This is a genomic window from Acinetobacter oleivorans DR1 (genome assembly GCF_000196795.1).
Lineage (GTDB): Bacteria > Pseudomonadota > Gammaproteobacteria > Pseudomonadales > Moraxellaceae > Acinetobacter > Acinetobacter oleivorans.
The window spans coordinates 1,441,789-1,498,897 of the sequence record NC_014259.1 but is presented as its reverse complement, the minus strand read 5'-3'; the positions used below and the strand labels follow the sequence as shown (position 1 = coordinate 1,498,897).

Sequence of the window (57,109 nt, the reverse complement as noted above, 5' to 3'; positions counted from 1 at the left end):
ATTCTTCGGATTCGGTCTAAAACTAGCAACCTCAACAATCTAATCATCTTTACCTATCCATTTTTGCACTATTAAAGTTAAAACATGATGAGCTGTTAAAATGCCAGCATGCCATCTGTTTTAACTTCATTGAGCACAAAAAATGTTCTGACTTGTCTTACTCCAGGTAAGGCAATAATCTTTTCACTATGGAATCGGTTAAACGCAGCTAAATCTTTAACACGAATTTTTAGAAAATAATCGACTTCTCCCGCCACCAGATAGCACTCTAAAACATTTTCCAAATCACCTGATGCTTGTTCAAATGCCTGAAAGCTGTCTGGGGTTGAGCGGTCTAAAACCACACCAACGAGTACCACCGTATCACGCTGCACCATGCTTGGATTGATCCTAGCGCGTACATCTAAAATTGCCCCAATCTTAAAAAGACGCTGAGTATGATTCCAACAAGATGACGTACTTATGCCTACGAGCTTAGCCAATTCGGCATTACTTAAGCGTCCATTTTCTTGTAATGCACGCATAATTTTCAATTCGAGTGGTGATAAATTTTCAGCTTGCTCTTCCATAAAACAATATTCCAAATTTAGTGTTATTTATGGAAGGAATAATATCATTATTCAATATTTTAAAAATATTATTTCCATTTTAGACTAAAAATAGAAAGCACCTTCTTTAAAAAAATTGTTAGATTTAGCGAGCTGAAAGCAAAGGCAGAAACATATTAATTTTTCAGGGATTTAGAACATTTAGCTATGCAAAAGATTCTTCAAGATTTTTCTATTCCAGCCGTATTCGCGGGTTTCATTACCTTTCTTATTGGTATTAGTGTTTCGGCTATTTTAGTAATTCAGGCTGCCCAAGCTTTAGGTGCTTCACCTGAACAAATCACCTCATGGTTTTGGGCTTTAGGTTTGGGTCTTGGTTTATCAGGACTTATTCTTTCGTGGAAATTTAAATACCCTGTAGCAACTGCATGGTCAACTGCTGGTCTCGCTTTAATTATTGCAACTGGCGGTGGATATAGCATAAATGAAGCAATTGGTGCTTTTTTAGTGGTTGGTGTACTGACAGCGATTTTAGGTTTTTCTGGAATTTTTCAAAAAGCACTTTCATATATTCCGCAAAGCTTGACCAGTGCCATGCTTGCAGGCGTTTTACTTAAATTTGGTATTTCACTTTTCGCAAGTTTACAAAATGATTGGACATTCGTTTTATCTTTACTCGTCATTTATATCATTACAAAAAGATTATGGCCGCGTTATAGCATCGTGTTCACAGCACTTGCTGGTGTTGTGCTCTGCCCTATGTTTTTAGACTTTCATATGCCTACGCTTCACTGGTCTTTGGCTAAACCTGTTTGGATTAGTCCTGTCTTTAGCTGGTCGGCTCTTTTGGGCTTAGCTCTACCACTATTTGTGATTAGTATGGCTTCGCAGTATTTACCCGGCATTGCCATGATTAAAAGTTATGGCTATAAACCACATGTTAACCAACTGATTGGCTGGACAGGTTTAACCCAAGTTTTGCTTGCACCTTTTGGTTGCTATAGCGTTAATATTGCTGCGATTAGTGCAGCTGTATGCCTTGACGATCAAGTTCATCCTGACCCAAGTAAACGCTATATTGCTGGCATAAGCTCTGGTTTTTTCTATGCATTGATGGGACTATTTGCAGCAACACTGACAAGCTTACTCATGTCTTTTCCCCATATCTTTATTGTAGCTTTAGCTGGCATCGCATTACTTGGTACCATTAGCCATAACATTGCGCTTGCCTTTGGTCCTGTTGAAGACCGTGAAGCTGCATTATTTACCTTCTTATGCAGTGCTTCTGGCATTCAATTTTTTGGTATTGGTTCGGCATTCTGGGGACTAATTGTCGGTCTTATTGTGTTTTTAGTACTTAAATTTAAAGTCAAAAAAAGTTAATAAAAAAGCGTTCATAGCCCCTTTTTCAATGCTATGAGCGCTTTTTAGTCTTATTTTATAATTCTCTTACTACCACTGATTTTGCCATTTTGTCATGCCAGCCTTGTTTTTTAGCATCAAATGCGACCCAAAAAAGACCAATACCAAACACTAAAATTGACGGAATATAGCCAACATATCGAATGATACTCTGCGTGACTGTTAGCTTATTACCTGTTTTTTCATCTAAAACTTTTAATCGCATCAATCGTTTACCTGGCGTTCCTGCAAAATACAACCAACATAAAATTGAATACAATAAAGGAAATACATAGTTCACGATCAAATCGAACCAATAATTTTGTGGCTTAGCACTTAAACCTGTAGCAAAGACTAAGTCATAATCCCCCTGATAAAAAATCCATGCTGCAGGAATAACAGCCAAAAAAAGAATAAGAGTATCAATGATCATTGCACCAAATCTTAACCAGAACCCTGCATACTCATACTTATAAGTCATGCTCACCTCGCTTTGTTATTGTTTCATAGCTAAAAACGCTTTTACAATTTTACTTTCATCCTAAATGAAACTTTTTTATTTTTAAATACTTAAATAAATTTAAAATATTCTACTTTTATATTTTATTGTAATAATTCTGATCAAAAAAACGTTATTGCATCAATATTCATCATAAAACTTATATTTTTAGAACTGAATTTTTTCATTTCAGTTCTATTGGAACAATTTTATAGGAATTTAAAATACAAACTCATATTATATTTATTTCCAAAATAAAATATCTAATTTAAACTCTTTTTTTAATAATAATGCTGCAAATAATAGAGCTAATCCAATAACAATTAAAAAAACACTTAAAGTGATTAATCCATAAACAATAGCTACACTGCCTAATATAGCTAAAACATAAAATATAATTACACTGAATGTCGGCATTTCAATTTATTCCACTACTTAAAATAAAAGCAATTTATTCTATCGAGTTTATAAACGATTGCTGTTTTCAAATGTTGGCTACACCATTAATTTGTATCATCATACAATAATCATGTTATTAAACATATTTAGTGTAACTTTGCTTTAATAACAAGTGATGTAGTTCACATAATTTTTATTTAATTTCAAAATAATGTTTTTCAGTGACGAGCTTAATTTTTAGATTTTTATATAAGCGTTCTTTTGAGTCTTCAAGTGAAGGGACAACTTTTTCTGCAAATTTATCTTCGGTCATCAGTCTGGCATAAGTTTTATAGCCAATAACTAACTTTTCGGGTTCTTTACCTGTTTGACGGAACTCTTCAATAAGTTTATTAACTTTCTTTGCTGTTAAATCAGCCATCTTCCTCACTCTCCCCTTAATTCACTATTTTGTTATACGTTTTCTATATGACAGAAATATGAACAGTAATTTTTTGTAATTTTCATGTAAATATTATCGATTACTTAGCAATACCACCTAAACGCCATCTCAACCAATAGAAAAATAAACACAAACCCATGATTTAAAATAAATTTATTTAATTTTTCTTTCCTATGGCCGAATAGATGTTTACCTTGAATGAAATATGTTAATCTTTAATTAATAAATGCTTCATACATATAACAACTGTAAATAAGAGGAATAACATTATGAATTACCAACATATTATTGTACCAGTCGATGGTTCGGAAATTTCGTTAGCGGCAGCAAGACAAGCAGCTCATATTGCAAAAGCTTTTGGGAGCAAATTGACCGCTATTAGCTTAGTTGCGGTAGATCCTTTTAGCGGTGTAGATTTTTATTACATCTCACCTGTTGTAAAAGATTATTTTGTTGAAGCACGAGCAAATGCAGAAAAAACACTCGCAACAGTAAAAGCTTTATGTGCTGAAGAAGGTATTGATGCCGAAACTCAAATCATCCAAGGTGAAATCTCTTCAGACGGTATTTTGAAAGCTGTAGAAGGCTTAGGTTCCGACTTGATTGTGATTGGCTCTCATGGTCGCAAAGGCTTCCAAAAACTTATTTTGGGTAGCTTTGCTCAAGATGTTTTAAACAGTACCAAAATTCAGGTATTGGTTGTAAAAGAATAAACTTTTTAGATGCAAAAAACCCAATCCAACGATTGGGTTTTTTAATAAAATAAATTGCATAAATTTTACACTAATCAAAAACCCAGCTAGAATAGTTTCTTATTCTTCCAATTTCGTGAGTCACGCCAATGAAGTAAGTCTTTTTTCTCATCAATTTTTCTTTTTTTTGATGTGCAAAATAGACTATTTTTTTGTGATTTAACGTCTCTGCTTAAAACTACTTTTCCTATTTTGTACATCCTGTATTTATGAGGTTTTTTATGACTCAGCAGGCATGTGTAATATCACAACTCTCTTTAGAATTTCCATCTAAGGACATGTTTCAACAACTAAATTTTAGCCTTGAATCGCATCAAGTATCTGCTTTAATTGGCCGTAATGGTCAAGGTAAATCTTTGCTTATGCAAATGTTAAATCAGACACTTAAATCAGATTCAATTCTGACGTCTGGGCAAATATCTTGGCATGTAAAGCATGCGTATTTACCTCAGTTGCATCGTTTAGCAGCACAGACCATTGCCGAAGCATTAGATATCTTAGATGTTTATCACGCTTTTAAAAGAGTTGAGCAAGGTGTAGCCAACTTCGATGATTATGATTTGTTAGAAGGTAAATGGGACCTCCCCATCTTATGGAATAATTTATTGGAGTCTGCGGGTTTACCAACAGATTTAGACTTTCCAGTGAAAAATCTAAGCGAAGGTCAAAAAACTAAATTGGCATTAAGCTGTTTATTTCTAAAATCAGATCATTACTTGCTACTTGATGAACCTAGTAATCATCTAGATCAGGAATCTAGAAAATGGTTAATTGATCATTTGAGGAAACACCCAGCAGGTGCGCTTATTATTAGTCATGATCGTAGTTTGCTGAATGAAGTAGATCATATTTATCATTTGAATGAACATGGTTTACATCACACAACTGGAAACTATGAAAAATTTTATGACCAGTACCAAACTCATGTTGCAGCTTTAGAGCAATCTGTTCAACAAGGCCAACGCGACGTTAAACACATGAAGCAAAAGCAGCATGAAGTATTAATGAAAGCTCACAAACGTGAACGTGCTGGAAATAAATTACGCGAATCAAATTCTCAAGCCAAAATTTTGCTCGATTTTAAGAAGGAACAAGCAGGCCAAAGTATTGCTGCCATACAGTCTCAGCACCAACGACAAATTTCGAACAGTCAAAATGATTTAACAGACAAAAAAAAGCGTCTTGAAACCGTCAAGCCACAACAGTTTGTCTTCCCTACTTTTCATAAGAAATCTGGAGAAATCCTTCGCATTAAAAAACTTAAACTGAAATATGGAACGCAAAAACCCATAGATTTAGCTGTACAGGCAGCCGAAAAAATTCACATAACGGGTCAAAATGGTATTGGTAAATCGACACTCCTTAAAGCAATTCAAGCTCAAAACAAACAGCCATTTGACAGCATTCACTTATTTGTAGAGTGCTTTTATCTGGACCAAAACTTTAGCTTTTTATGTGATGAAATGACGGTGATTGAAAATCTAACCCACATGAATAGTGAGCTTTCAGAACTAGAATGGCGAAATCTATTAGGTCAACTTCGAATTCGAGGTGATAAAGGTACACAACTTTTATCTCAGCTCAGTGGTGGCGAAAGACTCAAAGTAGCCTTATTGGCGCTTAGCCAAATACATCCTACCCCTGAACTCTTGTTATTAGATGAACCAGAAAATCATTTAGATATTGAATCTAGAGAACTATTAGCTACCGCTATTCAAAGTTATGAAGGCGCTGTATTGCTCATTTCACATGATCAAACTTTTGTTGAAAGTTGTGCTATTCATGAGTCTTTTTCTTTAGCCGATTAATCTTTATTGATATCTTTTTCAAATTTACTAGTTCTCTTTTGAGAGCTAGTAAATTCTAGCAACCATTATTTTTTTACTTTATTTAATATTTCAATATCTAAACTATATTTCACAGTTTTATTTTTACGAGCACTATTTCGCATTTGGTAAACCTGAAAAATATAATCACCATCAACTGGTAAAGTAAGTTCTCCTTTAGATCCTATAGTTGAACCAATTAATAATGCCTTATCCTTACCTGGCTTTTTACCTGGGGCAAAAATATTAACATAGGCTAAATTACCAAGACTATTAATATTGAATTTCAATATTTGTCCATTCTTTGCATAAAGTCTATATCTCACATCATCATAACCCTGAAATTTCCCAGTTAATGTGGTATGAGTAGAACCTTGTAAAAAATTAACTTTTTGCTCAACATTTTTAGCTAAAGCTGTGAATGATGCAGTTGAAATTAGAGTAGATAATAATAAAGTTTTAATGATTTTTTTCAATTTTCCATCCTCAAAAAATATTTTTAAATTATTATATTAAAAATATTTTTTATAAAATTTTACTTTATGTATGAGTTTAACAAGTAATAGTTGTTTTTTATAATTAGTAACAAATAAGGTATCTCAAAGTTTAAATATGATTAACTCCGAGATACCCTTTTTAAAAAATATTAGAATCGATAACCTACCCCTAAATAGGTAATCAGTGGATCAATATCAACTTTTGTTGTGGCATGTATTAAGCGAGTTCCCGTATTTTGATTGACGACATCAATTTGGGCATTATTACTTAACTTTGCATAGGACACAGAAGCTACCGTATACCATGAATCATTAAAATCATAGGTAAAACCAGCAGTAAAAATAGGCGCTATAGCATCATCTGCATTGACATCAACGACCATTTTTCCACTCGATTCTTTTCGGTCTAAAGCCGCTCCAGCTTTGCCATCTAACACATTTTGGATCATATGGCCTGCGGACACTAAATCAGAACGAATTCCATCATTGAGTTTAATATCATTAAAATGAGCATACATTAAACCCACTCCAACATAGGGTCTAAACTTATTTATCCCACTTTTACCAAACTGATATTGTGCTTCTATGGTTGGCGTCCATGCGCGAATAGATGCAGCTTTAGATTTATTGCCTAAGTTAGTAATCGGAATCGCCTGACCTAAAGTAAAGCCATCAGGGAAAAGGTATTTCACTAAGTCATTAGGAGACATTGCGACTCCACTTAATGGCGCTAGGATCTCTCCTTTTCCTTTAACATCAACTTTAGGCGGAATTCCGCCAATAAATTGTAAAGACACATTGTCATTCAGATAATAGTTAAATGTTAAACCTAATGTGTCTACATCATCGACTTCTAGTCCCGCATCTTGCTGTTGCCAATTTTCCAATCCCTCAATTCGTGCTGTACCAGCAACTTCAGCTAGAATATTACCCTTACCATCGGTAAGTTGATCTTGGATTTCGGGTTGGGCTAGAAACTCTGTAAGGGTTTCTTTTAAATTCCAAACCTCCCCCCCCATATCAGTCATAGTGGCATTGGGATCAATAGAATTTAAAAAACTGGTTGTTGAAATAGTGCCGACTTTAGCTTCTGTTCCATTTTTAACAGCGGTATTAATATTAAATGGATTAGCTTTACCCTGTGGTATTACATGTAGCCAACCAGCAGAGACAGAGAATCTTTTAAATTCCTGCGCATAACTCATGCTTGTGATTACAGATAATGAACTCAATATTGCTATTTTTATTACTCTTTTTTTCATTTTTATTCCATCCTAGAAATATATTGCTGATTTTGCAATATAGATATGGAATATAGCCAAGTTGCCTTTTTTATCAATCGGTATAATTTTTAACCGAAATTGATTTAGATAAATCCATCAATTTATCTCATTAATTACATGAAATAGTTATCCAATTTTTCTGACGAATGACATAATAAAAATTAAAAACAATTTAACGAATGGTAAAATAACCACATGGAATTAATCTTATTTGACTAGCTGTTATGCTTGAGCTATTTAAATTAGAATCTAACTAGACATTTATTTTTCGTTCATAGACATTTCAATAAAAACCAACGAAGGGAGCTTATCTAAAAAGTTATATCGTATAGCTAATCAATAAATCTGGAAGAATTTTTAATGAATATTATTATTCGTGATGAACAAGTTGAAGATATAGAAGCCATCGAAAACCTAACTAAAGTAGCTTTTCAAAATGCCGAGCACACGAGTCATACTGAACATTTTATTGTGAATAGTTTAAGAAACTACGGACAACTGACTATTTCTCTAGTGGCAGTTGAAGATGGTTCTATTATTGGACATGTTGCTATTTCACCAGTTCAAATCAGTTCAGGGGAAATAGGTTGGTATGGTTTAGGCCCTATTTCAGTTCATCCAGATAAACAAGGGCTGGGTATTGGTTCCCTTTTGATGAATAAATCACTAGAAAAATTAAAAAACTTAGGTGCAAAAGGATGCGTTTTATTAGATGATCCCAACTATTACAGCCGCTTTGGTTTTAAAAACAATCCTAAGCTAATTTTACCTGATGTACCGAGTGAGTATTTCCAAGCCTTAAGCTTCTCAGGTCATTTTGCTAAAGGCTATGTAAGTTATCATGAGGCATTTAATGCAACGCAATAATAAAAATTATTATCTTTCAAAAGAAAACTCCTAAAAATAGGAGTTTTCTTTTTTGTTTGCTTTGAACAATATAAATAATCTAGTTTTATTTAATACGCTCAATCTTAAAAATTTCAATATCGGTAGGCTTAACTCGATGTGTATCCACCTCTCCTACAACACGCACTTTATCGCCAGCTTTTAGTTGTAGAGGCTTCCACAAGTCATCATCAATATCAATTACAATCGAACCCGTAGCATCTTTAAACTCAAAATGATCACCAGCAATATGCTTTACGATCGTACCCGTCAAAGTTACTCCAGATTCATCAGCCAAAGTTTTTGCTTTAGATACTGTGACTACATTTTTTGTCGCTTCTTTTATTAATGTAGCATCGGGTTTAGCCAATACTGCATTACTACCCAATAAAGCCAACCCAGTGAAAGTTGTTAAGAATATTTTTTTCATTACCATGACCTAATTTTTAATGTTCTTAGTTATATAAACAAATTCTTTTAAAGTTATAGATTTAGCTTTTGTGGTTTTTTGTATCTTATAAGAGAGTTTCTTTAATCATGTCATGTAGAAACATCAAAGAATTTCTTTAGGTTCTCTTTTCCAAAAAACAATTTTATAGCCTTTAGTTTTGTCATGAATTTACTTAAGAAAGCGTGTTTCTTAAGTAAATTAAACTCAGCATTAAAATATCACTTAATTGTTAAGCAACAAGTTGGCCTAAATTAAATAAAATATTTATGGCTTCTGTCTCATCCTCTGTTTGCCCAACAATCATTCTGTCATATGAAATTCCGCCAATCTCAATATAAATTTTTGGATGAGGAAGCTGAGGGATATAAACTTTGAGCGGTTGATAAAGAGCAAGAAGATAACCAAATGAATCATAAGGATAATGATCATCTTTTAATGTCTTCTTTATCACCATATAAGTGTTCAAAATATCTAGAATAAAACCATATTCATTTTCAGAATGAAATTTAGCGTCCATACCTACCTCCTTGATTAATTAATATTTTTATAATCAAATTTAAAGGTTAAATTTCTGATCTGATGGTGTAACCAATTCACTTTAAATATAGAGTTATATTTAAAGTGATTCCTGTTCAATTAAATATATTTAAAACCAAGTATATTAGTCAACATATTTTGAACAGTGCCATTAAAAATAAATATTTCGAGTTACAATTCACACTTTAAGATTAAAATAAAAAGATATAAAAAACCCATCTTACGATGGGTTTCAAAATTCATTTGGATTATGAATCTTTGTCCATTGAATGAGGAGTAGTCGTTTTATCTTGCTGCTTTGTATCGTTTTCACCTTGGCAAGCACTCACACTTAAAGAAATAATGGCAGCTAAACCTAAGGTAGCCATAATTTTTGTCATATTTCACCTCATGAATTATTTAGATAGTGAGTTAATAAATACTTTTTATTAGTTTTACGATCAGCATAGGTTTCTAGGCTTTTTTGTAGATTTAACGCAAAAATGTAAAGCGCTTTAGTTTCATCTAAATATCAACTTAAGATTTGAACATTAAACATTAACTGAGTGTCTGAGCGTTTTAATGAGTAATTCATATAGGTGGTCTACAGCTTTTGACTCTAAAGAAGATCTACTCCGATAAACAGCAGCCTCCATTGGCTCTAATGGCCCAAGTCCATGATCTGCACCTAATATGGTTAAATGCTCAGGTGCACTGCATTGTGTGAACACAGCGATTGCTAAACCGCTTTCAACTGCTGCAATTTGACCAGCCAAACTTGAACTGTTGTACACCACACGGTAACGGCGCCCTTGTAATGCCAAAGAATGAATAGCACTCTTCTTAGCTTGGCTGGTACTTTCGTAAACTGCAATTGGAAGCGGGTCTTCTCGCCAGAGTTCAAATTGTGGAGAGCCAACCCATACCATTGGTTCATGAAATAACAGTGTTCCTTGACGAGCGTTATCTCTTGAAATTAATGCCAAATCTATATCACCACTTTCTACTCGCGGAATTAAAGAAGTCGATTGTTCACAAATCAATTCAATTTCAACCCCTCCGTAACGTGGTGCAAAGCGTTTAAGTACAGGCGTTAAATATTTAGCAGCATAGTCATCAGGTACACCAAGACGTATACGGCCCTTTAATTCATCTCCATGAAATGCCATTTGAGCTTCAGCATGCAAATCTAAAATACGACGTGCATAACCTAAGAGTAGCTGTCCTTGCGACGTTAATTCAATTTGTCGATGTGTTCGTATTAAAAGTTGGCAATGTAGCGCTTCTTCTAGTTTTTTCAGTTGCATGCTAACCGCAGACTGTGAGCGATATAACTCAGGTGCTGCATTCGACAATGAGCCTGTATCAACGACTGTGACAAAACACTTTAACCAATCAATCTGTAAGTTTTTTATATTCATTACGATTTATCTATTCGATTTTCAAATAGTATATAAAAGAATTATGCGCTTTTCTTTATCTATTCTCTCTCCCATACTGAAATTAGAAGAAGTTAAAACAATTCATTTTTCTAAAAGAAGATATCCGTGAATTGATTAATGTCTGAATAACACGTTAATAGCGACACCTACTCACAATTTCATCACTTCGTATTTCTTAGGTATTACGCACTAGGAGGAGGTTTTATGCGCCTAAATAAACAGATGCTTGCATCACAAAGTGCAACATCTATTTTCGTTTTACTTTGGGGAAGTGCTGCAATTTTTACTCGTTGGGGACTCGATAGTGCCTCACCCATAGCCTTATTAATTCTCCGCTTTTCTACTGCTTTAATTGCTCTGTCGCTACTGGCTATTTTTAGAAAACGGCTCTTACCCAAGTATGGAACCCGTAAGCAAGTTTTACTAACGGGCCTACTCATAATTGCAGGTTATTCAATCTGCTATTTTAAAGCTATGGCTCATGGGGTCACGCCTGGTTTGATGGCCACAATCATGGGAATACAACCCATTTTAACGCTTTGCCTTCTAGAAAAGAATTTACAAAAAGAAAGACTTTTCGGTTTACTGATTGCTTTAGCTGGACTCATTCTTTTAGTCTGGAAAAGCCTAACAATGTCGTTTATTGCGCCAATCGGCATATTCTTTGCCTTGGCTGCCCTCATCTGTATAACCTTTGGGGCCATTATGCAAAAGAACATTCAACAGGCTCCGACAGATGTCCTACCACTACAATATGTAGTTAGCCTTGTAGTTTGCCTATTTATAGTTCCCTTTGAACATTTTGAAATAACGTGGAATTCGCAACTGATTATTTCTGTCTTATTTCTTGGAATTTTAATTTCTGTAGTTGCACAACTTTTACTTTACCGACTTTTAAGTCAAGGCAATATTGTCAACGTGACAAGCTTGTTCTATTTAGTTCCCATTGTTACTGCGCTATTAGATTTTCTAATTTTAAAAAATACGTTACCTCTGGCAGGTTTAATTGGGATGATTGCAATTTTACTAGGCTTATTGCTTGTATTTAAAAAGAGATAACTCATAGAAATAATATAGAACCCTCAACTGAGGGTCTTATTTTGAGTAAAAGTTTAATCTAAATTTTTCCAGTCTGTACCAATTTGAGCTAATGCTGGAAGTTCATCACTATTAAAAACATTAGAATTACGGTCAATAGCAAATCGATAGATGGGCATAGAATCAGCTTCAGTTTTCTTAAAGAAACTGAAGTTTTCATTAAGATGATAATTGCCCCCTTCTGTAGATTTTGTTGCTGTTCCTGAAGGTATATGAGTATAACTTTCACACTCTACTTCAACATTATTTCCAGTAAGATCTTGGTAGGAAAATTTCATGTTTTAATCCTTTCTAAATTTTTATGATTGAGAAAAACTTAACATGCTATCGGGCTAGATTACTGAAACTTTTTTAACTAATTGTTTAAGTGTGTATATTTGGTTAAAACTAAAAAAGTTATTCAAGATAAAAATCCTATTTAAAATGTTTCGGTTCTCACTCACAAATCCAAAAATTTTAAAGCCAGCTCATCAAGTTCTTTAAGTTCCTCAAGCGTATATAACCGTCCCTCTGGATCAAAAAATTTATCAAAATCGAATTGCCCTTCTTTATATAATTGATATCGTTTAGGCCCTAACCATTCTTTTTGAAAGAAATCATCTGTCAGTTTAAAAAACTCTTTAAAAGAAGTATTTGCATCTAGCTGGCCAGTTAATTGTTCGCGCTCATCTTTAGGAATATCTTTAAATTTTCTTTCATCCATAATGAAAGCTCGACTGCCAACGAGCTGACCATCCTCAAGAGTTGGAACTAAAATGCTGCGACAATGGGGATGCAAAGGCGGAACTTTTTTTGCCGGATCGTTAAGCTGCCATACCGTTCCATCAAGTGAAGCGCATGTTTTCGATGTTCTCCCATCAAGAACACTTACAAATCTGACATATTCAAACTTTAATTGTTTATAACTATTTAAATATGCCTGATTCGATATGTGGCTTCGAATTGTACGTACAGTTCGTTCAATATCTGTTTTAGTACTATTGAGTAGCCCATCTTCATATTTAACACGTTTAGTTCCATGAATACGCTGAATAATTTGTAGGGTTGTAGCACCAATATTAAGCCCATCTCGAATCGCATATTCAACTCTTTGACGAGCTACCTCAGCAATTTTAGAGAGTAGTTCATCTACTAATGCTCCGCCCGCTAAAGGAACGCGTTTAGCCGCTTTGTAGAGTTGCTCGCCTTTTAACTCTTTATGTTGGCCGCCAAAAATTTTTGACATATATCTGGCTTCATAGAAAGCCAATGCCACAGCAGATATTGTAAAAGTGTCAGTGAGAGCTTCATTAATCAAATTAAACCACTGAGAAATTAGCGCACGTATCTCTCTTAAATTGGCTGTTGAATAAATTCCACCAGCCAATAGTGCTTTTTCCTTTTCATTTAGCTCATCTAATAAGTTAGCCAACTTATCAAGCATGGTAACCGTTTCAGAATTAAATAAATTAAGAAGTTCATTGACCGATCTTGATGATGCTCGATATAGATAGGCCTGATGTTGAGTCAAAATATCAAAAAGTGTTTTTTGATGAAGATTAGCCATAAAAATTTACCTCTACAGAAGTGCTTTTTTATTGTTTTGCTATTTATATTTTCAGTATCTCTAGAACAAGTTATGACTAACAAGCACACCTACGTAAAGTTATTTAGCTAAATGCTCATCCTTGTAATGCATTTTTTATAAACGTACCTTAACGTAATCTAAATAGGATCTTTCCTATTGAGTAAAACAGCATTACTCGGAATACTTTTAAGTATTTTCTTTTGTTGTTTAAGCCATTTTTTACAAAATTTCTGATCAGATTGTTCCGAAAAGTTGTCTTTAGGCTTGTTATAGGAAGCATCACGCATATTTTCAGATCGTACACACGGCCAATTGTTTAAGTGGGGTGTCAACACAGCATTACTGACCAATGAAAGCTCTTCTAATCTAATCAAATTCATCTCTACTTCCCTCTAGCGTCCCTCACTCTTCAATTAATTCATATAAGACTTTATTTTGAATAATCTATAGACGGCTATTGTTTATTCCCTAAACCGATCCACTTAGGGCTACACACAAATAACATGCCTTCAAAAATGCAAAGTGCAAATTTTGTGTATTGATTTATCAAACATGTAAGTTGCTATAGGAATGAATAAATTGAGTTTAAATAGACTGATGAAGATATTTAGAATGTTTTCTTCTTTGTTGCTTTAATTTCAGATATACTGAACTTAGTATGAGATGAGCCTTATATAGTTCATTGCTAGATCAATGAACGACTAAGCCCTTCGCTTTCGAGCAAGGGCTTTTTTAATGCCTAAAATTTGAGAAAACTTATACTTAGATGAACTGTCTGGTCGGCTATTGGTTTGCCTTTATAGATCAGGTCTGTTAGATTGGTCTTGTTCATCAACTCCTATTGTCGATGAATACTGAAGCCTGATTCGTAGCATCAGGCTTTTTTTATGCCTAAAATTTGTATAAATAATCCTGTCCAAATGATGGCATATGATCTCGGTACGATCCGAAACAAAGTAAATCAAACTATAAAATAAACCAGCCTTATCTTACTTTTAGCCAAGTGCCTACTTCTTTTAGCACATCAACTAAACCGTTTAATTTCTTGCCATCTTCGGTTAGTGAGTACTCAACTTTAACAGGAACTTCCGCAAAAACTTCTCTGTTAATAAACCCTTCTTCTTCAAGAAAACGCAATTCTAAAGTTAGCATTCTTTGAGAAATATTAGGTATTGCGCGTCTGAGTTCATTAAAGCGCATAGGTCTTTCGATGAGAAATGAAATAATTAACATTCTCCAGCGGCCACCCAATACTGTCATTGCCTCTTCTACAGAACAGCCAGAAATATTATCTTTCATTATTTAATTAGGTATAAAAAATATACCTATATAACAAAATAGTGCCTAATTTACAATATATACCTAGTGGTAAATAATAGTTTTTTATCACCAAAAGACTGGCCTAGATTATGGAATATAAAGAAGTTGCTAAAAAAACGATTCATCATTTGTACTCAGCACATGCATCTATTCGCACCTCAGGCATCGACCCTCAAATCATTGCTTTAGCTGAGTTGTATGTGTCACAAATCAATGGCTGTGCTTACTGCTGCGCTTTTCATGCTCAGGAATTAAGAGATATGGGAGTAAGCCAAGAAGTGATTGATAAAATTCCGGGCTATAAACATTCGAATGCCTTTTCAAAGAAGCAGCACCTTGCTCTTGAACTTGCGGAGGCAGTCACTTTTCTATCTGACAAAATTGAAACTGTAAAAGCTCATTTAGCTGAATATTTTAGTGAAAGAGAGATTGTAGAGTTAACGACCAGCATTTCGCTCATGGGGGCTTTAAACCGGCTTAGAATCACTTTAGGTGATAAAAGTTAATCTATTTTCTTCCTAACATGAAAAAGCCCTAATTATTTGGGGCTTTTAATGAATTTTTGACAAAGTTTAATAAAAATTGAAAGCACTATTTTGGCGATAAAAATAATTTCTTTTCGATTGCTCGGCGATTCACTAGCCCCTGCAACCGCTTACCACCAGCATTGACCCAGACATCAAACTGGTTTCCAGCCTCTTTATAATCACCTAAATTTAAATTTTTGAGTAAGGTCGAATTTTTAAAAGCCCCAACTCCAATGTTATAAGCTAAAGAGACTAATGCATCGAATTGATTCTGTTTTAAAGGCACTTTTACAACACTATTTACTGCGCGCTCAAATATCTTTAAATCATGCTGCATATAAGCTTTAGCCTGTTCAAGTGTGCATCGGTCTCTTTCACTTACACGCTGGCCATTAGGATATCGCGTCGTGCCATATCCAATAGTCCATACCCCAGTACCATCGTCATAAGCACTAAGTTTTAATCCTTCAAAATTACAAATTAGGTTTACACCTTCTAAACTAAGAGACATCTCATCAACAGCGACACCTATCAATTCATCACCATAATCAGTTGCTGTAGCAATCTGATCCACTGCTGCATCTTGCTGAGGCTTAGCAGTAAAAAATTTGCGGAGATAATCCAATATTTTTTGCATTTAATGCCCTGTTATTTACTTTTTCTCTGTAACCCAAAGCGTAATATACCCTTGAACTACAGGCTGCCCATCCGCTCTATAAGCATTAACTTTTACTTGCATATCTCCAACTTTCCACTCGTCATCAATAGTTGCTACTAACTTAATATCAGAATCGGCCTTAGCTACATAATTTACGCTCATACCTTTAGGTAACCATCTTAAATGTTGAGGTACTGATGCTTCAGCTAATACACCCATGACAAATTCCAACCCATTACATATGGCAATAACGTGTACAGTCCCGATATGATTTTCGATTGATTTATTTTTTTTGATTGAGGCTTCGCACAGGTTCAAATCTAATTTTTGAATCATTGGATTTACAGTCTGAAAATATGGAGCCACTCGACTAACAACTTTTGATAATAGCGTTAATCCGCCTGGTACATTTTTCAAAGTCTTAAACGCGAGCAGAACATCATTGAGCGGTGGAACAGCTTTATTTTTGATTTTGTTGGTAAATGTAGAAATATAATTACTCATAGTTTTACTTCAATTCGAGAATTAATCATTCAATAAATATATATGTACCCACTTCTACACTCATTGCTTAGTTCTCAATTTTTTGAGTCATTAATGATAATGATTAAATAGCCTTGAACGTACCGTACTGCTCAACTAGAAATTCTAAAATATTAAAAATGCCCAATATTGAATTGGGCTTTAAATTATTCTTCAATTTCGATGGGATCACCATCTTCAGGGCGAATGTGACGCTCACCATCATCGGCCGGATCTACACTCGAGCCATCTTTGGTAATGCTGTTATACAACTCATCCTCTTTTTTATCATCGATAAATTCTTCATCGGCAAAATCGAGAGGCTCTTCATCATCGTCAAAATTTAAGGGTTTTTCTTCATCTATCATGAGATTCATCCTCTACTTAACTTGTGTCACTCCATGCTTAAATAATTAACGGCTACATTCAACACCAAACCATCATCATTTGTGTAACTGACATTTTCGGATACGTTTTAGTTTTTGTTATTTTCAAGATGGTTCAAAATACTACTAATTTTTAAAAGTAAGTAACCAAACAGTAGCCCATTAAATATAATGAAAAGACCAACTGTAACCATTTCTTTAGACCAAACTTGAATAATGTCTAAATTATCATTTCTTGTTTCAACTTGCCCATATGACAAAATAAAGGCTATTCCCAAAACAATTCCAAATAAAATTACGCCCCACGCGACAACTGTGGTTGCCTTACTTTCACTATGGAGTTTGTTTGCTTGACTCATACTTTTTCTTGTCACATTTTAGAGTTCATATCATTTTTTTATATTAATTTAATGCCTATTTAAAGTTTTGTTTATGTTATGTTTTGATAGCAATGTAAGTAATCTTTATATTTTGTTTACCTCTCCATCAACTGTCTTATTTTCAATTTAAAATGATATGTTTATTTTACTTTTTTCAAAGAAATCTATATCCCCATTAAACTAACTACCTCCACTTTTTCATAAGGTAAGAGAGCAAATTTATATACATTAAAAGTTTTAAATTTGCCCCCACGCTGAAGAAAAACTTACTTATTTAGCCTGAAATTTCATATTGAATTTTCTTGCTTGCTTTCTTACTTCAGGATTTGAAGGCAAAGCAAATGGGCTTGCACGCCAAATCGCCTTTTCAATACTAGTTTTAAATTTTTGTTCTTCTTTATCTAAAAAGATGATTTGCTCAATTTCTCCACTGTCAGTTAAAAATACTTTAACGCTTGCACTCATCCCTGTAGAAGATGCTGGAATATCCCATATTTTATAAATTTTCTTTTGATATTGCTTTTTATATTTTTCAGCTTCTGAAGTAATTTTATTATCGGTCACTTGAACAGGTATAACCTGTTTATGGCCAGTCGCACACCCAACTAATAAAAATAAAGAAGCAATAATAGTGAAGTTTTTCATTTAAAATACCTTTTTTCAATAATTAAAATTTAACAGTTTAAATTTTAAAAAACCACCCGAAGGCGATATTAATCACTGATTATCCCTAGCCAGCAAAGGTAGTAGGCCATCCTGATCTACCTTTGTTTAAATTCATTTTTTATTTTTCTTTAAAAAGGGACTTCGTAACGAAAATTCATATTTGAATTTTCCGGCACATTATAGACATCTTGATCAGTAAAAATTCCGTGTTCAGGTGTTTTAAAACTATTAAATGCCTTATTAACTGGAACAGCTGGAGCGTTATTTAAATAATTTTCTTGAGAATTATATGGAGATGAAGCACAGCCAATCAGCCCAAAACCCAATAAAGATACAAGTAGAAATGTCTTCATAAATTTTGACTACCGTTATAAAAGCCACACAACTTAACAAATTGAACAGCTATTGTCACACCACAACTATTTAGTAATACTTAATAATAAATCAATAAGACCCGCATTAATAAAATGAGTAACTCTATTTAAATCATATAAAAACCCATACATCTGGACCATATAACTTTTAAAAACTGGATGTATTAGATAAAGCCTACCACTCTTAATCTATCCTCGATTTATCACGAATGATTTATTAATTAACGCTTAGATTTTGAGGACTAACATGCGCCTACATTTTATTGTTCATGAAGATTTTGAAGCACCCGGTGCGTATGAAATATGGGCTCAAAATAATGACTTCAAAATTACATATTCAAGAGTATATTTAAATGAAGCTTTGCCATCTTCTGCTGAAGATATAGATTTCCTTATTGTGATGGGTGGTCCACAAGATCCAGATACGACACTAGAGATGTGCCCTTACTTTAATTCATTAGCTGAACAATCAATCATTAAAAAAGCGATTGAAGCAAATAAAGTAGTTATCGGGGTATGTTTAGGATCTCAATTGATAGGTCAAGCTTTAGGGGCCAAATTTGAGCATAGCCCTGAAAGAGAAATTGGCAAATTTCCAATTATGCTTACAGAATATGGCATAACAAACTCTAAGTTTTCACACTTAGGAAAAATGACCGAAGTTGGGCATTGGCATAATGATATGCCGGGTTTAACTCCCAACGCAAAAATCATCGCTTTTAGTGCAGGTTGTCCAAGACAAATTATTGAATATTCAAAATTAGTGTATGGACTGCAATGTCATATGGAATTAACTACAGAAGTCGTTGAATTGCTGATTCAACACTCAGAAGCTGAGTTAAATCAGGCGCATCATTATAAATTCGTGAATAGTCGTGAAGAATTACGAAATCACGATTACCAAGAGATGAATCAAAACCTCTTTATTTTTCTGGATAAACTGAAAGAAGAATACTCAAAACAACATTAAAAAATGAGTGTAAAAAGCCTTCTTAAGTTGGCTTTTACACTCGCCTATAGATCTTATTATTTACTAGATGATCAAATCCACTCAAAATTTAATCTCCAAAAAATCAACTTTAATGTTACAATACAGTGATTTACTCAATTTCAATTGGACTTCAAAAGAAATGAATAGATTGTTATTAATTTTTTTATCTTTAAATATTAGTCTTTTTTCTCCCGTAGCTTTTTCTGAAACAAACACATTTCAAATGAAACAAGAATATAACCCTCCTAACTTTAATCAGCATAAGAGCATGCTTGCAGTAAACGCAAATTCTCAAGAACATAAATTTAATGGGCAACCAAAAGAGTTTTCTAATTCTGGCACCAATCATCAAAATGTAGATTTTTTTGAAATTGCAAAACAATATCAAGAAAAGGAAACTAAGCCGTCTTACTCTACTGAAGAAACCGTCAATATGAGTGATCATGAGCGTAGTCTTTACTACATTAGAAATCATGATAATGTTGGCATTCAAAGAGAATTTAATGGTCAGCAGTTTAAATCGCTAAAACAACAGCGCGATAAAGGCGTGATTTCAAATGATGTATATAAAGAAAAGGTCTACAAAATCTTAAGCCAACCTTCTTTTAAATAAGTTAGAAGCCCTCACTTGAGGGCTTATCTTTAAACATTAAAGTCTTCGCCAATTTAAGTAAGCATCGACATAAAATATTCTAATAACTTATCTCTTTCATCGATCTTATTCGCACTTAAAAGCTGAACCATTGCCCCATCAATCACAAACAAAAACATGTAAGCGTCTTCAAGTGTAGCGGTAACTTTTACGGTTAAAATCAGCTTATAAATTTCTTTAATGAACCAATTTCGATAGTCACTGACGATTTTGTAGGCTGTGGGATAAAGCTTTTCAATTTCAAAAATGGCTTTAAACTGCAAATGATAAAACCCTTCTAAATCAGCATGTAAAAAAAAGATTTTCTTTAATTTATCGAAAACCATAAGTTCACGGTACGAATGGATAATCGAAAACACCTCGTCTTTTAACGCATCTTTTTGAAAAGTCAGACACATCTCGACAAGTTTTTCTTTACATGAAAAGCAGTTATAAAAAGTGGCTTTGGGTATTTTGGCATCCTTAACAATTCGGTCTACACCGACATTATTAAAGCCATATTGATTAAATAAATTTCTTGCCACGTGCAGCACTCGCAGTGCTTTAAATGATGCTTCTAAAGTTGGCATAGACATACCGTTTAAAATAATTTTTTGTTGTATATAAATGAGATAAAAATGCCGTCACTCTTAAATTGAGTGCTAAAAACAGGCACATCAAGGCAGCGCAAATCCTGCCTTACATATCTCAGGCTTTATTGTTGATATGATTTTTTAGTCGTAATGATCTAAAGGTTAAAACCTATAGTCGATTAAACCGCTTTAAATGCCAGTGAGGTATAGGCGTAAAGACTTTGGCAAGGACTACCAATGAGAGAGATGAAATAGTACGCATAACGAACTCCTAGATGAAATAGAAGTTCTGCCAAATCACTGCTAAATGATTATGGTGGCAGAACGAAGAAGGGTTAGCAGACCAGTCATCTAGGAACCGGCACGCCCGAGGGCGTCCCTCCTCCGTCCTACCGCTACGAAGGGAGACGAACGAGTTCGACACCAAAAAATTACTTTTTTGATGTCCTAGATGAAAACGGTCTGCTAAAACCGACTGGCAATGTGGCCAGCAGGCAAAGGATAATCGGAGAGGTTTTGGGTGTCAATGTGATATTGACTAGAAAATGGTTAAATAATTATTGTTTTTCATTCTCTTAACTTAATTTTATTTAATGTCATACATAAAGCTTTTTTATCGGCCTCTTTAAGTTGAGGATGCTGTACAGACCACATGTAGCTACAGCTATGAGGTGCTTTATTATTATTTTTCTTGAGTTCATAGGCAATATTTTTTAAAAGCTCAGTATTTAGCGTACTAATTTTTAAACGTACTTCGGCTAAATCTTGCGGTTTCCAATTAGTTTCTGGACTCGACAACCAGTCTGCGCGATATCGGTACTGAATTACCTTCGCAACATTCATTTGAGTCACAATAAATGGCTTAACTGTTTCACTATTTAGGCCAAAAGAATCGGCTTCAGAAAGTGATTGATCGAGAACTTTCTTTTCTTGAGTTAAATCTTCAATCGGCAAATGCTGTTCTGCTTTATAACCCGCGACATCTTTCATATAAGATAAACGCTCGTTAATTAAACGAGCAGTTTGATCATATTGATATGCTTGTGCTAATGAAGAAACACACATGAAAGCTGCCAACGTACAAACCACTTTAACAGCTGGCTGAGTACTCTTAATTTTTGCCATGTAAATACCTATCGAAATTATTGTTCTGTCGTCATTCCAGATCAGTACTGTATTTTAACAACATGCGAAAGTAAAATTTCAAGATAGGCTGAGTTCTTGGCTCCATGCCGAATCAGGCTGCTGATAGATGTGTTGGCACACTTGCTTAACAGATGAAATAAAGTGTTGGTCCTGCCCATCCCATTTTTCAACCATGCAATAGCTAATATGAATGCCTTTAGGATGAAACTCTCTTGCTAATGACTGCGCTAAAGCACGAATACCCGCAAACATGCTTTGGCTTAACACATCGTAATGGGTCGAGTTGTTAAATGGTGCACCAAGAAAAATAAGAGTGCCCCGCTGCTCCTTTAACATCGGCTTAATCACAGCTTGCGCTACACTCACTGCACTTAAGCCTGTGGTCTGCCAATTGTGTTCAATCTCTTCTAAAGATAAAGCCTCAATATTTGGCGAAGATGAAAAATTCGGCTGAAACACACAGAGTTCAATTGTATGTCTTTGAGTGGAAATATAACGCACCAAGCTTTTTAAATGATCTGCATTTACTAAGTTCAAATGAACTGCTGTTACGCCATCATTGATTGACTGAACTTGGATTTTTTGCACAGCTGAATCATGCACAACTTGATAAAGGTGTAATGGAAATTGTGCGTTTTTATCTAGAATTACAAAATCACGCTCGATTAAGTGTAAATCATGACCAGCAACGACAACACAGCCCTGCTTTTTTTGAAATCTCTGACATATTTTTTTTAGCATTTTAGTCTCTCTCAAAATTTTTCTTGGTAAGGGCGTAAATCGAGTTCATGTGTCCAAAGCTTCGGTGTTTGTTGATAAAGCATCCAATAGTTTTCTGCAATTGCATCAATATTGAGGCCACCCGTGCCACGTGTAAGTCGGGCTAACCGCCCCAGACCAAATAATGCTTTATTTACCCTATCGCCATCGACCATTCCATCAATAATCACATGAGCAATATGTATGTCTTGTGATTTATAGATTTGAACTAGATTGAGTGCATAAGCCCGCAAAGCAGATTTACCCATGGTAAAAGCTGCGAAAAAAGGTTTCCCTCGTAAAGAAGCGCTCGCACCTGTAAAAATAAGCGTACCGTGGTTTTGATCTTTAAAGATTTTCAGACAGATTTGAGAAACTAAATAAGCTGATAAAAAAGTGGATTGCCACATTTGCGTAAAAAACGACAGCGGACTGCGTAAAAAGATTGAGGGAATATTTCCCCCCACATTATGAATGACAGCAGTAATGCGCTCATTTTGACTGGTGATTGTGTCAAATAAAGCTTGTACTTGCTTTATATCTTCTGCATCTAGACGAAATGCGACAGCGTCCCCACCTTTCGAATGAATTTCGGCAGCCACTGCTTCAATTTTCTGGAAAGTACGCCCAGCGACATAAACTTTTAAACCTTCTTTTGCAAAACGATGGCTCACGGCTGCACCAATACCTTGTAATGCACCAACGCCAATGACAACTGCACAATCTATTTTTTTATCTGGTGTTGCTAATGTCATGGTCATTTCACCCTGTTTGTTTTTTATACCATAAAGCAATAAACGGACGATCCAAAATTTCTTTACTAAATTTTTTGCTTGTGCGAACCACTTCACCAAGTTGAGCGACCACCGCAATGTCGGCAATTGTCTGAGAGTCTCCAACTAGCCATTCACTTTGCGATAAAACTTGTTCGATACGGTCAAGGTGTCTTCTAAACTCTGCTTCAACATTTTCAGCTTTCATTCGACCTAGACCTTGAAAGAAAAGCTGTGTTTTTAACTCGGCTAAAATAAATCCTTTTACCATTGGTCTTTCATACGCTGGGCGGCCAATACTGCTAATGCGAATTGCTTCTTCTAGCGCATCTGGGTCATTTACGCGGAAATAGACTTCATAAAAATAGAGAGCTTCATCTGCCCAGTCTTCCCACAGTTCTGCAAGTGCTTTTTGATTTGGATCTTCAGGATAAAGCCGTGGTGTATCTGGATAAGTTTCTTCTAGGTAGCGAGCAATTCGGGTACTGTCTTGAATTCGCTGTCCATTATGGTCAATTACAGGTACTTTACCCACTTTACTGAGCAAAGGAACTTTAGCCCCCAAAATGCCATTATAGTTAACTGTGTCAAATGAGATTCCTTTAAATTTTAAAATTCTTGAAACTTTCTGACAAAATGGGGAAATTTCCCATTGATGCAAAATAATATCCGACATTTATTCACCTTTATTTTAATTGCGTGTTTAGCTCACTAGTTCTTTTTTAGAACTAATCAATAAATATACAGAATGTATTTTTAAGTCAAACTGTTTTTGATGACGAATAAGTTTTAAAAAGCCAAAATTAATTGATTTATATAATTTTATGTTTAGCCATTTTTAATGAATATAATTGAAATTACGCGGAACTATGCGACTAACATAGAACCGCGTATATTTGATAAATTAATAAGTTACTGTCACAACAACACTATCAGAATAATTTCCTGGTGTACTTGCAATGGAAGTACCTTGTGGAATTTTTCCATAGACAGGTGTGCTTTGAGCGCTACCTGTTCCTGTACCCGATACCCCACCGGCTCCCCCAACATTGGTTACGCCACCTGTGGCATCCCACACCGTACTATAGTTAGAGTCTTTATATAACTGATAGGGAATATATTCATTATTACCATTGGTCATACGCCTGAATCCCCCAGCAATACGGTTGTTTCCATCTCCTAAATAAATGCTATATGGCGTTCCATAATTACAGGTCGAATTTACTGCTCCTTGCGCTGTGTAATCCCGCTTAGTCGTACTAATATCATTAATATTGCTGAAATCTACTGTTGAGGTTGAGTTTAATTGGCACATACTTGGTACCACAAAATTCGCTGTTAAAGTTACATTTCCAGAGTCCCAGCTGAGTAAATCACCTAAACATAACACCGCTAAAAGATCCATATCCCAAAATAGTTGAACCGTAGCTGTATAGGTTCCTTTAGGGTAGGCAATGAGTGACCCCGTTCGAGCTGGTACTTTCACATTTACTGAGTAGCTAAGAATATTATTTGAAGCAAGTGTTACCACTGGACCATACCAAACATTGGAGGTTTGGTTGGTGGTAGAAGAACCTGCTCCACCTACAGTTGCAGTGACCGTATATGGTAAAGTCACACTATTATTCGCAGTAGTTGCTCCTGTAAATACTGTCTTCATACACATAAATGGAGATATCTGAGGTATTATTCCTCCATTCGTACAAGTAATTGTTCCTGAAAGGTTTACAGTTGCATCACTATTAATATTTGCTGCTGTGTAGGTAAACGTATTATTTGTGGTTCCAGCTACCGTACAAGCAGCATGTGCTGGACTAAAAAATGCATAAACAAGATAAAATAAGCAAATACCTATAAAGTATTTTAAAGACAATGAAAATTTCTTATAGCTCTCTATTTGAGCCTTATTCATAATATTTAATGACATACATAAGGTCCCAATTTTTTAGTTGAGTACTGATTACTGTTATATGTGAAGTCAACTTGGCATGAACCATGATCCAGAAGATCGACTTCAAGCTGGTTTTGCTTTAATAGGTTTGGAATAAATACTTCACCGTCGTAGCCAACTACACCCTCTTGCTGACCATTAATTCGAACCGTATAGCCCGGTAATAAAGGTGAATTATTCTGGTCAACAAGTTTCACTAATCCAGAAATGACCTGATGAGCACCAAAGTCAATAAGACCACCTTGGCGATAACCTACAACTGTTTTTTGGTCTGTAGACTTCACGCTCCAATTCAAAGGCAGATACGATGGATCTAAATAAATATGGTTCTCTCTATATGGCATGAGGCTTGGAATAAGAAACCTTCCAGATTTATCTGTTGTTCCTAGATTTACTCCACCATTTAAAATTTGGCTTTGTGGCCCAGCATTGGTCACAACTGCGTAGCCGTCTCCAATTTCATTGGCCGCAAAAATCCGACCTGCTGCCGCAACCAATGATCCTGTCGCTGAAACTGCAACTTGGTCATTATCTCCAATTCGGTTATATCGACCTGTCAGATAAGCTGCCCGAGCTCGGTAAGAGCCATAAATTGAAGCATTATTCTCTTGCGCATCCTGATCACGTTCAACATAGCCTCCCCATCCAAATGAACCGATTTGAGGTTCTGATAAACCGAATAATTCTTGGCGATACCTTAGACTGCCGTTGTCACTAGAAACACTCGTAATCGCATTAACTCGGGTAGATGGTGTATAGCGCAGCGCAAAGTAAATGCCATAGTCTTTTTGATTTTCATAATCTTTATAAGCCGATGCATAAAAGCCCCAGTTATTGTTCAGAGTTCCGCTTAAATTGGCAGATACTAATTTATTAGCATTGTCGCTATATTTAATCTGGTTATAACCCAGATAGGCGCTATAGCCTTCGTAAAAGTTATAGCTCATCCCTGCCCTAAAAATCTCATCTGCCAGCGCACTGTAGCTCAGGTAGTTCTGCGGCTCAGAAGTCATTTGGTTATCTTTTAAATATCGAATTTGAGACACACGGGCAAGATCAAAGTAGTTATCAAATACCTTACGGTAACTGGTATTAAACGAAATATTTTTACTAATACGCCCTTCTAAACCGACTAGAGCAGAATAACCGTTTTCATCTTTGTACTGACTCGCTGCAATGTCAGCATTAATCACCCCAAAGCCAAACAGATTCTTGGCAAACCCCGTCCCGAGGTTCGATAAACCATCTGTTGAAGCCTCTGCACCACCACTTAAGGTCAGTGAGTTGCTGTAGCCATATCGAATCGCACCCGAAGCAAAAGTGGCATCATCATAATCGTTTGAAAACAGCCCATAGTTATAGCGTGGAACACCAACATCTACTGAAAATTCATTAATACCTTTTGCCAGAATTTTTGATGAAAAATAGTAAGCCTGTTTAGTAATGCTCTGCTGACCCGTTGCATCAGTAGTCACAAGAGTCACTTCATTGCCTGAAATAAACGGGAGCTGCTTAATATCAAACGGGCCTGATGGCACAAGCCCTGAATAAATCTTTTGCTGGTTAACATATAAATCTAGTGTTGAAGGAAGTGCTGCCGAACCCGAAAATTGTGGGAATGCCGACGTGACAATATCACCTCGTTGAGTATAAGCACTCGACCACTGGAAACCCGCCAAACGTACACTATTCCCCCAATCAGAACTATTGGAAATAAAATCCCCTAAGGTATATATCCTGACTTTTTCAGGATCTACATATTGCCACTTACTTTCTAAGCGCACCCATTTTTCATGGCTATAACTCGTTTCATTACTACCGTTGTATAAAACGCCCGAAGAAAAGTTACCAATTGCGCTGTTAAAAATCCCTTCTGCCGAACCTGAGAAAACATTCTCGTCATTGGTTATAGTGTTATACAGGCTGTAGTTCAGAATAGCCGCGGTTAAGGGCTTCATTTTCAGCAAATGAGGGCTGGTGACCTTCTGGCCGCTTAAATCAACTGAGTAACCAGTTAACATGCTCGACGGAACTTGTAAATTTAGAGCCTGTTCATTCTCTAAATATTTGAACTGGATTCCTTTTAGCTCGTTAATACACACCCATTGGCTATCAGGAAGCTGCTCATCTATTTTTAGTCTTAAAGTTTTTAACACACCTGAACGAATAAATAACTTTCCATCCTTAGATTGCTTCGCAGCAACTAAGTCTTCAGATGCATTAGAATTAATAGAAACATTTAAAAATAATTTAATGAAATTAACATCTTGATCCTGCTCATTCGTCTCTAATTGTGTATATTTATTATTGCTACCAACTGATTTAGGAACACTAGGAACCGCAGTATTCGTATAATCTTGTAACTGTTCGGCAAAAGAATACGCAGGAAAATACGTAACACATAAGACACCTATAATGTATTTCATATAAGCCTCTTAAAGTGTGGTTTTCTTACCATTAACTGTTAGAGATACGCTGTATTTATGATTTGGCTGATATGTAAAATTATTAATAGAGTAACTTCGCGATTGCTCCGCAAGGATATAACCATTCACGGTATTTACTTTAATGGGGTAACTTTTATTCGCAGTTGTATCAACAAGCATTAAATTATTTAAAAGTGCATGCCGGTTTCCAATATTACTAATGTTTAAGGAAGGTACTTCCTGATTTGTATCAATTTTCCAATTCAGTTTAGTGATCGCATCTTTATTGACTACAAATACGGGTAATGATGAGCGAAGTAATACATTTACGCCTTGAGCAGCTTTACGGCTATCAATTGGTTTTGGTAGCTCATCAATAATAATACGATAGGTTTTTTCACCAGAAATAGGTGTTGGATTAATTCTGACTACACGTAAGTTATAAGAATCATTAGGTTGTAATTTTAAAAATGGTGGACTAATGGCAATCTCATCTGTAGGTGTTAACTGATCTTGTCCATTTTTTTGAGTCCATTCAAATACGCGAATCTGCAAATCAGTACTTTCATTTGACTGATTAAATAAACTAATTGATGAAGCATTTTGATTACTTAATATTTCTACATTCACAGGCGAAAGACGGATTGTCGCGGCGTTAATAGAGCTAGATAAAGATAAGAATAATCCCGTAATAATAAAAATATTTTTTTCATAATTTGCTCAAATATAACTTTTTTAATGTATTAGCCCTTTTAAAAGGGCTAATGTATTTTTAATTTATACAAATTAATAAGTTACCGTTACAGTTACACTATCAACATAGCTACCAGCACTTGGTAAAGTTGTGCCGGCAGGAATACGGCCATAAACATTCACTGTTTGAACATTACCAGTTGCAGTTCCACTATAGGCAGTTGTTGCAATACCGATTGCTGTGGCACGTCCTGTGTCAGAGAAAAGGTTGTAAGGGATATATTCGTTGCTAGTTGCACCACCAATCATACGACGTTGAGTTGATAAAACATTCTGACCACCATCAAATGACAAAGTCCATGGCACAGTATTATTACAAAGAACTTTAATTGAGGTACCACCTGTTGTTGTGGTATCTGCATCGACATTGCTAGTAAGTGAACTTAGTGTACCAAAGTCTAAAACTGCATTTGTTGTCGTTCCGGTTGCAGAAGTATTTAAGACACAACTATTCGTTACGGTTGCCTTAACAGTTAATGTACCTGTTGCTGTAGCTGCATTTGCTGTATTAAGAGAAAATAACCCTACAGCAATGAGTGATAAATGAAAAAAAGTCTTCTTCATAGTTAAAACCTTTTAAATGAAATTGTTAAAAGTAATAGATATAAAAAATTTGCCACTTATTCTTACAATCATTTCTATTTAAGGGCTCCTTATAAAGCTTATTTTTTTATCCTATTTTAAATATAATACACAAAAACAATTAAAATGCATGTTCACGTTATTATTTTTATTTCCAATCTATAAAACAAATTTACCTAAACTTATTCTATGGATACAAAAAACAATAATTACAAAACATAAATATATGATTTAACTAAATTTAATAAAATTATTAGAGAAAATATTAAATTAAATTTAAATAAATATTACAGAATCGAGCTCACCTTAAAAAATTAGATATTATTTCTTAATTTATTTATTTTTATATTATTTATCTCTTTAATTTTCATTTTATATTATTTCTTAAAGATCCATCTTCAAAAAATATTAAGTTTTATAATTTATAAAACAATAAAATGATAAAACTTAGAGCTACAGATGAACTACAACAAGGATATTTTTGTTTATTTAAAACGTTGAATAACTATTACATATATAAAAAAGTAAAGGCCTCTTACGAGACCTTTATTAAGTATTTTTAAATAATTAAACGCTTAACATACTATTTAAAGTTTCAGAAACGTTTTTCGATTTCACTTTAGGCTGTAATGCTTGTAAAGCCTGTTGCACTTGAGTACGTTGCGGTTCAGCAAGTGTGTACCAACGCGACAATACCTGTAACAGACGTGAACCTAAAATTGGGTTCTTTTCATCTAGATATTGTGCAAGGTTAATAAAGTGAGCTACACCAAAGCCCCAAGTATTTTCAGGGTTATTTGACAACCCTCCACTCACCGCACGAATACGGTTTGGCGTTGTTAAATCATAGTCAGGATGTTGAGTCAGGTACTCGATTGTTTCTGCTGTCGCATTTGGGTTTGCTGCCTGAATCATGAACCATTGATCTAAAGACAAGGCTTCATCTTTAAAGCGGTCATAGAAATCAGCAAGTGCATCTTGAGCTTGAGGCGCATTTTGCCAAACCAATACACGTAACGCCCCTAAGCGTTCAGACATATTACCTGTGTTTTGATATTGCACGTGTGCAAGTTCAAATGCAGTTTGGTCACCCTGACGAGCCATCATCATCAACATAATATTCTTTAACGCACGCACACCCATTGCCAAAGAAAACTCTTTTTGCAAGTCTGGGTCAAGCGTAAGGTAAGTATCTTTCCAGAATGAACCTAACTCTTGTGCTAAACGATTCAGCAAGGCTTCACGTTTTACATGAATATCAGATGGTGCATAGTTCTGATCGATACGACTACCTAAATAACCTTCACTTGGTACATCAAACAAACGCGATGCTAAAAGCGGGTCACGGCCAACTAGCTCAGGTAAAGTGCTTTGAATAGCTTGAATATAAGCATCAGCTGAATGGTCTTCTAGCAAGATACGTTCAAGCAAGGTTTGGGTTGCTTGCCACTGGTTAAAGCCATTCGTTTCGTGCTGAATTAAGAAAGCTAATTCTTCATCGGTATAGTCAAATACAAGATTCACAGGGGCAGAGAAATTACGAAGTAGCGACACCACTGGTTGCTCAGTCACGCCAGTAAATTCAATGCTTGCCTCGCCTTGATCAAATAGGTACACGCCATCTTTAACATCATTTACGAATAGGCTGTCACTGTGCAATGTGTATTGCTCGCCTGTTTTAGCATTAAATAGCGCTAAAGCTACAGGAATTGGAACAGCTTTTAAATTTGGGTATTTAGGATGTGCTTTCAGGCTTTGTTTAAAGCTTAAACGGTAAGTTTGTGCTGCTGCATCATATTCACCTTTTGCTTCAAGCTTTGGTGTACCTGGTTGGTTATACCAAGTTAAGAATGCAGATAAATCTACACCAGAACCCGCTGTTAAAGCAGCAACCCAATCTTCTACAGTTACAGCTTGCCCATCATGACGGCGGAAATATTCGTCGGTTCCTTGACGGTATTTTTCTTTACCGAGTAAGGTCGACATCATGCGGTTAATTTCCGCACCTTTTTCATAAACAGTTGCCGTATAGAAGTTATTAATTTCTACGAAGTGGTCTGGACGTGGCGGGTGCGACAATGGACCTGCATCTTCAGGGAACTGATGAGACTTAAGCACAGCGACATCATCAATACGTTGAACCGCAGCAGATTGTAAATCTTCAGAGAAAGATTGATCACGGAATACTGTTAAACCTTCTTTTAAGCAAAGTTGGAACCAGTCACGGCAAGTAATACGGTTACCTGTCCAGTTATGGAAATATTCATGGGCAATCACAGACTGGACACGCATAATCGCTGCGTCAGTTGTGTACTCTTCATCGGCAAGTACACATGACGTATTAAAGATATTTAAACCTTTATTTTCCATTGCGCCCATGTTGAATTGGCTTACCGCAACAATCATATAGTTGTCGAGGTCATAAGCACGGCCATAGTGTTCTTCATCCCAACGCATTGAATGCTTTAATGCTTCCATCGCGATATGGCATTTTGGAATATCTTTCTCAATCGCATAGATTTCTAAAGCAACATCGCGCCCTTCAGAGGTCGTATAACGATCTTTAAGTACAGCTAAATCACCAATAACGCAGGCAAACAAATAGCTTGGTTTTTTAGTCGGGTCTTGCCAGATCGCAAAGTGACGGTTTTCGCCAACTTCACCTGTTTCTAGCAAATTACCATTGGCAAGTAACACTGGATATTTTTTGTCTGCTTCTACACGCGTAGTAAAGACTGAAAGTACGTCTGGACGGTCTGGGTAGAACGTAATTTTGCGGAAACCTTCAGGTTCGTTTTGGGTTACAAACAACTCATCGGCTTTATATAAACCTTCTAATTGAGTATTGGTTTCAGGATGAATAATGACCTGTGTTTGTAAAATGACTTCAGCTGGTGCGTTAGTGATCACCAATTGCTCACTATCGAGTGAATATTGTGCAGAAGTAAGAATTTGTCCATTTAACTGAACAGATTGCAACTCAAGATCACGACCAAGTAAAACCAGATCGCCGTCAGTTTGGCGCTTCATCACCAACGTTGAATCAACAATCGTTTTATCATCATATACTTGAATATCAAGATTAATTGATTCAACTAAAAACGCAGGTTTTTGATAATCTTTTAAATAAACTGTTTGATCTGCCTGAACTGGAGGCTGCGCCGCAATATTCATCTTTATTCCTTATATACTCGTCTAAAACGGCAGTATGAGTCGCCATGAAATATCATACGCCAAGTCATACATACTGTATTTGCTTACCTTTATAAAATTAATGGGACTTCATTGATACATTTCAAATTAGAATCGGGTTTTATTAGCACAGATTAGACCAAATTTACGATAATCGTTGTTTATATAAGCAATCTATACAATAAAAATAAAACACCTTTAGCTTTTAACATTTTTTAGAGTCAGCTTACATTTTGGGCATGGTTCTTGCCTATTTAAATAGACCAATATGGGTATTTCAATAAGAGCAAGAGGTGTCAATATGGAATTAAAAGCACATTTTCATCGTTTAGAAAATATTAAAGCGATTCATGATTTACACGCAGCTGGACTCGATCACCATGTGATTGCGGTGTTCTTAACTGCGGAAGGTATTTCTATGACCACTCAGGAGGTTAGCTCCATTGTGAATACTTACGATGCACTAGGCAAAGTAAAATTACCAAGTAAAAAAGTACAGGCACTTATTAATGCCAAAAAACTTGGACAGAATGATGAGAACTTGCCGTGCCCTGTTTAATCAACAATTTAACTCACGATAAAGACCTAAAATTCTCACATAGATTTTAGGTCTTTTTATTTTAACAACAAACGCAACTAGCAATCTCAGCCATATACAGTACGGCTGTGTATAATAGCCCCATCATTTTTTATTTTATGTTCGGAGCAAAATGGCCTTACAAATTCTACAGAAACAACTGGATGAAAGTAGCCATTGTCCTCTCTGCCAAGCTTCAATGTACTGGGTAGATGCCGAGCAATTTGAACAAGACATTCAATTTCATGAATGCAGTCATTGTCAGCACCGCATATTTAAAGATGAAAAAATGACGTGCCACTGTGAGACATGCACAAAACAACGGAAAAAGCTTTTACAGCAAACACGCTTACAAGAACAACGTCAATTTAAATCAAAAGAACAGCCACAACGTAGTCTGGAACAGCTCAGTTTTTTGCATAAACTTTTCTTGCTGAGTCTTTTAGATGAATATGCACGTGAAGAAATCACTCATGATGAATATATTCATTGGGACAAAATTAAATATCATCACATCACTCCTAACTGGATGTTTCAGAGCTATTTAATTAAACAGCTACATAAAGATGGCATTTTGAATGCAAATGATCAAACTGAAGATCCACAGTGTTTTTATTTAAATATTCGTTTAGATGGCTACAGCGATCCAAGTTTATTTAGTGTGGCTCAACAACTGCGGAACTGGTTTTATGAAAATTTAAGTTACGGCGTTCCCTTTCGTAGTGCAGATGAAGTTAAAGATGTACTTTTTCAGGTGCTCTATCAAGAAATTATTCAGTTCATGCAATTTTATTGTCGAACTTGGGGCATCCAGATTGCTGGGAATTCAAATTTCCAAAGCTTTTGCTACCGCTTAATGGAATCATTGGCGATTGGACAGATCTATTATCTGATTCAGACGGCACTCGAATATCTTTATAAACAAAAAGCTTTACAGCCTCGCAATGAGAAATTTATTAACACCAATTTGTTAAAGAAAACATTAGAGCAATATCGTGAGAGAGCCTTAACTGAAAAGTGGGAAACCTCCATGCTGCCTCGTCCGCACAACATTCCCTATAGTAAAATGAGTTATATTTTGCTTAACCGTTTCTTAGGTTATGACGAACAGATATTTGTACAACCTGTATGGAAAGCATGGCGCAAAATTGAACCACGTTTAAACTTTTATTCTGTCAAACGTTGTATGCATTGTGGTTCAAATGATTTAACTGTTGATTATGATGCGGCAGATTATGTTTCTTTGATTTGCCAAAAATGTAAGCATCAAGACCACTATTTTACCCACTAAATCTATATCACTTTAGCTTACTAGGGATAATAATATGACATCGACATCTAGTTTGATTGAACAGGTTATTGAAGCTTGGCAAAGCATGCAGGCAAAAACGCCTCTAGTGCAATGTATTACCAATAGCGTTGCGGCTAACTATACAGCCAATGTGTTACTCGCTTCTGGTGCTTCACCTGCGATGATTGATAATCCTTATGAAGCAGAAAGTTTTACTAAAATTTCATCGGCTTTAAGCATTAATTTAGGCACCCCAACTTCAGAGCAAATGCAGGCCATGCAAATCTCTGCAAAAACAGCACAGCTTAATAACATTCCATGGGTACTTGATCCAGTGGGCTATGGGCCAGTTTTAGCTTGGCGCAGTCAAATGACAGATGAACTTTTACAGTTTAAGCCTAGCGTTATTCGTGGTAATGCATCAGAAATCAGTACGCTTGCAGGCAATCAAGTTCAATCTAAAGGTGTTGATAGTACCCTAAGTAGTGATGATGCCTATCGACAAGCTTACGCGCTATTAGTACATACCGACTGTATCGCAATTTCAGGTGAGTCAGATTACATTTTATCTAAAGAGCTAGATGTCGTTATCCAAGTTAACGGTGGCAGTCCCTTACAACCCAAAATTACAGCAACTGGTTGTGCTTTAGGTGCATTAATCGCTGCATATAGTGCGGTAACGACTCCAACCATTGCAGCACTTTCAGCCCATGTGCATTTTGCAATTGCGGGTAAACTTGCTGCCAATCAGGCACAAACCATGGGAAGTTTTAGTACCATTTTTATGGACTATATCCATATGTTAGATGCCAACCTAATTGAGCAATATGCAAATATAAAGCTATTCGGTTTAAAGGCATAACCGCAAGTTATGCCTTTATCCAACTACTCTTATTTTAAAAGTAAGTAGATATCTGTAATAAGATCACACTCTTTCACATCATGCACAAAGTTATGATAGTGAAAGAAAACTGGATATTCCCCTGCTTCTTCGGCTTGCTCAGGTAACCAGTTTCTAAAGATGTAATAAACACTATCTTTAATCTGGTCGTGGCTACCCAAATGTCTTACAGTCGCATAACGACCCGCAGGAATTTCCCCTGTTTGCACGCCGTAACTATTTTCGGGTACAGCCTTTTCAATTGAACCAGCAATATCAAATCGAAAATCATCAGACGGAGTCTGATCAGGGTCAGCAAAAGGAATACCGTAAGTTCTAGACTTGGTCACAGGCGATAAACCTGTTTCTTTGCGCCAAGCAATAAAACGCGCAGCGGTTTCAAAGACTTTATCTGGACTACCTAAATGAGACAGATAGGCAATCTTTTCAGCAGGACGCTCAACAATATTTACATTCATTTTTAGCTCACTTTTTGGAAGTGTAAAAACAAACTTCTGGTGCCAAGATTCCCAGTCCGGTTTATCTCTAAAAGCCCGAGGAGTTTGATCAAATGAACGCTTAAATGCACGAGTAAATGCCTCTGGACTGTCAAACCCTGCTTGCAATGCAATCTCAATAATTTTGAGATCAGGTTCAAAAGCCAATTGAAAAGAGGCCCGCTTTAAACGAGAAAGTTGAATAAACTTCATCACATTTAAACCAATATGAATGGCAAAAATACGATGAAAATGAAACTTAGATAAGGCCGCAATCTGGCTCAATCGGTCAACATCTAAATCTTCATCTAAATGTCTTTGAATATAATCGCAAACCAGTTGCAGCTTTTGTATATATACAGCCATACATTTATGTCTGTTCATTCGATAGCACTACTTTTACATAGTGCTGATCTCTATTCTTGATCGAAATTGCGCTTTTTTGTGTTATACAACTTGCTTGAAATAATCTTCTCTTGGCATATCAACAAGCTCAACGCACAATTGAATTTCTTTATTAAACTCTTGTTGTAGATAATTTTTATTGCTGAGCGCCGTTAATAGCTGATCACCCATTAGCTGTTTTTGTTCGTCAGTTCTTCCAGACAAAATATAAACTTTTACATGAATATAAGCTTGATCAGCACCTAAGCCAATGAGGAAAACCTCGTCTTTACGTGCACGGCTTTTAATGTCTTCTGGACTAAATAGCTCTGTCTCAATCAGTGTGGTATTAATTTCTTCAAGTAATTGTTTTGCGTTTAATCCAGTTAAGTTTTCTGAATAATCAACTACAACGTGCGGCATAGCCACCTCAATTTATGTAATAAGTAATTAAGCTAATTAAACTTTACTCAATAAATAATAAAGCTAATCGAACCTGATCATATCCCATTCGAGGACTGGTTGCTTCAACAATTGGTCTTAGTTTGATCGAACCATCATCAGAAAAATGATCTGGATTTTGACGTTTTTTCAGCTTCTTATAAATTTTACGAATTTCTTCGACCACTTCTTCACCCGGATGGGCAACTGAAATATCCAGCTTTTGTTCTTTATGAAGTCGAGCCAAATGATTAATGATGGTTGCTGGTGTCAGACCACGCTCATGCGCGATGTCTTCAATTTCATAGCCTTCTTCAAACAACGCACGTGTCTCGTCTAGCGTTGCCGTAGCGTAATTTTGCTTTCCACCTTTTGCGAGTTTTTTCTCATTACGAGAAATCTCAGTTTCATTTAAGGTGCCGCCACAGTGACGAATAAAGGCTTTGTGCTGAGCGGTTAAATCTACATCTGCAAAGTTGTCTTCAGCTTCTTTAGAAAGTTCTTGGAAACGACGATCAGCTTTGACAGCTAAACTATCTAACTCTAAAGCTTGCTCGTTAATCCCTAATAACTTAAGACCAGTTAAAGATTTTAAACGCGACAATGCTACATAACCCTGACCTTTTTCAAAGGTATTCGTGAGGTTAATTTCAGCAGCTTCTAAAGTCATGCCTTGGCTTTTATGAATGGTAATCGCCCATGCCAAACGAAGTGGAATTTGTTGAAAACTTGCAATCACTTTGCCCGCTTCGTTTTCAACTGACCAAGTTTCAGGAGCAACCAGCAAAGTCGTACCATCGGTTAGTTTTACCTTTGGTAATAAGCCATTTTCATCATCTTCTTCAAAGCCAATAACTTCGCCTAAACTCCCGTTGATATATCCCATATCAAAGTTGTTTTTGACAAACATAACTTTGGCATGTTTTTTCAGTGTGAGTTCTTCTGGTGCGCGTACCGAAGATTTTAAAGTTTCTAATAACTTTTCATTACCATCTAAAACGGCATTGAATTGATGCCCTTCATTATCAATTTCATTTAAGTGCTGATAATTGATATTGTCGACATCCATATTGTGCGTATAAAGACGAGTAAAAGTCTCACCAATATCATGCGAGCGTGATTGACGTAATGCGTGTAAATGATCTGATTGAATATTCTGCGCACGAATGGCATTTAAAATCTGATTAAGAATTTCATCATCTTGACGGTGTTGTTCTGTTAAATAACATACGCGAAATTTGGCTTCGACCCATGCATCAGACATAAAACAGAACTTGTCACGGTTGGCTTCACTATTACGCCCAACTGGTGGCAACTGAAAGAAATCTCCAGCCACAATGACTTGAATACCACCAAAAGCTTCATCACTTTCTTTAAAATATTTTAAAACTTGATTGACCAGATTAAGCTGCTTAGCATGCAACATCGAGATTTCATCGATGACGAGAACTTGCGCATTTTCAAGGTGCTCCTTGAGATATTTACGCTCTTTCATACGCTTTAGGTCATCGTCAGTCAACTGATCTTTAATACCTATGCCCGCCCATGTATGAATGGTCATGCCATTCATATGTGTTGCAGCAATACCTGTAGATGCCGTAATTGCCACAGGCACTTTACGTGCTTTTAGGTATTGGATGTACTGATTAAGTGTATAGGTTTTCCCTGCACCAGCCGAACCGGTTAAAAAGACATTTTCACCTGCTTTAAGCAGTTTAAGCGCAGTTTCCTGTTTCATAATCTCATAAGTACATCTTCAACAGCCCATAGCTTAACGACTTTCCCGAAAAAATTAAATGAATGCGCCAGAATTTCTGTAAAATCATTATAAATCAATAACTAATAATAAAATAATATTTGGTAGGTTTTTGGTAGGTAGGAAAATAATCTTCACATCACAATACTAGCCCCATGGTGAGGCTCACCTGTAATAACAAACAATGGATTTATGGAAGAAGGAATCACTCCATGGCTTTTAAAAATATTGCAGATCAAACAAACGGTTTTTATATTCCTTGTGTATCGCTCTTTGGACCAGGATGTGCCAAAGAAATTGGTACAAAGGCACAAAACCTCGGCGCAAAAAAAGCATTAATTGTGACCGATGAAGGCTTATTTAAATTTGGTGTCGCAGATCTTATCGCAAACTATTTAACTGAAGCAGGCGTTGCGAGCCATATTTTTCCGGGTGCAGAACCTAACCCAACCGATATTAATGTTCATAACGGTGTAAATGCCTATAACGAAAATGGCTGTGACTTTATTGTCTCTCTAGGTGGCGGTTCATCTCATGACTGTGCAAAAGGGATTGGTTTAGTCACTGCTGGTGGTGGTCATATTCGTGACTACGAAGGTATTGATAAAAGCAAAGTGCCAATGACACCACTGATTGCAGTGAACACAACAGCCGGTACTGCATCTGAAATGACCCGTTTCTGTATTATTACCAATACAGACACTCATGTAAAAATGGCGATTGTCGACTGGCGTTGTACCCCACTCATTGCCATTGATGACCCGAAACTCATGATCGCAAAACCGGCTGGTTTAACAGCGGCAACAGGTATGGATGCGTTAACTCATGCGGTTGAAGCTTATGTTTCTACGGCGGCCAACCCAATTACCGATGCGTGTGCAGAAAAAGCGATTACGATGATTAGCCAGTGGCTCCAACCTGCTGTCGCAAATGGTGAAAACATCGAAGCACGTGATGCGATGAGCTATGCACAGTACTTAGCGGGCATGGCATTTAACAACGCATCTTTAGGTTATGTCCACGCAATGGCTCATCAGTTGGGCGGTTTTTACAACCTACCTCACGGCGTATGTAATGCAATCTTGTTACCACACGTGTGTGAGTTTAACTTAATTGCTTGCCCAGATCGTTACGCAAAAATCGCTGAGTTAATGGGTATAAAAACTCACGGGTTAACAGTGATGGAAGCTGCCTATGCTGCTATTGATGCCATTCGTAAACTGTCTTCATCAATTGGTATTCCATCTGGTTTAACAGAACTAGGTGTGAAAAATGAAGACCTTGCAGTCATGGCAGATAATGCTCAAAAAGATGCGTGTATGTTGACCAACCCTCGTAAAGCAAACCATGCACAAGTTGTGGAGATTTTTAAAGCAGCACTTTAATACTGATGTAATGGCATATCCCTCTAGTAAGTCAAATCCCTCCGACCGTTGACTTACTTTTTTGGGGAATACTTAGCTCCAGCGGTATTCCCTTTTTTTAGAAACCATATTCCAACCCTCTCTAAACCTGATTGACAATTCGCCCATTTCATTGAAGGATACTCAGCATGTCTTAATTACAATAGCTCGATAAAAATGAATACATCTTCAGCTAATCAAAATTATGTTCCAGATATTTTAGGTACTGGCTACGAACAGCTTACACTCAACTTTCCTAATGATTACGAAGGAAAAGTTGTAGCTACCCTAGTGCGTAAAAAGGCCGCTCAATCGACTCAAAAAGCCGTGCTGTATATTCATGGTTTTTTAGATTATTTCTTTCAAACCGAAATGGCTGAACAATTCAATGCGCATGGTTATGACTTCTATGCCTTGGATTTAAGAAAATATGGCCGTTCAAAGCTACCTCATCAAATTTTCTATAATGTGCTTGATTTAAATGAATACGATGCCGAAATTACACAAGCATTAGAGATTATTGGTAAAGAACAGCACACCCAAGTCTTGCTTGCAGGGCATTCGACTGGCGGTTTAACAGCAACGCTTTATGCTGCCCATAACCCAAACCACCCTCTGATTAAAGCGCTATGGGCAAATAGTCCGTTTTACGATTTTAATTTAAGCTTGGTCGAGAAAAAATTTGGTATTCCAGTACTCAGTCGAGTAGGAAAATATCTGCCAAAAGTTAAATTCCCAAGTCAATTAAACAAATGGTACACCGCGAGCCTTCACAAACAGCTCAAGGGCGAATGGGACTTTAATCTGGACTGGAAACCTACCTCTGCCCCTACGGTTCAACTCAGCTTTCTACATGCGATTCATACGGCACAAAAAGAAATACATCGCGGGGTTAAACTGAATGTTCCCGCACTGATTATGCATTCTCACCAGACTAAAAACCCTAAAAAATGGGGAACAGATGCGACTCAAAGCGATGTAATTTTAGATGTTAAAGACATTGAAAAATTTGGTAAAAAAATCAAAGGCGATGTCTCTGTTGTCTCTATTCACAATGGGTTGCATGATTTAGTCCTTTCGGCCCAGCCAGTACGAGAACAAGTCTATCAACAATTGTTTCAGTGGCTGGATCAAAAAATCACTTAACTGAGCTTAGGTGAGTCAAGGTATTTCATCAGCAATTGATGCGCAGGATGTTCGCTCGGTACTAACTCCATAAGACGTTCTACCGCATCGATTGCTTCAGGAAAATGAGCTAAATGCTTAAGTAATAAATCTGTTTCTTGTGTTTTAAAAATTGCATCACTCAAGCGTGATTCAAGGCAGTCACGCCATGCACATAAAAACGGACTTTCCGTTTTTGCTAGAAATACACCTGTGTAAAGCTGCAAAGCCGAGGCTGCATATCCTGCATCCAGTGCTTGTTCCGCTTGTAAAAAATCAGCTTCAACATGCACCAGTAAACGATATGGACGTGAACCAAGTAAACCACCCAAAATATCTCGTAGTTGAGACATTTCAGCTTTAAGCGTCCCCATACTGACTTTACGTTCACCATAGAGCGCCTGATAAAGATGCTCTAAAGTTAAGCCATGTGGACATAACGCCAATATGGTTAAAATTTCAATTTGACGCGGTGTTAATAATAAACTTTTGCCATTAAATTTAACTTGTGGTGTCGAAAAAGCACGAATATGTAATTGCTGGCGCTGCTGCTCTAACAAAGCAGACTGAATAATGGATGCACAACGTTCAGCAGCCAATATTCCTAAACTATTATGGTTCTTCCAAATGGTTGATAAATCAACAACTCCTAGGGTTTGTTTTGAGTATGGGTCGATAATCGGTGCGGCATAGCACACCCACTCATGAATCGATTCCATATAATGTTCATTTGAAAAAACACAGCTTGATTGTTGAGTTTTTAAAGATAAAGCTAAGGCATTGGTGCCCACAAATTCTTCACGCCACTGACCACCCTGCACAAAATGTACACGTTCAGCAGCACTTTGCATTTGAGGACTTGGTGCCGTCCAGATAATGGTACTACCGATATCACCGACAGCAATCACCATTGAAGATTGCTCTGCAATATGACGTAAATCGTCAGCACACTGACTTAAAGCCATATCTAAAGCATTTTGTGAAGCAGATTTTTTTTCGACTAAAGGAGCCGCAAAACGCTCTTTAGGAATCGCAGCAGAAGCTGACCGTTCCCACGAGCTTGCAATACTTTGGCCGAGTTTGGCAGCATTCTGAGGAGAGAGACTATTTTGCGTGCGCAGTTGATCAATCAACGTCCGTTGCTGCAATAAATCCTTTTTTGTGAACATTTGTAAATTCCTTATATATCCACATTTCTATTCCAACCTTTCTCCAACCTTCTTCTTTATATCCTAATTATACAAAGTACGAAAGTACCTACTGACAGGGTTCTTGTTAGTCTTTAGTCCTAAAAAGCAAAGGAATATTTATATGCGCTATATCGATCCAAATCAACCAGGCTCAAAAGTTCAATTTAAATCACAATACGAAAATTTTATTGGCGGTGAATGGGTTGCACCTGTAAAGGGTGCGTATTTTGACAATGTATCTCCTGTTGACGGAAAAGCTTTTACACGTATTCCACGCTCTAGTGCCGAAGATATTGAGCTCGCTCTAGATGCAGCACACAAAGCGAAAGCAACATGGAATAAAGCATCACCAACAGTACGCTCGAATATCCTTTTAAAAATTGCTGATCGTTTAGAAGCAAATCTTGAAATGCTTGCTGTTGCAGAAACTTGGGATAACGGTAAAGCAGTGCGTGAAACTTTAGCAGCTGACCTTCCACTTGCGATTGACCATTTCCGTTATTTCGCTGGATGTATTCGTGCTCAAGAAGGTGGCATCTCTGAAATTGATGAAGATACCATTGCGTATCATTTCCACGAACCACTAGGTGTCGTTGGTCAAATCATTCCATGGAACTTCCCGATTTTGATGGCAGCATGGAAACTTGCACCTGCTTTAGCAGCTGGTAACTGTGTCGTGATTAAACCAGCTGAGCAAACTCCAGTGGGTATTTTGTTGGTGGCTGAACTGATCCAAGATATTTTACCACCGGGTGTCCTTAATATTGTCAATGGTTTCGGTTCAGAAGTCGGCCGTCCATTAGCAACAAACCCACGTATTGCAAAAATCGCATTCACAGGTTCAACTCAAACTGGACAAATGGTGATGCAATATGCGACTGAAAATATTATTCCAGTGACCTTAGAACTTGGCGGTAAGTCACCAAACCTTTTCTTTGAAGATATCTTGGACAAAGAAGATGACTTCTTAGAAAAAACGCTTGAAGGTTTTGCGATGTTTGCCTTAAACCAAGGTGAAGTATGTACTTGCCCTTCTCGTGCTTTAGTACAAGAAAGTATTGCTGATCAGTTCTTAGAAATGGCTGTCGAGCGTGTAAAACGTATTAAAACTGGTCATCCACTTGATACTGAAACGATGATTGGTGCTCAAGCATCTCTACAACAACAAGAGAAAATCTTACGTTGTATTAACACGGGTCGTGAAGAAGGTGCAGAACTCTTACTTGGTGGTAGCGGCCGTAAAGAAGTAGGCGATGGTTACTATGTCGATCCGACTATTTTTAAAGGTCACAATGGCATGCAAGTTTTCCAAGAAGAAATTTTTGGACCTGTACTTGCTGTAACAACGTTCAAAGACTTTGACGATGCAATTAAAATTGCCAATGACACCATGTATGGTTTAGGTGCAGGTGTATGGTCACGTTCAGCTCATATTTCTTATCGTGCTGGTCGTGCTATTGAAGCTGGCCGTGTTTGGACAAACTGCTACAACATCTACCCTGCACATGCTGCATTTGGTGGCTACAAGAAGTCTGGTATTGGCCGTGAAAACCATAAGATGATGCTAGATCATTATCAACAAACTAAAAACTTGTTGGTGAGTTATTCAACTAAACCAATGGGCTTCTTCTAAGTTTCGCACCAAGTTGATACCAAACTATCAACACTAGAAAGAAGTAAGATGACTAATTATATAAGAAGCCAGTAATTTAGATTGCTGGCTTCTTTATTTACGATTGTTAAGCTTGAATTTTTATTTTTAAAATAAAAAATTCCATCTACTCTCTAAAGTGCTTCATTTAGGCATTGCTTTTGCATTGATTCATACAAACCCACTCGCAGGAGTATTGTATGAATCAACCAGAAACAGCTTCCGTCATTTCTTCAAGCACAGAAGTCTCATCAGCAGAATATTTTGCTCAGCGTCAACTCAAACAAGGTACGGTTGGTTGGTTACTCCTGATTGGTTTAGGCGTAGCTTATGTGATATCGGGTGATTTTGCTGGCTGGAACTTTGGTATTGCTCAAGGTGGCTGGGGGGGTATGTTTATTGCCACTGCACTCGCTGCGCTTATGTACTTATGTCTATGTCTTTCTATGTCAGAAATGTCCACCATGATGCCGACAGCAGGTGGTGGTTATAGTTTTGCACGTGCTGCCTTTGGCCCTTTTGGGGGCTATTTAACAGGCACAGCTATTTTAATTGAATACGCAATTGCTCCTGCGGCGATTGCCGTATTTATTGGTGGTTATTGCGAATCTCTATTTGGTATTAATGGCTGGATGATTTATCTCGCCTGCTACGCCATTTTTATGGGCATACATCTGAAAGGTGCTGGCGAAGCCTTAAAAATTATGTTCGCAATTACACTTGTCGCAGCTGTTGCTCTGGTTGTGTTTATTGTCGCAATGATTCCACATTTTAATACACAAAACCTGTTAGATATTCCTGTTGGCACAGCAGCTGGTGCAAGTCGTTTTCTACCTCATGGCTATTTAGGCATCTGGGCCGCAGTTCCCTTTGCAATCTGGTTTTTCCTTGCAGTTGAAGGTGTGCCATTAGCCGCCGAAGAAGCAAAAGATCCAGCGAAATCTCTCCCACGCGGTTTAATCGGTGCAATGCTCATCTTAACGGCGTTTGCCATGCTCATTTTATTCTTGGGTGCGGGCGCAGCAGGTGCAAGTACTTTACAAAACTCAGGTGCTCCCCTCGTCGATGCTCTGGTTAAAGTTTATGGCGCCAACACTTGGCTTGCGACTTTTGTTAACTTTGTTGGTTTAGCAGGTTTAATCGCGAGTTTCTTTTCAATTATCTATGCCTATTCCCGTCAAATTTTTGCACTCTCTCGTGCTGGTTACTTACCTACTTCACTCTCTTTAACCAATAAAAATAAAGCCCCTTATCTCGCAATTATTATTCCGGGCATTATTGGGTTCTTGCTTTCACTGACCAAAGAAGGTGATTCACTGATTTTAATCGCGGTTTTTGGTGCAACCATTTCTTATGTGTTGATTCTTTTATCCCACATCAAACTACGCCTATCTAAACCCGACATGCCTCGTCCTTATAAAACTCCTGGAGGAATCGTTACTTCAAGTATTGCCTTAGTTCTAGCAGTCGCTGCTGTAGTTGCAGGCTTTGTTGTTAATCCAAAAGTTTGGTTTATTGCTGCCGCTATTTATGTCGTATTTATTGCTTACTTTTTATTCTATAGCCGTTATCATTTAGTTAAAGGTACACCAGAAGAAGAGTTTGCAAATATTAAAGCCGCAGAACAAGAACTATAAAAAAGGATGCAACTATGAGTTATCGCAATATTGTCGCCAATCAACAGTATCACTTTGCTGACTTGAAGACCTTGATGGCAAAAGCAACGCCGTTACGTTCTGGCGATGAATTAGCAGGTGTAGCGGCCAGAGATGCAACCGAACATGTTGCGGCACAAATGACTTTGGCCGATGTACCACTTAAAACCTTTTTAAATGAGGTTCTAGTCGATTACGAAACTGATGAAATTACACGACTAATTATTGATGAACATGATCTGGCAGCCTTTGCCCCTATTTCACACTTTACAGTAGGTGATTTTCGAAATTGGTTACTTGGAGAAGAAGCCACTGCCCAAAACTTAAAAGCATTAGCATCAGGTTTAACTCCAGAAATGGTGGCTGCTGTCAGCAAAATTATGCGCAATCAAGATTTAATTTATATCGCCAGTAAATGTGAAGTAATCACCCAATTTCGCAACACGATTGGTTTAAAGGGTCATCTTTCTACCCGTTTACAACCCAATCATCCTACGGATGATGTGCTTGGTATTTCTGCCAGTATTTTAGATGGTTTGATGTATGGTAATGGGGATGCCGTGATTGGTATCAATCCAGCGACGGATAACCTACATAATTTGTCAGAGCTACTAAAACTACTTGACCATGTCATTCAGGAATATCAAATTCCAACACAATCTTGTGTACTTACCCATATCAGCTCAGGCATTCAACTGGCAGAAAAAAATGTGCCCATTGATTTAATGTTTCAATCAATCGCTGGCACCCAACTGGCTAATGAAGGTTTTGGAATTTCACTCGATTTACTACAAGAAGGATATGAAGCCACACTCGCACTTAAACGCGGAACCATTGGGCAAAATGTTATGTACTTTGAAACGGGTCAAGGCAGTGCCTTATCGAGCAATGCACATCACGGCGTTGATCAGCAAACATTAGAAACGCGTGCTTATGCAGTAGCTCGTAAATACAATCCGCTTTTAGTGAATACTGTCGTTGGCTTTATTGGTCCCGAATATCTTTTTAACGGTAAACAAATTATACGTGCAGGACTAGAAGACCACTTCTGCGGCAAGTTACTCGGAGTACCAATGGGCTGCGACATTTGCTATACCAACCATGCCGATGCTGACCAAAATGATATGGATGTTCTCCTTACTCTATTTGGTGCCGCGGGCATTAACTTCATTATGGGAATTCCGGGTTCAGATGATGTCATGCTCAACTATCAAACGACCTCGTTCCATGATGCCCTCTATTTAAGACAACTCCTCGGTTTAAAACCTGCTCCTGAGTTTTCAGCTTGGCTTGAACAGCAAGGTATTTTTAAACAGCAAAACTCTCAAATCTGTTGGGCAGACCATATGCCTGACCAATTCTCTCGTCTGCTCATGAACTAGGGAGAACGCAATGAAACTGAACCGTGATATTCAATATCCATCTTCTACCCATCAAGATCAATGGGAAAAACTTAAACAGTTTACCGATGCCCGCATTGCTCTGGGCCGTGCAGGTTGTAGCATCCCAACACAAGCCTTGCTTGAATTTCAGTTGTCGCATGCACAAGCAAAAGATGCAGTTTATCAAGACATGGATGTTACCTATTTATCTGAACAATTAGCGCAAAGACAGCTGCAAAGTCTTCATGTCCAAAGCAACGCACCTAATAAGGAAATTTATCTTAAACGTCCTGATTTAGGACGTCAGCTTTCAGATCAATCAAAAGATGCCTTAATTAAGAAGTATGCAGAAGACATTCAACAATACGATGTTTGTATTGTGGTGGGTGATGGACTCTCAGCAAGAGCAATTGAAGCGAATGCTATTCCATTCATTACCACGCTAATTGAACAAGTTCAGCAAGAAAACTGGACTCTTGCACCCATTGCACTGGCAACAGGCAGTCGAGTTGCTTTAGGTGATGAAGTTGCTGAGATCTTTAAGGCACCCATGCTAGTGATGCTCATTGGAGAGCGCCCGGGTTTAAGCTCTCCTGACAGTATGGGAATTTACTACACGTGGAATGCATATTCAGGCTGTCTTGATGCTAAACGTAATTGTATTTCTAATGTCCGCTCTGCTGGCTTAAGTATTCCAGTTGCGGTACAACGTTTAATCACATTAATGAAAAAATCAAAACAGCTCGGCTTTTCAGGAGTTAATTTAAAAGATGAACATCAACTTTCAGATATAGGTCTTGAGGGAACTCAAAAGCTATTATTTTAAACAGTAGAATATGTTTAGGGATTTATTCATAAATAGATAATCCTTTGCATAACAACATCATTTTAACGAAAAATATCAATTTTCAGGTATTGACGATTTATACAGATATTTTCTTCTTTATATTTATCGCTATACTCCACCTATTGATCTTCTATGAATCATTTGTATGAGCACAACAAACGCCTTCCCAAAAACTATTTATGCCATTCAGCATCTTGCTTTCGAAGACTTAGGTTCATTAGAAGATGTCTTTTATCAACTCGGATTTCGCGTCCGTTATTTTGAGGCAGGTGTTGATGATTTAACCCCTGCTTTTTCACATCAAGGTTTAACTATTATTTTAGGCGGTCCAATCGGAGTTTATGAAACTGACGATTATCCATTCTTAAAAGATGAAATCGCTTTACTCAAACAACGTTTAGCAGCTGACAAGCCTACACTTGGTATTTGCCTAGGCGCACAGCTTATTGCTCATGCACTTGGCGCAAAAGTATATGCAGGACATCAAAAAGAAATTGGCTGGGGTCCACTCAGCTTAAGCTTACGCGCTAATCAGGTTTTATCTGGTTTGCTTAACAATGTTCATGTTCTACATTGGCACGGCGACACTTTCGATCTTCCTGAAAATGCGGTGCTATTAGCAAGTTCCGATGTTTATACCAATCAGGCATTTGAAGTCGGTAATAATATTCTTGCCTTGCAGTTTCACATTGAAACGACTGAAGAACATTTTGAAAAATGGCTCATTGGTCATACATGTGAACTTCGTCATGCAAATATTTCAATTCCAAAACTTCGTGAAGAGAATCAGCAATATGCTCAAAATCTCGAACATGCTGCTTTTGATGTTATTCAAAAATTTCTTAAACGAATTGGATATAGTGGTTAATATTTAATTCAATATATTAGTTAAATTATACTTAGAAAGCCAAATGCTCATTTTTTACCCAGAGATGGATTATTAATCCGTCTTTGGGAACCTTTATAATTAATTTCCGTGTATTATTAATTTATTAACTTTGTAACATAAAATAAACGCTGATTTACTATGGAAATCCTGAAATTTCTTAAAAGCTTTAATACAGTGAATACTTATTTAACGCTAGCATCTATTCTTCTTATCATCATTGTTCTTTATTTCTACGTGGTTAATCCAGCTTAGCTTATTTGCCAAAGCACTATAAAGCATAATATATGTAAGAAAATAGATATAAAAAAAGCCCAACTGAGTTGGGCTTTTTTTATATCTGCTATTTGCTCAAAAACATTTTACGCGTCTTACTTTTTCTCAGGCTTAAAGCTATCTTTTAAATCGAGAATACGGTTAAACACTGGTTTTTCAGGTGAGTGATCCTGTTGATCAGCAACAAAATAACCTTCGCGTTCAAACTGGAAACGATCTTCTGGACTCGCTTGTGCCAAAGCAGGTTCAATTACAGCTTCTAACACTTGCAATGAATCCGGATTTAAGTTTGCCAAGAAATCATCACCTGTTTCAGGATCTGCTTCTGTGAACAAACGATCATAAATACGTACTTCAGCAGGAATACCTTTTGTTGCAGATACCCAGTGAATTACACCTTTAACTTTACGGCCTTCAGGGTTTTTACCTAAGGTTTCTGGGTCAATTGAACATTTAAGTTCAATGACTTCACCATTAGCATCCTTAATAACTTCATCACATTTAATGACATAAGCATGGCGTAAACGCACTTCACCATCAGGAACTAAACGCTTGAAGCCTTTTGGTGGTACTTCTTCAAAGTCTTTACGATCAATATAGATTTCCTTAGTTAAAGGAATCACACGGTCACCCATATCTACGTTTGGATGGCGAGCATGTGTAAGATCCATATCTTCTGGTAAATTGGTTAAAGTCACTTTAAGTGGACTTAAAACAGCCATTCCACGCGCAGCTGTATTTTCCAAAGATTGACGAATACAGAACTCAAGCATTGCAACATCTACAATACCGTCAGTTTTTGACACGCCTACACGCTTACAAAACTCACGTAAGCCTTCTGGTGTGAAACCGCGACGACGCATACCCACTACAGTCGGCATACGCGGGTCATCCCAACCATTCACATGACCACCTTCCACCAATTTACGTAATTTACGTTTTGATGTAATGGTGTAGTCCACATTTAAGCGTGAAGATTCATATTGGTGTGGAACTGCTTGAGATTTTACCTTTTCTACAATCCAGTCATAAAACGGACGGTGATCTTGGAACTCTAATGTACAAAGTGAATGAGTAATCCCCTCGATCGCATCAGACAATGGATGAGCATAGTCATACATTGGATAGATTTTCCATTTATCACCTGTTTGGTGATGTTCTGAATGCAATACACGGTATAAAATTGGATCACGCATGTGTACGTTTGGACTTGCCATATCAATTTTGGCACGTAAAACAGCTTCACCCTCTTTAAATTCGCCACTACGCATTTTTTCAAAACGCGCAAGGTTCTCTTCAACAGATGCATCACGGTATGGTGAGTTTTTACCCGGTTCAACAAAACTACCGCGGTTTAACTTAATTTCTTCTGGTGATTGTAAATCAACATAAGCATCGCCTTGTTCAATGAGTTGAACAGCCCATGCATATAATTGATCAAAATAACCCGATGCATAGCGCGGCTCACCATTCCAGTTAAAACCAAGCCATTTCACATCATTAGCAATACCGTCAACATACTCTTGTTCTTCAGCATCAGGGTTTGTATCGTCAAAACGTAAATTACATAACCCATCAAATTCTTCAGCCACACCAAAGTTTAGGCAAATTGCTTTTACATGACCAATATGTAAATAGCCATTTGGTTCTGGTGGAAAACGCGTTACGATCTGCTTTGCACGCCCAGCAGCCAAGTCTTCAGTAATGACTTGGCGAACGAAATCTAAGCCAGCCTGTTGTTCTTGCTGCGCAGAATCGACAGAGGCATGAGTATTCGGTGTCGGGTTATTTGGCAGGCTCGAGACAACATCATTAGGCTTCATAGTGTATCAATCACTTCTTTGTAGATAAAATTTCGAAAAATTTAAACGCTATCTTCATTTTTCACAAAGATTTTAACGTTTTTTACTTGCCTTGTAGTTTACAGTTTGCTTATGCTTCTCTCAACCAAAAACCCATGGTCATAAGCCCATGTTTAGGAGATTAATGTAATGAGTTTTCCTCAAGTCGAATTAAACACCAATAAAGGTCGTATTGTTCTTGAACTGAATGCTGAAAAAGCACCTAAAACAGTAGCAAACTTTTTAGAATATGTACGTGACGGTTTTTATGACGGCGTTATTTTCCACCGCGTCATTGATGGTTTCATGATCCAAGGTGGCGGTATGGATGAAAACTTCAAAGAAAAAGCGACACGCGATTCAATTGAAAACGAAGCTGATAACGGTTTAAGCAATGACGAAGGTACGATTGCAATGGCGCGTACTCAAGCTCCTCACTCAGCATCTGCTCAATTCTTCATCAATGTAAAAAATAACTCTTTCTTGAACCATACTTCTAAAACTGCTCAAGGTTGGGGTTATGCTGTATTTGGTAAAGTTGTTGAAGGTTTAGATGTTGTTGAAGCGATCAAAGGTGTTCGTACTGGCAACCGCGGTTATCACGCTGACGTTCCATTAGAAAATGTAGTAATCGAATCTGCTAAAATTATTTCTGAATAATTTTAGGATAAAGCTGTGACTTATCTGTTTATCTCAGATTTACATTTGTCACCTGAACACCCTCGACTCGTTCGAGGGTTTTTAGATTTATTGGTGCATTACCAAGATAAAAATACTCAACTCTACATCTTAGGCGACTGGTTTAATGCCTGGATTGGAGATGACTATTCAGCACCATGGCTTGATGAAATTGTTGAGGCCTTAAAAAACTTTAATCAAAAAGGGAATCGGGTTTACTTTCAAGTCGGTAATCGTGATTTTGCGCTTAATCAGGTTTTCCTCAATAAATTTAATGGCGTCTTACTCCCTGACATTTATTCCCTCAATATCTCAGGACATCAATATCGTCTAGAACACGGCGATGCATTATGTACAGATGATATTTCTTATCAAAGATTTAAAAGGATTATTCGAAATCCGCTCTTAGTTGCTCTTTTACGCCGAACTCCTCTCAGTTTTCGCACTAAACTAGTGAATGGCTTTCGCAAAAGAAGTTCCGCTGATAAACAGCAAAAAAGCTATGAAATTATGGATGTAAATGAACAAGCTGTTATTTCTGCTTTAGAAGATGTAGATATACTGATTCATGGGCATACTCACCGCCCTTCAATTCATCAGGTACAAGCGAAACAACGAATTGTTCTTGGCGATTGGCGTGAAGATCAGGCTTATATTTTGGAAATTGATCCATCCTCAAATACGCAACAGCTCGAATTGATTGTCTGGAATTATTAACTAGAAATTATTCACTTTTTATTTCAACTTTCAATTCTTTAATTTTTTTATTTAAATCAGAATCGTAAATCACACACATGCTGGCAATAAATATAAATTTCCAGTTTATATGTGCATGATTGTGATAATCAATGTATAAAATAAGAAGACTCAATACAAATATAAGAATGATAAAGGCTTTAACAATTCTAATTTCTCGCAGCTTACTCTTTGCATCTGTTGGCAGTAAATCAATCATTTTCAATAAATTACTAAAATTTTATATAAACATTATATTTCTTTATCGAATTACATAGGAAATGTTTTTGAATAAAATAGCGTATGATGGCAAAGATTAAATTCTCTCAATTGCCATAAGATTGATATGGAGCACACCTATGGATCTATTGAATTCTGTTAAAAGTCGCTATACAACAAAAGCGTATGATTCTGAAAAGAAAATTCCTCAAGAAAAGTTTAATAAATTATTAGAAATTTTACGTTTTACCCCTTCTTCAGTAAATATTCAGCCTTGGCATTTCGTAGTTGCAGATAATGAGGCAGCTAAAGAACGAATTGCAAAAGCCTTAACAGGTAAATATGCCTACAACGCTCCAAAAGTACTCGATTCATCACACACACTTATCTTTTGCACAAGAACAGATATTTCAGCTGAATACTTAAATCAATTACTTGAACAAGATGATTTAAGCGGTCGTTTTAAAGATGAAAAAGCAAAGCTCGGCCAAAAAGATACTCGCCATGGCTATGTTGAATTCTATCGAAATGAGCAGAAAAATTTATTTGGGTGGATGGAAAATCAAACATTCATTGCTTTAGGACAACTACTTTTTGCTGCGGGTTTAGAAGGAATTGATGCAACGCCAATGGGCGGCTTTGATGAAGATATTTTAAATGCTGAGCTTGGGTTAACTGAAAAAGGCCTGCGTAGTTCAGTTATTGTTTCTCTAGGTTATCGCAATGAAAATGATTTCAATGCCAAACTTCCTAAATCGCGTCTACCAGATGAAGTTATTTTTACCTATTTATAAAATGAAAATAGTTCAAGAGATTCAACTCTCTTGAACTATAAACTCATTGCCCTAGCTAAACAAAGTACGCCACTGATCCCTAATAAAATACCCAAAGTGGTAGGCCATTTTAATTTTTCTTTATATAAAATAACGCCACTTGCAATTCCTAATAACACTACGAGAATATTCATACTTGCAAAAACAATTGCAGGTGAATCCTTTAAAAGGATATGAGCCTTCACATATAAAGCAATATTTGAAAAATTAAGCACACCTAATACTAATCCAGCTATAGCACTTTTAAGCTGCCATTTTTGGGTTTTCTGCACCAATAAATATGAAATTGATAATATAAAAGATGTAATAAAAATAAGATTCAACGTCAGTGTAAATTGAAGACCTAAACTACTCGTATATTTTAAGAGAATGTCTACCGCAGCATATCCACACCAAACACTTAATAAAGCAACAATTGCTTTTCGAGATTGATGATTCGAAGAAGTATTCATTTGTCCAAATAAGACGAGTAAGACTGCAAAAACTCCTAGACCTATTCCCCACAGCTTTAATGCATTAAATTGTTCATTAAAAATGAAATAAGCTGCGAGTAAAGAAAGTACCACGGAAAGTCGTTGTGCAACCTCAGTTTTAACAATTCCTGCATATTCTAATGATTTAGCTAAACATAGAAAAATACTAGGTAAAATCATTCCTAATGCAACAATTAACCACCAAGGCGTCTTTTCTATTGAAATATGTTGAATATCTGGCTGAAACCACCAAAAGCAAAGAAGACTTGCACTCGCATAATTCCATGCAATCATTTGTAGCGGCTGGTAACCTTTTTTCTTTAAGTTTTTTAATAGGATGGACACCAAAACACTGCTTAAAGCAGCAGCTAATATTAATAGCATCGATTAAAACTCTATTTATTTAGATATATCAGCCATAATGATCAAATTACGACTGCTGTTGAATTAAATATTTTAAATTAATTTATAAATAAACATAAAAAAAGCCAGTCATTATTTGACTGGCTTTTTTTTAGATTTCAATTAACGATTATTTTCGTCTTCTTGACCATCTTCAAATTTAGTATCGTTGTCAAAACCACCTTGATGACCACCGAAACCGCCTTGACCACCGAAACCGCCTTGACCACCGAAGCCACCTTGACCACCGAAGCCGCCGCCTTGACCACCGAAGCCGCCTTGACCGCCGAAGCCGCCTTGACTACCACCAAAGCCACCGCCTTGACCGCCACCAAAGCCACCGCCTTGACCGCCACCGAAACCACCAGTAGGTTGACCACCGAAGCCGCCTTGTGTGCCACCTTGTGCTGGGAAGCCTGTACCTTGCGCGCCTGCTGGGCGTGGGTTACGAGCTGGAACAACAGTTGAAATAGCGTGTTTGTAAACCATTTGACTTACTGTATTTTTTAATAAAACAACATATTGGTCAAAAGATTCAATATGACCCTGTAATTTAATACCGTTCACAAGGAAAATAGAAACAGGGATACGTTCTTTACGGAGAGAATTTAAGAACGGATCTTGTAAAGTTTGACCTTTAGACATTTTTAACTCCAAAAAAAAATTTTTAAATCAGCGCAAAAAAACTATCTTTATTTTTCAACTAAAAATTATAAAAAGACAGTGTGCAAATTTTGCTTTATCCATAAGAGTTTCGCAAGTCTTCTTTCGCCTGCTTTATCGTCAAGTAAGTTTTAAAATCGTGTATTTCTTGCAAAGAACGTAACCACGTATATTGACGTTTGGCAAGTTGTCGTGTTGCAAATAAAGCTTTATCCTCCATTTCACGTTTACTTTTGAGACTTAAGTCACTTTTTAATAGAAATTCTAGTGCTTGTCGATAACCCACTGAACGCATTGAGGGTAAATTTTCATCTAAATCGTATTTTTCAATTAGAGCTTCAACTTCACTCAAAAAACCGATATCCCACATTTTGCTTAATCTTTGCTCAATGCGTTGATGTAATTCTACCCGATCTGGAAGTAAAGCATAATTATGAAATATGTATCGATATGGTACGTTTTTGGGTTGTTCTGCCTGCAATTTCGTAATTGGTTCACCCGTAATCTTATAAACTTCTAATGCTCGAATAATCCTTTGCTTATCAGTCACATTAAATTTTACAGCCGCAGCAGGATCTACAGAAACCAATTCATCATAAACGGCCTGCCACCCTTCATTTAAAGCTTTTTCTTCAATTGCTGCGCGAACTTGAGCATCAGCACTCGGCAAATTACCAGACAACCCTTCTAACAATGCCTTAAAGTACAACATAGTCCCTCCTACCAAAATAGGAGTCTTACCGCGTGAATGCATATCATCAATTAACTTACATGCATCCTCAACAAACTGAGCAGCTGAATAAACTTCAAGAGGCGTAATAATATCAATCAGATGATGAGGATAGAGCGCTTGCTCTTCACGCGTTGGTTTAGCCGTGCCGATATCCATATCTTTATAGACGAGTGCAGAATCAACAGAAATTAGCTCAAAATTTCCCCGCTCGTATAATTCACATGCCAAAGCGGTTTTTCCGCTCGCAGTTGGTCCCATTAAATTGATGACGGGCAATTGATTTGACATGTAAAACTACTCTCCTCGAGCAAATAATTTATCTAATTGAGATAATGGAAATGCACGCCAAGTTGGCCGCCCATGGTTACATTGGCTCGCAAATTCAGTTTGTTCCATTTGACGAAGTAAAGCATTCATTTCAGAAAGGCTGAGTTGTCGATGTGCACGCACTGCCCCATGACATGCCATTCCAGCTAATAACTCGTCTCTTTTTTGAAGTAACCCTTGGGCTTCATCATTTGGATCTAAATCATTTAAAAGTTCTGGAATAAGATTTTCAAAATCTGCTTTTTGTAATATGGCAGGCACACCACGAACAATAACTTGCTCATCGCCATATAAATCAATTTCCAAACCTAAGCGCTCAAGTTGAGGTTTTAACTCCTCTACCCTAACAGCCTGCATACGGCTAATAGAAATGACTTTAGGTATAAGTAACTGCTGAGATGTCCAAAATTCAGGTTTATCCCAAGCATTTTTCATTTGTTGTAATAAAATACGCTCATGTGCCGCATGCATATCAACAATAATAAGCCCTTCGGTATTCTGCGCTAGAATATAAATTCCATGAAGTTGAGCAATTGCGATACCTAAAGGAAATTCATCAAATTTAGTTACTGGTTCAATATTTTCATTTAATGAAAAAGTAGCAGGTTGGTCACGTAGAGGCGCTAAGTATGTCTTTAACGCATTATTTAATTGAGCAGAACCATTATATTTTGGTGTTTGATCTGCATAGTGAACAGCTTGCGGACGACTAGCATTAAAATCGGTTAATAACTCTGTTGGTGCGTGCTGAGTCTGTGGCTCACTATCTGCATTTAAAGTTTCATTTGCTCGGTGCAATGAAAATTGTTCTTGATATTTCGGCTGCGGCTGTACTGAATAATCTGATTGTTCATCTACTTTCATCGCTTGAGCTAAATCAGCACTCGCTGTCTGAAATTGCGATAGAGTTTCTTTTGCATAATGCCTTACAAATTCATGCACTTCTCTTTGATTTAAAAAGCGAATTTCATGTTTTGTAGGATGAACATTGACATCAATATTTTCAGGATCGACTTCTAAGAAAAGTAGATAAGATGAATGTTGATGACCATGTAAAATACCATCATATGCCATGCGTAAAGCATGCGAAATTGTTTTATCTTTGACAATACGCCCATTTACATAGACATATTGCATATCAGCCTGCGCACGTGCATCAGAAGGATGGCCTAGCCAACCCGATAAACGCATGCTAATACTTTCAGCATCCATCCAATATGCATTTTGTACGAATTGCGAACCTAATAATTGCTGTACTCGCTGAAAACGCAGCTCGCCGCTATCCGCTATAGGTAAATTAATTCTAATATTATCATTATGCTCAAGCACAAAACGTATATCGAAATGTGTTAGAGCCAAACGGCGAACAATCTCTTCGATATGGCCAAATTCAGTGGTTGGTTTTTTTAGGAATTTACGGCGTGCAGGAACATTAAAAAATAAGTCCTGAACACGTATATGGGTTCCCTTTTGAGCAGCAACAGCTTGTACTTCTTGATGATCAAATGCTGTGCCGTTTACTTCAACTTGATGGCCGATCCCGCTTTCATCTTGGCTACTGGTCAATGTCAATCTTGAAACAGCAGCAATCGAAGCAAGTGCCTCCCCTCGAAATCCTAAACTTACAATAGCGTGTAAATCTTCTGCCGTTTTAATTTTACTTGTGGCATGACGCATAACAGCTAGTGC

Annotated in this window: 63 protein-coding genes and 1 pseudogene (2 of these 64 running past the window's edge); 23 read left to right on the top strand and 41 right to left on the bottom strand. The window is 36.8% G+C overall.

Going from position 1 to position 57,109, the window contains the following annotated elements:
- On the top strand, positions 1-43 hold the end of the coding sequence (gene leuE / locus AOLE_RS07035) for a leucine efflux protein LeuE (RefSeq protein WP_035331318.1). Its footprint begins 608 nt before the window's first position; only the last 43 of its 651 coding nucleotides appear in the window; its start codon lies off the left edge, out of view; its stop codon occupies positions 41-43.
- 52 nt (positions 44-95) lie between these two features.
- Here the strand turns inward: leuE and AOLE_RS07030 are convergent, their stop codons facing one another.
- Positions 96-569: an Lrp/AsnC family transcriptional regulator gene (locus AOLE_RS07030; protein ID WP_004791690.1), complete on the bottom strand. Its 474-nt coding sequence runs from the start codon at positions 567-569 to the stop codon at positions 96-98.
- Between the two features lie 186 nt (positions 570-755).
- Here AOLE_RS07030 and AOLE_RS07025 point away from each other — a divergent pair, with 186 nt between their 5' ends.
- Positions 756-1,931, top strand: a complete 1,176-nt coding sequence (locus tag AOLE_RS07025; RefSeq protein WP_013197422.1) for a benzoate/H(+) symporter BenE family transporter — start codon at positions 756-758, stop codon at positions 1,929-1,931.
- 55 nt (positions 1,932-1,986) lie between these two features.
- Here the strand turns inward: AOLE_RS07025 and AOLE_RS07020 are convergent, their stop codons facing one another.
- The 3 genes from AOLE_RS07020 to AOLE_RS07010 all read right to left on the bottom strand — a co-directional run bounded on the left by AOLE_RS07020 (position 1,987) and on the right by AOLE_RS07010 (position 3,268).
- Positions 1,987-2,430 (bottom strand): RDD family protein, encoded by a 444-nt coding sequence (locus tag AOLE_RS07020; protein WP_013197421.1) that lies wholly within the window; start codon positions 2,428-2,430, stop codon positions 1,987-1,989.
- 261 nt (positions 2,431-2,691) lie between these two features.
- Positions 2,692-2,865: a hypothetical protein gene (locus AOLE_RS19780; RefSeq protein ID WP_013197420.1), complete on the bottom strand. Its 174-nt coding sequence runs from the start codon at positions 2,863-2,865 to the stop codon at positions 2,692-2,694.
- A 175-nt stretch (positions 2,866-3,040) separates the two neighbouring features.
- The gene (locus tag AOLE_RS07010; RefSeq protein ID WP_004791683.1) at positions 3,041-3,268 is read right to left on the bottom strand and encodes a hypothetical protein; all 228 of its coding nucleotides are present in this window, start codon (positions 3,266-3,268) and stop codon (positions 3,041-3,043) included.
- 290 nt (positions 3,269-3,558) lie between these two features.
- Between AOLE_RS07010 and AOLE_RS07005 the strand changes: the two genes are divergently transcribed.
- The gene (locus tag AOLE_RS07005; protein ID WP_004791681.1) at positions 3,559-4,002 is read left to right on the top strand and encodes a universal stress protein; all 444 of its coding nucleotides are present in this window, start codon (positions 3,559-3,561) and stop codon (positions 4,000-4,002) included.
- A gap of 260 nt (positions 4,003-4,262) precedes the next feature.
- Positions 4,263-5,849: an ATP-binding cassette domain-containing protein gene (locus AOLE_RS07000; RefSeq protein ID WP_013197419.1), complete on the top strand. Its 1,587-nt coding sequence runs from the start codon at positions 4,263-4,265 to the stop codon at positions 5,847-5,849.
- Between the two features lie 65 nt (positions 5,850-5,914).
- On the opposite strand, the gene AOLE_RS06995 is transcribed toward AOLE_RS07000, so the two are convergent.
- The 3 genes and pseudogenes from AOLE_RS06995 to AOLE_RS06990 all read right to left on the bottom strand — a co-directional run bounded on the left by AOLE_RS06995 (position 5,915) and on the right by AOLE_RS06990 (position 7,626).
- On the bottom strand, positions 5,915-6,343 hold the full coding sequence (locus AOLE_RS06995) for a hypothetical protein (RefSeq protein ID WP_013197418.1): 429 nt from the start codon (positions 6,341-6,343) through the stop codon (positions 5,915-5,917).
- Between the two features lie 36 nt (positions 6,344-6,379).
- Positions 6,380-6,466: pseudogene (locus AOLE_RS20875) on the bottom strand (hypothetical protein); the annotation flags it as partial.
- Between the two features lie 47 nt (positions 6,467-6,513).
- Positions 6,514-7,626, bottom strand: coding sequence for an OmpW/AlkL family protein (locus AOLE_RS06990; protein ID WP_013197417.1), 1,113 nt, complete (start codon positions 7,624-7,626; stop codon positions 6,514-6,516).
- 381 nt (positions 7,627-8,007) lie between these two features.
- On the opposite strand from AOLE_RS06990, the gene AOLE_RS06985 reads away from it, so the two are divergent.
- Positions 8,008-8,514, top strand: coding sequence for a GNAT family N-acetyltransferase (locus AOLE_RS06985; protein WP_013197416.1), 507 nt, complete (start codon positions 8,008-8,010; stop codon positions 8,512-8,514).
- An 85-nt stretch (positions 8,515-8,599) separates the two neighbouring features.
- On the opposite strand, the gene AOLE_RS06980 is transcribed toward AOLE_RS06985, so the two are convergent.
- The 4 genes from AOLE_RS06980 to AOLE_RS06970 form a co-directional block, all read right to left on the bottom strand.
- On the bottom strand, positions 8,600-8,962 hold the full coding sequence (locus tag AOLE_RS06980; RefSeq protein ID WP_023274185.1) for a NirD/YgiW/YdeI family stress tolerance protein: 363 nt from the start codon (positions 8,960-8,962) through the stop codon (positions 8,600-8,602).
- A gap of 250 nt (positions 8,963-9,212) precedes the next feature.
- Positions 9,213-9,500, bottom strand: a complete 288-nt coding sequence (locus tag AOLE_RS06975; RefSeq protein WP_013197414.1) for a hypothetical protein — start codon at positions 9,498-9,500, stop codon at positions 9,213-9,215.
- Positions 9,501-9,768: 268 nt separating this feature from the next.
- Positions 9,769-9,900: a hypothetical protein gene (locus AOLE_RS19770; RefSeq protein WP_004643213.1), complete on the bottom strand. Its 132-nt coding sequence runs from the start codon at positions 9,898-9,900 to the stop codon at positions 9,769-9,771.
- Positions 9,901-10,050: 150 nt separating this feature from the next.
- The gene (locus AOLE_RS06970; RefSeq protein ID WP_004791662.1) at positions 10,051-10,920 is read right to left on the bottom strand and encodes a LysR family transcriptional regulator; all 870 of its coding nucleotides are present in this window, start codon (positions 10,918-10,920) and stop codon (positions 10,051-10,053) included.
- 225 nt (positions 10,921-11,145) lie between these two features.
- On the opposite strand from AOLE_RS06970, the gene AOLE_RS06965 reads away from it, so the two are divergent.
- The gene (locus AOLE_RS06965; protein WP_013197413.1) at positions 11,146-12,000 is read left to right on the top strand and encodes a DMT family transporter; all 855 of its coding nucleotides are present in this window, start codon (positions 11,146-11,148) and stop codon (positions 11,998-12,000) included.
- 53 nt (positions 12,001-12,053) lie between these two features.
- On the opposite strand, the gene AOLE_RS06960 is transcribed toward AOLE_RS06965, so the two are convergent.
- From AOLE_RS06960 to AOLE_RS06945, 4 genes are all read right to left on the bottom strand, one after another.
- Complete coding sequence (locus AOLE_RS06960; protein WP_013197412.1) at positions 12,054-12,317, bottom strand: hypothetical protein; 264 nt, start codon at positions 12,315-12,317, stop codon at positions 12,054-12,056.
- A 161-nt stretch (positions 12,318-12,478) separates the two neighbouring features.
- A complete protein-coding gene (locus AOLE_RS06955) occupies positions 12,479-13,585 on the bottom strand; it encodes a minor capsid protein (protein ID WP_013197411.1) in 1,107 nt (368 codons plus the stop codon).
- A 158-nt stretch (positions 13,586-13,743) separates the two neighbouring features.
- Positions 13,744-13,986: a hypothetical protein gene (locus tag AOLE_RS20665; RefSeq protein ID WP_013197410.1), complete on the bottom strand. Its 243-nt coding sequence runs from the start codon at positions 13,984-13,986 to the stop codon at positions 13,744-13,746.
- A 604-nt stretch (positions 13,987-14,590) separates the two neighbouring features.
- Positions 14,591-14,905: a winged helix-turn-helix transcriptional regulator gene (locus AOLE_RS06945; protein ID WP_004791654.1), complete on the bottom strand. Its 315-nt coding sequence runs from the start codon at positions 14,903-14,905 to the stop codon at positions 14,591-14,593.
- A gap of 110 nt (positions 14,906-15,015) precedes the next feature.
- Here AOLE_RS06945 and AOLE_RS06940 point away from each other — a divergent pair, with 110 nt between their 5' ends.
- Positions 15,016-15,432 carry a carboxymuconolactone decarboxylase family protein gene (locus AOLE_RS06940; RefSeq protein ID WP_013197409.1) on the top strand — a complete coding sequence of 139 codons (417 nt, stop codon included), beginning with the start codon at positions 15,016-15,018 and terminating at the stop codon, positions 15,430-15,432.
- 85 nt (positions 15,433-15,517) lie between these two features.
- On the opposite strand, the gene AOLE_RS06935 is transcribed toward AOLE_RS06940, so the two are convergent.
- The 6 genes from AOLE_RS06935 to AOLE_RS06910 all read right to left on the bottom strand — a co-directional run bounded on the left by AOLE_RS06935 (position 15,518) and on the right by AOLE_RS06910 (position 18,418).
- Positions 15,518-16,090: a lysozyme gene (locus AOLE_RS06935; RefSeq protein ID WP_013197408.1), complete on the bottom strand. Its 573-nt coding sequence runs from the start codon at positions 16,088-16,090 to the stop codon at positions 15,518-15,520.
- 15 nt (positions 16,091-16,105) lie between these two features.
- Positions 16,106-16,615 carry a hotdog fold domain-containing protein gene (locus tag AOLE_RS06930; protein ID WP_013197407.1) on the bottom strand — a complete coding sequence of 170 codons (510 nt, stop codon included), beginning with the start codon at positions 16,613-16,615 and terminating at the stop codon, positions 16,106-16,108.
- Between the two features lie 185 nt (positions 16,616-16,800).
- On the bottom strand, positions 16,801-17,001 hold the full coding sequence (locus AOLE_RS06925) for a hypothetical protein (protein WP_004791647.1): 201 nt from the start codon (positions 16,999-17,001) through the stop codon (positions 16,801-16,803).
- A gap of 107 nt (positions 17,002-17,108) precedes the next feature.
- Positions 17,109-17,378, bottom strand: a complete 270-nt coding sequence (locus AOLE_RS06920) for a hypothetical protein (RefSeq protein WP_005306505.1) — start codon at positions 17,376-17,378, stop codon at positions 17,109-17,111.
- Positions 17,379-17,669: 291 nt separating this feature from the next.
- Complete coding sequence (locus AOLE_RS06915; RefSeq protein ID WP_013197406.1) at positions 17,670-18,044, bottom strand: TonB C-terminal domain-containing protein; 375 nt, start codon at positions 18,042-18,044, stop codon at positions 17,670-17,672.
- Positions 18,045-18,193: 149 nt separating this feature from the next.
- The gene (locus tag AOLE_RS06910) at positions 18,194-18,418 is read right to left on the bottom strand and encodes a hypothetical protein (RefSeq protein ID WP_013197405.1); all 225 of its coding nucleotides are present in this window, start codon (positions 18,416-18,418) and stop codon (positions 18,194-18,196) included.
- A gap of 268 nt (positions 18,419-18,686) precedes the next feature.
- On the opposite strand from AOLE_RS06910, the gene AOLE_RS06905 reads away from it, so the two are divergent.
- Together AOLE_RS06905 and AOLE_RS06900 are read left to right on the top strand one after the other, a co-directional pair.
- Positions 18,687-19,409 (top strand): type 1 glutamine amidotransferase, encoded by a 723-nt coding sequence (locus AOLE_RS06905; RefSeq protein WP_013197404.1) that lies wholly within the window; start codon positions 18,687-18,689, stop codon positions 19,407-19,409.
- A 112-nt stretch (positions 19,410-19,521) separates the two neighbouring features.
- A complete protein-coding gene (locus AOLE_RS06900) occupies positions 19,522-20,043 on the top strand; it encodes a hypothetical protein (RefSeq protein ID WP_013197403.1) in 522 nt (173 codons plus the stop codon).
- A 53-nt stretch (positions 20,044-20,096) separates the two neighbouring features.
- On the opposite strand, the gene AOLE_RS06895 is transcribed toward AOLE_RS06900, so the two are convergent.
- From AOLE_RS06895 to pepN, 10 genes are all read right to left on the bottom strand, one after another.
- A complete protein-coding gene (locus AOLE_RS06895) occupies positions 20,097-20,651 on the bottom strand; it encodes a TetR/AcrR family transcriptional regulator (protein WP_013197402.1) in 555 nt (184 codons plus the stop codon).
- A gap of 570 nt (positions 20,652-21,221) precedes the next feature.
- Complete coding sequence (locus tag AOLE_RS06890) at positions 21,222-21,779, bottom strand: chorismate mutase (protein WP_013197401.1); 558 nt, start codon at positions 21,777-21,779, stop codon at positions 21,222-21,224.
- 78 nt (positions 21,780-21,857) lie between these two features.
- Complete coding sequence (locus tag AOLE_RS06885) at positions 21,858-22,541, bottom strand: SDR family NAD(P)-dependent oxidoreductase (RefSeq protein WP_013197400.1); 684 nt, start codon at positions 22,539-22,541, stop codon at positions 21,858-21,860.
- 11 nt (positions 22,542-22,552) lie between these two features.
- Positions 22,553-23,314, bottom strand: coding sequence for an SDR family NAD(P)-dependent oxidoreductase (locus AOLE_RS06880; RefSeq protein ID WP_013197399.1), 762 nt, complete (start codon positions 23,312-23,314; stop codon positions 22,553-22,555).
- A 7-nt stretch (positions 23,315-23,321) separates the two neighbouring features.
- A complete protein-coding gene (locus AOLE_RS06875) occupies positions 23,322-24,008 on the bottom strand; it encodes a glutathione S-transferase (protein WP_013197398.1) in 687 nt (228 codons plus the stop codon).
- A 228-nt stretch (positions 24,009-24,236) separates the two neighbouring features.
- Positions 24,237-25,259, bottom strand: coding sequence for a Csu type fimbrial protein (locus AOLE_RS06870; RefSeq protein WP_013197397.1), 1,023 nt, complete (start codon positions 25,257-25,259; stop codon positions 24,237-24,239).
- Complete coding sequence (locus AOLE_RS06865; RefSeq protein WP_013197396.1) at positions 25,250-27,709, bottom strand: fimbria/pilus outer membrane usher protein; 2,460 nt, start codon at positions 27,707-27,709, stop codon at positions 25,250-25,252. Before AOLE_RS06865 ends, AOLE_RS06870 begins: the two co-directional genes overlap by 10 nt.
- A gap of 9 nt (positions 27,710-27,718) precedes the next feature.
- On the bottom strand, positions 27,719-28,411 hold the full coding sequence (locus AOLE_RS06860) for a fimbrial biogenesis chaperone (protein WP_041834574.1): 693 nt from the start codon (positions 28,409-28,411) through the stop codon (positions 27,719-27,721).
- 84 nt (positions 28,412-28,495) lie between these two features.
- A complete protein-coding gene (locus AOLE_RS06855; RefSeq protein ID WP_013197394.1) occupies positions 28,496-29,026 on the bottom strand; it encodes a Csu type fimbrial protein in 531 nt (176 codons plus the stop codon).
- A 585-nt stretch (positions 29,027-29,611) separates the two neighbouring features.
- Positions 29,612-32,218, bottom strand: a complete 2,607-nt coding sequence (gene pepN, locus AOLE_RS06850) for an aminopeptidase N (protein WP_013197393.1) — start codon at positions 32,216-32,218, stop codon at positions 29,612-29,614.
- 319 nt (positions 32,219-32,537) lie between these two features.
- Here pepN and AOLE_RS06845 point away from each other — a divergent pair, with 319 nt between their 5' ends.
- From AOLE_RS06845 to thiM, 3 genes are all read left to right on the top strand, one after another.
- Entirely contained in the window at positions 32,538-32,795 is a 258-nt protein-coding gene (locus AOLE_RS06845) for a hypothetical protein (protein ID WP_013197392.1), read from the top strand.
- A gap of 151 nt (positions 32,796-32,946) precedes the next feature.
- Positions 32,947-34,104, top strand: a complete 1,158-nt coding sequence (locus AOLE_RS06840; RefSeq protein ID WP_013197391.1) for a hypothetical protein — start codon at positions 32,947-32,949, stop codon at positions 34,102-34,104.
- 34 nt (positions 34,105-34,138) lie between these two features.
- Entirely contained in the window at positions 34,139-34,966 is an 828-nt protein-coding gene (gene thiM, locus AOLE_RS06835) for a hydroxyethylthiazole kinase (RefSeq protein ID WP_013197390.1), read from the top strand.
- Positions 34,967-34,995: 29 nt separating this feature from the next.
- On the opposite strand, the gene AOLE_RS06830 is transcribed toward thiM, so the two are convergent.
- The 3 genes from AOLE_RS06830 to AOLE_RS06820 form a co-directional block, all read right to left on the bottom strand.
- The gene (locus tag AOLE_RS06830; protein WP_013197389.1) at positions 34,996-35,847 is read right to left on the bottom strand and encodes an AraC family transcriptional regulator; all 852 of its coding nucleotides are present in this window, start codon (positions 35,845-35,847) and stop codon (positions 34,996-34,998) included.
- An 81-nt stretch (positions 35,848-35,928) separates the two neighbouring features.
- On the bottom strand, positions 35,929-36,288 hold the full coding sequence (locus AOLE_RS06825; protein WP_005306564.1) for a 5-carboxymethyl-2-hydroxymuconate Delta-isomerase: 360 nt from the start codon (positions 36,286-36,288) through the stop codon (positions 35,929-35,931).
- A gap of 43 nt (positions 36,289-36,331) precedes the next feature.
- Positions 36,332-38,044 (bottom strand): AAA family ATPase, encoded by a 1,713-nt coding sequence (locus AOLE_RS06820; protein WP_005306567.1) that lies wholly within the window; start codon positions 38,042-38,044, stop codon positions 36,332-36,334.
- A gap of 230 nt (positions 38,045-38,274) precedes the next feature.
- On the opposite strand from AOLE_RS06820, the gene mdh reads away from it, so the two are divergent.
- On the top strand, positions 38,275-39,447 hold the full coding sequence (gene mdh, locus AOLE_RS06815) for an iron-dependent methanol dehydrogenase (RefSeq protein WP_013197388.1): 1,173 nt from the start codon (positions 38,275-38,277) through the stop codon (positions 39,445-39,447).
- Between the two features lie 195 nt (positions 39,448-39,642).
- A complete protein-coding gene (locus AOLE_RS06810; RefSeq protein ID WP_013197387.1) occupies positions 39,643-40,611 on the top strand; it encodes an alpha/beta hydrolase in 969 nt (322 codons plus the stop codon).
- Here AOLE_RS06810 and AOLE_RS06805 read toward each other — a convergent pair.
- Complete coding sequence (locus AOLE_RS06805; RefSeq protein ID WP_013197386.1) at positions 40,608-41,798, bottom strand: helix-turn-helix domain-containing protein; 1,191 nt, start codon at positions 41,796-41,798, stop codon at positions 40,608-40,610. The genes AOLE_RS06810 and AOLE_RS06805 overlap by 4 nt on opposite strands.
- Before the next feature lie 142 nt (positions 41,799-41,940).
- Between AOLE_RS06805 and exaC the strand changes: the two genes are divergently transcribed.
- The 6 genes from exaC to AOLE_RS20660 all read left to right on the top strand — a co-directional run bounded on the left by exaC (position 41,941) and on the right by AOLE_RS20660 (position 48,495).
- On the top strand, positions 41,941-43,452 hold the full coding sequence (gene exaC / locus AOLE_RS06800) for an acetaldehyde dehydrogenase ExaC (RefSeq protein WP_013197385.1): 1,512 nt from the start codon (positions 41,941-41,943) through the stop codon (positions 43,450-43,452).
- Positions 43,453-43,670: 218 nt separating this feature from the next.
- Positions 43,671-45,107 carry an ethanolamine permease gene (eat, locus tag AOLE_RS06795; RefSeq protein WP_005306575.1) on the top strand — a complete coding sequence of 479 codons (1,437 nt, stop codon included), beginning with the start codon at positions 43,671-43,673 and terminating at the stop codon, positions 45,105-45,107.
- A gap of 14 nt (positions 45,108-45,121) precedes the next feature.
- Entirely contained in the window at positions 45,122-46,507 is a 1,386-nt protein-coding gene (locus AOLE_RS06790) for an ethanolamine ammonia-lyase subunit EutB (RefSeq protein ID WP_005306579.1), read from the top strand.
- A 10-nt stretch (positions 46,508-46,517) separates the two neighbouring features.
- Positions 46,518-47,333, top strand: coding sequence for an ethanolamine ammonia-lyase subunit EutC (eutC, locus tag AOLE_RS06785; protein WP_013197384.1), 816 nt, complete (start codon positions 46,518-46,520; stop codon positions 47,331-47,333).
- Positions 47,334-47,499: 166 nt separating this feature from the next.
- Positions 47,500-48,222: a glutamine amidotransferase gene (locus AOLE_RS06780; RefSeq protein ID WP_013197383.1), complete on the top strand. Its 723-nt coding sequence runs from the start codon at positions 47,500-47,502 to the stop codon at positions 48,220-48,222.
- Between the two features lie 159 nt (positions 48,223-48,381).
- Positions 48,382-48,495, top strand: coding sequence for a hypothetical protein (locus tag AOLE_RS20660; RefSeq protein WP_081399129.1), 114 nt, complete (start codon positions 48,382-48,384; stop codon positions 48,493-48,495).
- Between the two features lie 116 nt (positions 48,496-48,611).
- On the opposite strand, the gene AOLE_RS06775 is transcribed toward AOLE_RS20660, so the two are convergent.
- The gene (locus AOLE_RS06775) at positions 48,612-50,339 is read right to left on the bottom strand and encodes a glutamine--tRNA ligase/YqeY domain fusion protein (RefSeq protein ID WP_013197382.1); all 1,728 of its coding nucleotides are present in this window, start codon (positions 50,337-50,339) and stop codon (positions 48,612-48,614) included.
- Positions 50,340-50,507: 168 nt separating this feature from the next.
- Between AOLE_RS06775 and AOLE_RS06770 the strand changes: the two genes are divergently transcribed.
- Positions 50,508-51,017 carry a peptidylprolyl isomerase gene (locus tag AOLE_RS06770; protein WP_004791583.1) on the top strand — a complete coding sequence of 170 codons (510 nt, stop codon included), beginning with the start codon at positions 50,508-50,510 and terminating at the stop codon, positions 51,015-51,017.
- A gap of 15 nt (positions 51,018-51,032) precedes the next feature.
- A complete protein-coding gene (locus AOLE_RS06765; protein ID WP_013197381.1) occupies positions 51,033-51,752 on the top strand; it encodes a UDP-2,3-diacylglucosamine diphosphatase in 720 nt (239 codons plus the stop codon).
- Between the two features lie 7 nt (positions 51,753-51,759).
- Here the strand turns inward: AOLE_RS06765 and AOLE_RS06760 are convergent, their stop codons facing one another.
- Positions 51,760-51,990, bottom strand: a complete 231-nt coding sequence (locus AOLE_RS06760) for a hypothetical protein (RefSeq protein ID WP_013197380.1) — start codon at positions 51,988-51,990, stop codon at positions 51,760-51,762.
- Positions 51,991-52,129: 139 nt separating this feature from the next.
- Between AOLE_RS06760 and nfsB the strand changes: the two genes are divergently transcribed.
- Positions 52,130-52,783, top strand: a complete 654-nt coding sequence (nfsB, locus tag AOLE_RS06755; RefSeq protein WP_013197379.1) for an oxygen-insensitive NAD(P)H nitroreductase — start codon at positions 52,130-52,132, stop codon at positions 52,781-52,783.
- A 35-nt stretch (positions 52,784-52,818) separates the two neighbouring features.
- Here nfsB and AOLE_RS06750 read toward each other — a convergent pair whose 3' ends face one another.
- From AOLE_RS06750 to mutL, 4 genes are all read right to left on the bottom strand, one after another.
- The gene (locus tag AOLE_RS06750; RefSeq protein ID WP_013197378.1) at positions 52,819-53,679 is read right to left on the bottom strand and encodes a DMT family transporter; all 861 of its coding nucleotides are present in this window, start codon (positions 53,677-53,679) and stop codon (positions 52,819-52,821) included.
- 141 nt (positions 53,680-53,820) lie between these two features.
- Entirely contained in the window at positions 53,821-54,342 is a 522-nt protein-coding gene (gene hfq / locus AOLE_RS06745) for an RNA chaperone Hfq (RefSeq protein WP_004791573.1), read from the bottom strand.
- A 94-nt stretch (positions 54,343-54,436) separates the two neighbouring features.
- A complete protein-coding gene (miaA, locus tag AOLE_RS06740; RefSeq protein ID WP_013197377.1) occupies positions 54,437-55,381 on the bottom strand; it encodes a tRNA (adenosine(37)-N6)-dimethylallyltransferase MiaA in 945 nt (314 codons plus the stop codon).
- 6 nt (positions 55,382-55,387) lie between these two features.
- Positions 55,388-57,109: the 3' portion of a DNA mismatch repair endonuclease MutL gene (gene mutL, locus AOLE_RS06735; RefSeq protein WP_013197376.1), read on the bottom strand. 228 nt of this gene lie beyond the right edge of the window; 1,722 of the gene's 1,950 nt are visible here — the last part of the coding sequence; its start codon lies beyond the right edge, outside the window — the gene reads right to left on this strand; it ends in the stop codon at positions 55,388-55,390.

Bases quoted from the DNA above. Each gene is read 5' to 3' on its own strand.
- AOLE_RS06805 (WP_013197386.1), bottom strand. From the start codon at position 41,798: ATGTTCACAAAAAAGGATTTATTGCAGCAACGGACGTTGATTGATCAA.
- AOLE_RS06910 (WP_013197405.1), bottom strand. From the start codon at position 18,418: ATGAAGACATTTCTACTTGTATCTTTATTGGGTTTTGGGCTGATTGGC.
- AOLE_RS07005 (WP_004791681.1), top strand. From the start codon at position 3,559: ATGAATTACCAACATATTATTGTACCAGTCGATGGTTCGGAAATTTCG.
- AOLE_RS06930 (WP_013197407.1), bottom strand. From the start codon at position 16,615: ATGAGTAATTATATTTCTACATTTACCAACAAAATCAAAAATAAAGCT.
- AOLE_RS06915 (WP_013197406.1), bottom strand. From the start codon at position 18,044: ATGAAAAACTTCACTATTATTGCTTCTTTATTTTTATTAGTTGGGTGT.
- AOLE_RS06880 (WP_013197399.1), bottom strand. From the start codon at position 23,314: ATGACATTAGCAACACCAGATAAAAAAATAGATTGTGCAGTTGTCATT.
- AOLE_RS06775 (WP_013197382.1), bottom strand. From the start codon at position 50,339: ATGAAGCCTAATGATGTTGTCTCGAGCCTGCCAAATAACCCGACACCG.
- AOLE_RS06970 (WP_004791662.1), bottom strand. From the start codon at position 10,920: ATGAATATAAAAAACTTACAGATTGATTGGTTAAAGTGTTTTGTCACA.
- AOLE_RS19770 (WP_004643213.1), bottom strand. From the start codon at position 9,900: ATGACAAAAATTATGGCTACCTTAGGTTTAGCTGCCATTATTTCTTTA.
- AOLE_RS06960 (WP_013197412.1), bottom strand. From the start codon at position 12,317: ATGAAATTTTCCTACCAAGATCTTACTGGAAATAATGTTGAAGTAGAG.
- AOLE_RS06955 (WP_013197411.1), bottom strand. From the start codon at position 13,585: ATGGCTAATCTTCATCAAAAAACACTTTTTGATATTTTGACTCAACAT.
- exaC (WP_013197385.1), top strand. From the start codon at position 41,941: ATGCGCTATATCGATCCAAATCAACCAGGCTCAAAAGTTCAATTTAAA.
- eutC (WP_013197384.1), top strand. From the start codon at position 46,518: ATGAAACTGAACCGTGATATTCAATATCCATCTTCTACCCATCAAGAT.
- AOLE_RS06810 (WP_013197387.1), top strand. From the start codon at position 39,643: ATGAATACATCTTCAGCTAATCAAAATTATGTTCCAGATATTTTAGGT.
- AOLE_RS06990 (WP_013197417.1), bottom strand. From the start codon at position 7,626: ATGAAAAAAAGAGTAATAAAAATAGCAATATTGAGTTCATTATCTGTA.
- AOLE_RS06920 (WP_005306505.1), bottom strand. From the start codon at position 17,378: ATGAGTCAAGCAAACAAACTCCATAGTGAAAGTAAGGCAACCACAGTT.
- AOLE_RS06865 (WP_013197396.1), bottom strand. From the start codon at position 27,709: ATGAAATACATTATAGGTGTCTTATGTGTTACGTATTTTCCTGCGTAT.
- AOLE_RS06780 (WP_013197383.1), top strand. From the start codon at position 47,500: ATGAGCACAACAAACGCCTTCCCAAAAACTATTTATGCCATTCAGCAT.
- AOLE_RS06935 (WP_013197408.1), bottom strand. From the start codon at position 16,090: ATGCAAAAAATATTGGATTATCTCCGCAAATTTTTTACTGCTAAGCCT.
- AOLE_RS06770 (WP_004791583.1), top strand. From the start codon at position 50,508: ATGAGTTTTCCTCAAGTCGAATTAAACACCAATAAAGGTCGTATTGTT.
- AOLE_RS06830 (WP_013197389.1), bottom strand. From the start codon at position 35,847: ATGGCTGTATATATACAAAAGCTGCAACTGGTTTGCGATTATATTCAA.
- AOLE_RS06845 (WP_013197392.1), top strand. From the start codon at position 32,538: ATGGAATTAAAAGCACATTTTCATCGTTTAGAAAATATTAAAGCGATT.
- AOLE_RS06900 (WP_013197403.1), top strand. From the start codon at position 19,522: ATGTTACAATACAGTGATTTACTCAATTTCAATTGGACTTCAAAAGAA.
- AOLE_RS06965 (WP_013197413.1), top strand. From the start codon at position 11,146: ATGCGCCTAAATAAACAGATGCTTGCATCACAAAGTGCAACATCTATT.
- AOLE_RS06940 (WP_013197409.1), top strand. From the start codon at position 15,016: ATGGAATATAAAGAAGTTGCTAAAAAAACGATTCATCATTTGTACTCA.
- AOLE_RS06905 (WP_013197404.1), top strand. From the start codon at position 18,687: ATGCGCCTACATTTTATTGTTCATGAAGATTTTGAAGCACCCGGTGCG.
- AOLE_RS06980 (WP_023274185.1), bottom strand. From the start codon at position 8,962: ATGAAAAAAATATTCTTAACAACTTTCACTGGGTTGGCTTTATTGGGT.
- AOLE_RS07030 (WP_004791690.1), bottom strand. From the start codon at position 569: ATGGAAGAGCAAGCTGAAAATTTATCACCACTCGAATTGAAAATTATG.
- AOLE_RS20665 (WP_013197410.1), bottom strand. From the start codon at position 13,986: ATGAATTTGATTAGATTAGAAGAGCTTTCATTGGTCAGTAATGCTGTG.
- pepN (WP_013197393.1), bottom strand. From the start codon at position 32,218: ATGAATATTGCGGCGCAGCCTCCAGTTCAGGCAGATCAAACAGTTTAT.
- AOLE_RS06925 (WP_004791647.1), bottom strand. From the start codon at position 17,001: ATGATAGATGAAGAAAAACCCTTAAATTTTGACGATGATGAAGAGCCT.
- AOLE_RS07000 (WP_013197419.1), top strand. From the start codon at position 4,263: ATGACTCAGCAGGCATGTGTAATATCACAACTCTCTTTAGAATTTCCA.
- AOLE_RS07025 (WP_013197422.1), top strand. From the start codon at position 756: ATGCAAAAGATTCTTCAAGATTTTTCTATTCCAGCCGTATTCGCGGGT.
- mdh (WP_013197388.1), top strand. From the start codon at position 38,275: ATGGCTTTTAAAAATATTGCAGATCAAACAAACGGTTTTTATATTCCT.
- AOLE_RS06975 (WP_013197414.1), bottom strand. From the start codon at position 9,500: ATGGACGCTAAATTTCATTCTGAAAATGAATATGGTTTTATTCTAGAT.
- AOLE_RS20660 (WP_081399129.1), top strand. From the start codon at position 48,382: ATGGAAATCCTGAAATTTCTTAAAAGCTTTAATACAGTGAATACTTAT.
- thiM (WP_013197390.1), top strand. From the start codon at position 34,139: ATGACATCGACATCTAGTTTGATTGAACAGGTTATTGAAGCTTGGCAA.
- AOLE_RS06875 (WP_013197398.1), bottom strand. From the start codon at position 24,008: ATGTCGGATATTATTTTGCATCAATGGGAAATTTCCCCATTTTGTCAG.
- eat (WP_005306575.1), top strand. From the start codon at position 43,671: ATGAATCAACCAGAAACAGCTTCCGTCATTTCTTCAAGCACAGAAGTC.
- AOLE_RS19780 (WP_013197420.1), bottom strand. From the start codon at position 2,865: ATGCCGACATTCAGTGTAATTATATTTTATGTTTTAGCTATATTAGGC.
- AOLE_RS06895 (WP_013197402.1), bottom strand. From the start codon at position 20,651: ATGCCAACTTTAGAAGCATCATTTAAAGCACTGCGAGTGCTGCACGTG.
- AOLE_RS06820 (WP_005306567.1), bottom strand. From the start codon at position 38,044: ATGAAACAGGAAACTGCGCTTAAACTGCTTAAAGCAGGTGAAAATGTC.
- AOLE_RS06760 (WP_013197380.1), bottom strand. From the start codon at position 51,990: ATGATTGATTTACTGCCAACAGATGCAAAGAGTAAGCTGCGAGAAATT.
- hfq (WP_004791573.1), bottom strand. From the start codon at position 54,342: ATGTCTAAAGGTCAAACTTTACAAGATCCGTTCTTAAATTCTCTCCGT.
- AOLE_RS06870 (WP_013197397.1), bottom strand. From the start codon at position 25,259: ATGTCATTAAATATTATGAATAAGGCTCAAATAGAGAGCTATAAGAAA.
- AOLE_RS06855 (WP_013197394.1), bottom strand. From the start codon at position 29,026: ATGAAGAAGACTTTTTTTCATTTATCACTCATTGCTGTAGGGTTATTT.
- AOLE_RS06945 (WP_004791654.1), bottom strand. From the start codon at position 14,905: ATGAAAGATAATATTTCTGGCTGTTCTGTAGAAGAGGCAATGACAGTA.
- nfsB (WP_013197379.1), top strand. From the start codon at position 52,130: ATGGATCTATTGAATTCTGTTAAAAGTCGCTATACAACAAAAGCGTAT.
- AOLE_RS06885 (WP_013197400.1), bottom strand. From the start codon at position 22,541: ATGCTAAAAAAAATATGTCAGAGATTTCAAAAAAAGCAGGGCTGTGTT.
- AOLE_RS06750 (WP_013197378.1), bottom strand. From the start codon at position 53,679: ATGCTATTAATATTAGCTGCTGCTTTAAGCAGTGTTTTGGTGTCCATC.
- miaA (WP_013197377.1), bottom strand. From the start codon at position 55,381: ATGTCAAATCAATTGCCCGTCATCAATTTAATGGGACCAACTGCGAGC.
- AOLE_RS06825 (WP_005306564.1), bottom strand. From the start codon at position 36,288: ATGCCGCACGTTGTAGTTGATTATTCAGAAAACTTAACTGGATTAAAC.
- AOLE_RS06890 (WP_013197401.1), bottom strand. From the start codon at position 21,779: ATGGCAAAAATTAAGAGTACTCAGCCAGCTGTTAAAGTGGTTTGTACG.
- AOLE_RS06840 (WP_013197391.1), top strand. From the start codon at position 32,947: ATGGCCTTACAAATTCTACAGAAACAACTGGATGAAAGTAGCCATTGT.
- AOLE_RS06985 (WP_013197416.1), top strand. From the start codon at position 8,008: ATGAATATTATTATTCGTGATGAACAAGTTGAAGATATAGAAGCCATC.
- AOLE_RS06790 (WP_005306579.1), top strand. From the start codon at position 45,122: ATGAGTTATCGCAATATTGTCGCCAATCAACAGTATCACTTTGCTGAC.
- AOLE_RS07020 (WP_013197421.1), bottom strand. From the start codon at position 2,430: ATGACTTATAAGTATGAGTATGCAGGGTTCTGGTTAAGATTTGGTGCA.
- AOLE_RS07010 (WP_004791683.1), bottom strand. From the start codon at position 3,268: ATGGCTGATTTAACAGCAAAGAAAGTTAATAAACTTATTGAAGAGTTC.